Source organism: Janthinobacterium sp. 64 (genome assembly GCF_002813325.1).
GTDB lineage: Bacteria > Pseudomonadota > Gammaproteobacteria > Burkholderiales > Burkholderiaceae_D > Janthinobacterium.
The window spans coordinates 230,686-288,356 of sequence record NZ_PHUG01000002.1 but is presented as its reverse complement, the minus strand read 5'-3'; the positions used below and the strand labels follow the sequence as shown (position 1 = coordinate 288,356).

Sequence of the window (57,671 nt, the reverse complement as noted above, 5' to 3'; positions counted from 1 at the left end):
GCAAATCCGGCGCTCGGAGGTCGGGTAACGTTCCAGCACAACGACCACCCACACTACTCCGTGGGGTATGGGGAATATAAATTTAACGTCGTGGTCGACAGTTGTAGCAGCGATTCAGTTTATGTACTTGTCGACGGCGGTTTGAAGGCAGTCGGACTCATCACCAGCCCCGACTTCGATATCGCCGCCATTGGAACGTTTTTGAGGCCCGGGCGAGCTGTGACGCCAGTTGTCGGACAAAAAGTCGTACTGATGAATGAGGCTGGAGCGCTGTGTGTTCTCACAATAGACGCAGTTCAGTATGAGATCAATAACGCGACCTACACCCCAGCTTCAGTAACATTTACCTATGAAATCTTGGCGGGACGATAAACGCCTTTAACGCCACTGGGTTGCAAGGACTAGGATGAAGATCTCGAAGTCGGCAGCTAAGAAAATGATACCGGCGTACAGTGACTTGGTGCCGACCAGCACCCCGAATCTGGCCGACAGCCAGCATGTCTCGGAAAACACGGTGAGGCAGCGAACTGGTTCAAACAGGGCCGTAAGTTGATTCGTCACTGGGCCGACGCCAACCGCGTTTGGCTTGGCAACTAATAAAAGGGAAAAGAAATGATCACAGCAAGACGCAAATCGGATGGCAGTTTCGAAATCGAAAATGGCCATATGAGGCTCAAGGTTCAGCTGCGGGTTCATGGTAAGGCGGAGGTCGTGGATTCGGCGACTGGTAAGACCTTCCACGTCCACGAGCTTGACGGTCGCATGATCGCATTGTCCGAGGATAGCCAAGCCAATGTGGAGGATCTTGCGAACGCTGCGATCAATCGCGCTCGGGGCTAAGGAAAAGTGGCCATGAACTACAAGCTTGCACCTGGCGTCGCCTACTGCATCGGCTGCGGTTGCCAGGATCATCACGCATGCGAAAATGGCTGTTGGTGGCTTAGAGTAGATTATGAGGTCGCCTCCGGCGTATGCAGCGAGTGTGAAAAGCACGTCAACCGTTGGGATGCTGGTGAGCGCTGGCGTAATACTCAAGCTCCGGCTGACATCGCCGGTCAGAACATCGCACATGTCGTTCAGGAACGAATTGCTGGCCGGCTTGACGGCGAGCAGTTTCAACAAACCTTGCAAGCACTCAATGGTATGAGTAAAGAGGAATAGATGAAGTTTGATTTAGGAATTGTGCAGCTGGAAGTTGGTGCGGGCGGGGAAACCGAAGTGCAATACAACGTCACGTTGGTAATGGTAAAGGCAGCGTTGGCGGAAGCTCGCCGGTTGAAGCTGAGCATCGCTGAATCCGACATGCACAAGCTGCTCCAAGCTGCACTCAAGGCAGAATAGGAGAAGGATGAACAGGTTCCGAAAATGGTGGGGAGATGAAAAGCCCACCTCATTTTATGACTACTTAGGTGAACCTTATCAGCCGGCGCATTGGTCAGCACGTCTGATACGATCCTGTGCAAAGTTCTGCGCTAAAGAATGGAAGTGGTTGGTGGGAAGCGCAATTGCTATCGTCGGGTTGATTGTAAAAGTACACTGGAGCTGAATGATGACTGATATGGATCCCCAGTTCATCCGTGAGCGCGAAGCCTGGTACAAAGCCGGGGCGGGTGCAGTAGCTGCACAATCAGGCGTTGGAATGCTGGTGATCAGCGCCGTAATGGGGCTGGTGACGGCGATATGGAAACTTGACGCCTCTGAGGCTGTGGTCACGACCGGCTTGATGTGTCTAGGATGGACCGCGGCTTCGAATGGCATTGTTGTACTGGGGGCACGCAAAAAGGCCCGACGTGGTGGAGTCGAAGTTGATAGATACTAAGGAATACCCAGATGATGCTGATCGCCCATGAGTCGATGGAGCAAGCACGGGAATCGGCAGTAATTCTTGTGAGGCTCGGATCGCCTGCTCGCAAGCTTCTGGCCGAAGCGGTCGAAGCGACTGGTGTAAAGCGCAAGCAGCTCTCTAAAACCGCGAAGGATCTGGAGACCGCTGGTTTTCTGTTTGTACGCGATAGCGGGAACCTCTGGGAGTCGCAATTTGAATTGATGCCAACGCTTGCTGGCGAACAGGCGCTTGAAGTACTTGATGAACAATAGGGAATAGTATGTTGATAAGTGTCTATCGTATGGATGAGACCATGCAAACTAAGTTGGTAGGAGAGACGGAAGTCGACGCGTTGCGCTTGACGATTATGGCCGAGTCGAGAGAAGCCGAGGCGCGGAAGCGCGGACGGGTTTGGACTGAAGGTGCGGTTCCCTTCTTCGCCGAAGAGCTGATCGCGGCCGCAAAAGCGAAAAAACCGACGACTGAAATCGAGATGCATGCTGCTAATGCAGCAATGGCAGCTTGGTTGTGCGATTCGATTTACAACGGCGTGACAGCGAACATTTTTATCCAATCCGATATTGTGTTCACGCTGCTTTCAAACGGTGCAGTGAAGTACGACCGTCTTCCTGCCACGAAGGTCTAGGAAAACGCGCCCAGGGGCGCCCGTATGCTGGCCGGCCGCTGGCGCCAAAGGAATGTCCATGACCTATAAGATTACGAAGGCCGTACTCCAAAAAGTAAATTCCGCTGCGTGCAGCGATCCACTTTTCAAAACTTTGGACGAGCATCAGGCACGTATGGCTAGTGATCCAGCAATACGCCGACGTCGTGCAGAATCATGGAAAGCAATGATTCGTGGCATGGCGCCTGAGTGGGTGATCGGGTTGGTATTTAATTCGGTGCTTTGGGCCTCTTCCGCTGGATTTGTATCACCGGAATTCTCGTTCGCAGGATGGGTAATTAGCTGCCTGATCGTTGCTGCAGCTTTCCACCCATAACATCAAGGAAATCGCCCCACAGCAGCACCCACGGCCGCGCACGACGCGGCCTGGTGCATCGAGATAGCCGGCACTGTGTTGGCCAGTGAGGAAATTATGAAAGAAATTAGGATCGAACCACCGCTCGAAACATCGACACGAGGCGGCATGCTAGCAGTCGTGGAATACTTTCGACCAGGTGATGCCGTAGACCGTTTTCGCGGCACGGTCGCGATTGACGAATTCGGCACGCAGAGGGAGGTACTGTGGGGTTCGGGTGGCATATGCCGGGATTCGCACGAGAGCTTCAATTTAACAAAGGATTCTCCAGGATTTGTGATGCTGCGCGCACGATTTATCCGCATTTAAGAATTCGCGCCCAGGTGGCGCCCGCTTGCTGGCCGCTGGCGCCATGGATGGAGTAAGGGCCGGACACAATGTGTGGTAGACGAGGAAAAATGCGCCTTGGTGGCGCACATGCCCCACCGGCAGGCGATATAACTTAGAGGAGAACGGAGATGGGTGACTGGTCAGAGTATTTCGAGGACTTCCCAGAAGAGAATCAGGCAAACTACTTTGGGGATAGATTTGATCCTGTGGGCGCCAAGGCGCAGCATCAGGCACAGCAAAAATCGGCACTAAAATTGAGGAATGAGCAGCAACAACTCGATGCCGAAATTGCAGCCATCGTTCAGAAGCATAAACCGGTAGCGTGACTACGGAAGTTGCGCTAGTTCGCCCCGGTACCCCCCCCATTTTTAGAACGCTCTAAAAGTAGAGGTTAAGCGGCCAAGGCAAGTTTCTGTTTTGGTGTGATGCCGCCAAGTGCCATGTTGGGCCGGTCGTGATTGTAAGTCCACAGCCAGCGGGTTGCAAAATCCTGGATCTCATCGAGCGTTTCAAACAGGTGATGGGCCAACCAATCGTAGCGCACCGTGCGGTTATAGCGCTCGACATAAGCATTCTGCTGCGGCTGGCCAGGCTGGATGAAGTCGATGCGAATGCCGCGCTTGGCGGCCCAGGCCAGCGTCACGGTGCTGATGTACTCCGGGCCGTTATCGCAGCGAATGACCTAGGGTTTGCCACGCCATTCGATGATCCTGTCGAGGGACCGGATGACGCGTTCGGATGGCAATGAGAAATCAACCTCGATGCCGAGCCCCTCACGATTGTAGTCGTCGATCACGTTGAACAATCGGATGCTTCTGCCGTCGGCCAGTTGGTCATGCATGAAGTCAATCGACCAGGTCTCGTTAATCTGTGCAGGTACGGCCAGCGGCAGCGGCTTTTCCCGCACCAGCCGATGGCGTGGCTTGATTCGAAGGTTCAGTTCCAGCTCGCGATAGATCCGGTAGACACGCTTGTGGTTCCATTTAAAACCCTTCACGTTGCGCAAATACAGGAAGCACAGGCCGAAGCCCCAATTGCGCTGGTTGTTGGTCAGGCGTACCAGCCAGTCAGCCACAACAGCGTTTTCCGCGTCGAGCTTGGCGCGATAGCGATAGCAGGTCTGGCTAATGCCAAATGCCTGACAGGCCAGTCCTATGGTGGCTGAACGCTGGGCCACGGCCCATTGCGCCATCTCCCGCCGCTGAGATGGCGCTACCATTTTTTTGTCAGAGCCTCCGCGACGATCTCGGCTTTCAAGCGCTCCTCGGCATACATCTTCTTCAGGCGCCGGTTTTCGTCCTCCAGTTCCTTCATGCGGGCCATCAGCGAGGCGTCCATGCCGCCGAACTTGGAGCGCCATTTGCAGAACGTGGCATTGCTGATGCCATGCTCGCGGCACAGCTCAGGGACTGGTGAGCCGCCCTCGGCTTGCTTGAGGAAGGCGATAATCTGGCTATCGGTAAAACGGGACGTCTTCATGCAGAACTTTCAAAAAATCTAAGTTTGGAAAATTCTACTTTTTTTAACGCGATCATTTGGTGGGGGGGATTACCAGTAAACTCGTGGCGATTCAATCCGCACCTATGCACTTGCACGGCATGCCTCGTTCTTACAAACTGACAGTACCATAGGCCTTTAAATTCACTGTATTGGGGATCTCCGCCATCGACAGGACACGCATATGCGGAATCACCCGCTCGGACAAGGCACGGACATGGCGCCGCAAATCGGGGGAGCACAACAACACCGGCAACATGTTCGCCTTCATCATGCGTTCGGACTGAGCTGCCAGACGCGTCAGCAGCTGTTCCGCATACTTGGGCTCCACCACCAGTGTGCTACCCAATTCGGCGCCGCGCACGCTTTGCATCAAGCTCTGCTCGATGGTAGGATCCAATGTCAGCACATTGAGTGCGGCGGTGTCACCAAGCAGCGATTGACAGATGGCCGATCCAAGCTTCTGACGCACCAGCTCGGTTAGATAGCTCAGGTCTTTGCTGTTTTTGCCCATATCGATCAAGGTTTCCAGTATGCCTTCCAGATTGCGGATCGAAACCTTCTCCCTGAGCAGATTTTGCAAAACCTTCTGGACCTCACCAACCGACATGACGGTCGGAATCAGCTCTTCGACCATGCCCGGCTGCTGTTGCCGCACACGTTGCAACAGCCGTTCGGTTTCCGCGCGGGTCAGCAACATGGCTGACTGCTGCTTCAGCACCTCACTCAAATGCGTGATGAACACCGTGCTGGCGTCGACCAGCGTGTAGCGGGAAACGCGCGCAAATTCCTTCTCGCTATCCTCGATCCATACTGCGGGCAGGCCATATGTAGGCTCGCGCGTTTCGATACCCCTCAGCGGCCGCGCTTCTCCCCCCGAATGAATGGCCAAGGTACGCTCGCTCATGATCTCGCCACGCCCGGCAGGCACACCGAATACCTGCAGCTCATACGCATTGGCCGATAAATGCGCAGCGGCGCGAAATCGCACGCGCGGCAACACCATGCCCGACTCCAGCGCATATTGCTTGCGTATTGCCGCGATACGCTCCATGAAAACCGTTTTCTCGCCATCGACCAGCGGTGACAGACTCGCACCGACCAACACTTCGATCGGCTCCACTTTCAACATCTCGTAGGCATCCTGGTCGTCCGCCTCCTTATGCTCGGACTTGTCTAGATCAACCTTGCCTGCTTCGCCTTGACCACGCTTGTGCACCAGGACGGCGGCCAGCAGCAACACGGCAATAATCGACAGCACCGGCAGTACTGGAATGCCGGGTAAAAAAATCAAAATGCACAGGGCAGCGGCCACCACCAGCAACGTTTTCGGAAAGGAGGTCAGCTGCCGCAGCACTTCCGCACTCAGATTTCCGTCCGAAGCGGAGCGGGTCACAATAATGCCGGTTCCAACTGCGATTACCAGCGCCGGCACCTGCGTCACGATCCCGTCGCCGACTGTCAATAAGGTAAAGGTTTGCAATGCCTGGTCCCAGCGCATACCCATCTGCATGACACCGATCACCAAGCCGCCAATGATATTGATCAATAGGATGACAATGCCAGCGATCGCGTCTCCTTTGACGAATTTACTGGCGCCATCCATCGCCCCATAAAACCCCGTTTCCTTCTCCAGCGTCTTGCGCCGCCGCTTGGCCTCCTCTTGATCGATGAAACCCATGTTCAGGTCGGCATCGATACTCATTTGCTGGCCAGGCATGCTGTCAAGGGTAAAGCGCGCTGCTACTTCCGATACGCGCTGCGCACCATTCGTCACGACGACATACTGCACCACTACCAGAATCAGGAAAACGATCAGTCCGATCACATAATTGCCGCCCACGACATAAGCGCCGATTGAAGCGATCACGCGGCCCGCATCAGCATCGGACAGGATCAAGCGCGTCGCGGCGACATTGAGCGACAGGCGGAATAGCGTGGCGATCAGCAGCAGCGAGGGGAAGGTGGAAAACTCCACAGGCCGGCTGATATAGAACGTCAGCAACAAGATCAGCAGAGCAAAACTGACGTTGGTGAGGATCAGGAAATCAAGCACAGCCGACGGTATTGGCACAAATAGTACCGTCAATATGCCCACTACCAGTAACACCATGACCAGGTCCGCGTTGCTGCTAAAAATACGACGTAGAGCCGACATCAAACTACCTTTCCAGAAGCACGCCTTGCATCGCGCATTGTATAAACCCAAATCATGATCTTGGCGATTTGCGGATATAGTTTCTCAGGCACAAAACCTTCTTCGCCCACATCTCGAAACAATATCCGCGCCAACATTTTATTTTGCACTACAGGAATATTATGGCGCCCCGCCAGCTCCCGCATACGTCGCGCCATCTCGCCAGCCCCCTTAGCCACCACCTGTGGTGCGCTGGACTTTCCATGCTGATAACGTAAGGCCACTGCCAGCCGGGTTGGGTTGGTAATCAGTACATCGGCCGACGGCACGTTCGCCAGTCCCTTGCTACGTTTCAATACTTCTTTACGTAACTCGCGGATGCGTGCACGGATACGTGGATCTCCCTCGCGATTCTTCGACTCGTCCTTGACATCGCGTTTGCTCATGCGCATGCGCTTGGCAAATTCCCAGCGGGTGAATCCAAAATCGACCAAGCCAATGAACAACAGCGTCAGTACCAGCTTGACCAGCAACGTTCCAATCAAGGCGATCAGCATGCGCGAGTAAGCCTTGGCATCGAGCGATGGCAACCCTATCAGGCCCGGGATGGTGTCCCGCACCAAGAAGTACGCTACCGTTCCAAGAATGGCCAGCTTGATCAGGCTCTTGGCCGTCTCAAACAGGGTACGCATGGAAAATACGCGCTTCAGGCCAGTCGCCGGGTTGAGCCGGTTCAAATCCGGAATCAGGGGATGAAAACTGAATATCGGACCAGTCTGAAATAGATTGATCAAAACCGCCACGACGGCCAAGGTCAGGAACAACGTCCCCATGATGCTCAGCATATCTGTCAGTAACTGGCCGATCCAGGCAGCCATGCCATCAACGCTCCAGTCCGCTTGATTGCCATGGGCCAAAATTTTTTTCTGCAGCAAACCAATGCGTTGCCACGCATCCCAGCCGCTGCCATAGATCGTCACCACCACCGCGGCCAGCATGGCCAGGGCATTCAGGTCATTGCTACGTGGAACAGAACCCTTCTTGCGCGCCTCATCCAGCTTGTGTGGGGTAGCCTGTTCCGATAAATCCGCGTCTTGACTGGACATTTAAGTCAGCACCTGTTCCCAATAAGTAAAAATCGAACTATAGACGCGCCCCATGGCCGGCCCCATCGAACCAACGGTCAGGGCCAGCACCGCCACACCGGTAAAAATCTTCACAGGGACCCCAACCACGAATACATTCATTTGCGGCAACACACGTGAGACCACTGCCAGTGCTGTCTCTGCCAGCAGCAAGCAAAAAATGACTGGAATGATCAGTGCCACGCCCAGAGAAAACATCACACCAAACTGGCGTATCACGGCGTCGAGCGCAAAACCGGCAAAGCCGCCTCCTGGCGCAGTGGCCTGTAGAGAAAAGGCCAGTCCGCGCAGCAGTGCATGATGGCCATCCATGCCGAAAAACACAGCCACAGCAAGCAGATTGAGCATGCTCGCAAACAAGGGGGCGCTGGTACGTGCCACGGGGTCATACACATTACCGATACCGAAGCCGCTCTGGATATCCAATATCTTGCCTGCCAGAGAAAATGCGCCGAAGGCAGCGAAGACGCCAAACGCCAACGTCGCACCATTGGCCACCTCGGCCATGGCAGCCAGCACCACCGGTCCCATCGCCAGTGGCGCATTGGACGGCTGGACATGTAGACCAGCCACCAACATCACGCTCAACGCCAGCGTAAATAGCACGCGCACCGTCACCATGCCGGTCAGGCTGGAGAAAATGGGCGTCATCACCAGCACGACACCGATCCGCAGCGCTGTGTAGAAGACGGCCATGAACCATGCCGGATCGATATCGACAACCATAAGGCAAATCCGGATGTATTAAAAATAGGTGGGTATATTGCTGATCAAAGTGACTGAAAAAGCAATCAGCCGCTTCAGCATCCACGGTCCGCACACCACCAGAACGACCACAGCAGCGATAATTTTGGGAATGAAAGTGAGCGATGCTTCCTGCACCTGTGTCACCACTTGCACCACGCTGACCAGCAAACCGACTGCCAGCGTTACCGCCAGCAACGGTGCGGAAATCAGCACGGCATTCCACAATACGTCGGCCAGCAGTTGCAGCGCCAGGTCAGGCCTCAACCGCCGCTCCTTGCATTTTGTTGCACAACACCCTGCACCACTTTTCCCAGGTCATCATCAAATACACCCTTCTGGGAAGAAAGCAATTTGAAAGCCAGCTGGCGGAATGCGAGAGGATCGACCGTATCACCGGCCAGTATCATCTGGGCATAGCGGGCAGACAAACCGCGGGGATCCAGTCCCACGGCCCGTTCGATGCTCTTCGCAGCCTGGTCCCGCTCACCCAGTTTCGCCTGGACCACAGCCAGTGCCCCATGACTTTCGCCAAAATTGCGGTCCATTGCCAGTGCCTGTTCGAATACCTGCTGTGCACCCGCCAGGTCATGCTCGAACAGCCGGCACCAGCCGAGCAAATGCCAGCTGCCGATATGCGACGGTAAAAACTTGACCGCTTGTTCCAGGTGCGCACGTGCCGCGCTCAGATCGTTAACGAGCAGGCTACTCATGCCAAGCCCGGCCCAGCTGCGCCCCTCTTGCGGATGTCGTGCAATGACTTGTCCGAAACGCTCCACCGCGGCAGCTGTATCGAACCGTGCCAGTGCCATCGAGCCGCCTACCATCAGTGCCTCGAGCGGCGGCATGGGATCGGCCAGAGCGGCCAGGCTCAGGCGTTCAGCCTGGGCCGCATCGCCAGCGTCCATGTAGACCAGGCTGGCCACCGACAGGAAGCGGTGGTCGGTGCCGCAATGCGATTCCTGGGCCACGATCAACGCCACCGCCTCATCCATCCTGCCAGCATGATGCAGCACACGCAACAGCAAGGTCACCGCCTCTGGCCAGATGCCGGCGGCCAAGCCGAAAGGCGCAAGCGCCTGCGCTGCGTCGGCATAGCGCGCCAACCAAAAATAGCAATATGCCAGGTTATAGGCCAGACGCATGTCGGCATGAACCGCGAGCAAGGGAGCAAACACGACAGCGGCGTCATTCCAGCGCTGCTGCGCCATCAGCACATTGCCGCGCAGCGACTGGAAAACAGCATCCTCCGGAAACCGCGCTAACGCCGCGTCGGCATGGCCAGCGGCTGTCTCCAGTCGGCCCAGTTCCAGACATTGATCGATTACCGTCGCCAACAGGTTGCGATTGCCGGGATCCGATTTCAAATATTGTTCGGTGCGTTCAAGCCGGCTGGCCGCCTCTGTCAGATTACTTGGTTCTGGCTGCATAGGGTGTCAAATCTCATTCAAAAAACCAGGACCATCCTGGTCAAACATCAAACATAGGGGGCGCTTCATTGCACCGTCCGCTACCCTCCGGCCAGCAAATGGCCTATGGCGCTCTGTATCATGACCGCGCTGGCGGCATCATTCTCCATGGCCGACTGGATATCATCAAGCACCTGATAAAACTTCGGATCGTGCGCCAATGCTTCGCCGAAATGCGCCAACAGCACAGCCTCGAGGAATACCCGGAAAGCCTTGCGGCCACGCTGCGGGTCATCCTGTGCGATCTGCTTCACACGCTGTTGAATCAGGCCGCTCAACTTGTGCGCCACGTAATCGTCCTTGGCCACTTTGCGGGGTGCAATGCGTCCTTTGCGTTCCCGCACGGACGCCGCACCGCCCAGTTGCGCCTGGATCAGCGTGACGAGTTGAGTAACCGAAGCAATCGACGATGCCATGTCAGTCCATATCAAGTGAGATGATCACGCTGCGCATCGTCAATGGCTTTGATTACCGGTATAGGCAGACAGCAAAATACTGCGCTCCCCCTCACCAATTTCGGCCGCTTTCGATGCTGCCGATGGCGCAGCCGCGCGCAGAATAGCGATCTCACCCAGGACTTTTTGCATATCACCATTGAGTGCAGGATTACTTTGATTCAAGCCGATACCCTGCCTTAACGAATCTTCTGCCTCAGCCAATTCCTCGCGTATCAGGTATTGCAAGCCGCGCCCGAAGTGATGTAACGGATCCTGCGGACCCACGGCATCCAATCCAGCGAGTACTTCAGCAGCGCGGGCGCTGTCATTTCCCGCCAGCCACAGCAAGCCGAGTTGTAGCCGTGCCACAGACAGAGCAGGATCCAGGGCCAGCGCAGCTTCCATTTCGTCAATAGCCCTCGTATACATCTTAATTTGCGCGTATTCGGCACCCAGCATGTAATGCGCGGCGGCGCTGCCATCGGGGCGCAAGACGGCTTCTTTCAGATAGCCAATCGCAGCGCCCGAATCACCGGCAGCGCTGGCATTCAAGGCCAGTTGCAGCAATTCGGCTTGGTCAAGCATGGACAAGGTCGCACTAGTCATAATGGAATCCGATTCAAGTTTATTTTTTCACGTACAAGTAATAGGGCAATGCCGACGCTAACAATATAAATCCAGGCCATCACGCTTTCGCAAGGCCTCGCGCAGATTCCCCAGGGCCTCCTTGTGTATTTGCGCCACCCGCCCGCGCGACACACCAAGTATCTGTGCAATTTCCTCGAAAGCAACTTGCTGCAGATAATGATACGTAATCACTTGGCGCTGCTTGCCCTGCAATTGGACCAGCGCCACTTGAATGCTCTCTTTTAACTGCATCAGCTCAATGCCATGATACGTATTGTCCTGATAATGGGTGCCAGTATCAGAATACATGCCAGTATCATCGAGTGCAAACCCCACGGCCAATCCGATCGCCATTTCGGCAAGCTGCGCAAACAACGCAGCAGGATCGGCCGGATATGGCGCGGTGCCGCGCAGTGTCTCGACGCGATCGGCAACAATGCGTTTGCGCGCTACGATCTGCTCCTGCACCTCGCTGAACGATCGCAAACCATCCAGTACCGCGCCGTTGATGCGTTTTGCGGCAAATGTTTCAAACTTGACGCCACGCGCACTATCAAATCGGTCGACCGCTTCCAACAGCCCAAGACGTGCGTATTGCACGTAGTCTGCAAACTCGGCATTAACATCATGGCGCCCCGCGTACAGCTTGGCTGCCATGATGCGTGCAAAGCGCAAATAATGCGCCACGATGCGGTTGCGCAGCTCACCATCGCGACTATCCTGGAACCTACGCCACAACAGCGCCATGTCAGCATTGCTGGCGACCACCTCCGGTTGCAGGGCGCAGTCCACGCAGCGTCCTAGGAAAAAGTGCCCAACAACGCACGTACGACCAGATTCCAGCCATCAATCAGTACGAACATCAGAATCTTGAGCGGCAGCGAGATCGAAGCAGGCGGCACCATCATCATGCCAAGTGACATCAGCGCGCTCGATACGATCAGGTCGATCAGCAGAAACGGCAGAAAAATCACAAAGCCGATCTGGAATGCCGAACGCAATTCCGACAGCATGAACGCCGGAATCAGCTGCACCATGCTGATATCGTCGATCACCTTGGGCGCCTCAGCCTTGGATAGCTCGACCATCAGCGCCAGGTCCTGCTCACGCGTCTGGCGCACCATGAACTCGCGCAATGGCAACACGGCACGCCCGGCGGCGGCCTCGGTGCTGAGCGTGCCAGCGATGTACGGCTGCAGCGCCCTGCTATTGACCTCCTGCAAGGCTGGCGACATGGTGAAAAAAGTCAAGAACAGCGCCAGACTGATAATCACGGTATTGGGCGGCGTTTCCGGCATGCCCAATGCGTGACGCAACATGGACAGGACAATCACGATACGGATGAACGAGGTCATCGACATCAGGATCGCTGGCGCCAGGCTCAGTACCGTCAAGCCAAGTAAAATCTTGATTGCTGAAGAGACATCGGCCGGGGTGCCTCCCCCTTCGGCCAGGCGTACCTGCAAGCCCGGCAGCACAAGCGCCGGTTCCGCCACGCCACCAGCCCATGCCGTCGCCATCCCGCCACAGACAGCGCCCAATAGAATTCCCAGCAAGAGGCACTGACGCAACTTAAGGCGCATCACTAACCTCCCGGCCGCCAAGTGGTGCATCCACCACGATCGTATCGATACATGTGATGCCATGCTCACCTTGCGCGAGCAAATGCTGCTTGCCACCGAATTCGACCACGGAAATCAGCGAACGAGGCCCCAAACGGCGCGTTTCCAGTACACGCAGCAGCGCCGGTGCACCCTTCGCCCGCATGCTCAGCTTCAGGCGCTTGCGAACCAACACCACCGCGCCAATTGCCAGCAGCGAGACCAGCAACACTGCCATCCCACCCGAGCCAGCCAGGCTGGCTGTCTCGGCATCGCGTTTGAAGGGAATCGTCTGCGTCGCCTGCGCCGCCCCCCCATACCATGAGCACGCCAGCGCTACGATGATGCCCCGTCTCATGCGTGGGCAACCTTTGCCAGCTCACTGATGCGAACGCCAAAATGGTCATCCACCACCACAAGCTGGCCGCGCGCGACGACATTACCATTCACGACGATATCGATCGGATAATCCGCCTTGCGGTCCGTCTTCAGCACCGAAGCTTCCTTCAGCTCCATCAATTCGCCAACCGTGGTCTGGACTTCCCCGACCATGACGTTCAAGTTCACCTTAACGCTATCGAGCAATCCCAGGTTCCCGGCGAAAATAGCCGGCCCTGCCGGGGACGGCTCCTTGAATTCGGATAATTCCACGACCTGGGCTTGCGCTACGGCGGTGCCATTACTGTTTGATGTACTGCTCATTCCACTACTCCATGCTCATTCATGCACATTGTTAATCACGCCGAACAACTTCAAGCGCCACTTTTTGGTCCGCGAGACCGAGGTATGCATCGAACAATGCGTCCCCTCCCGGGCCCATGACTGTCAGCGGCCGGTCCGCCAGCGTATCGAGCCGGATCACGTCGCCGACCCCAAGCAACATCAGGCTGCCAAGCCCTACCTCGGCACGGCCGATTTCCAGCGGCAAACTCAGAGGGATGTTACGCAAGGCGTGCAGGTAGTTCACGGCGGCAAGCGGCGCCAGGCGTCCGGCTGCGTGTCCCATCTGCTGTGTGATACGCGATACGGCCGCCTGGCTAACAATCACATACATACTTTGCTTGCCAAGACCAAGCCTTAACGCCACCACACCTGCTCCGCGCAACCAGGCTTCTGCTGGCGGTGCCAGTGGCGTACCGCCCTGCGCTATACCACTCAACGACTCGAACAAGGCCTCGCTGGCCGCATCGGCAGCTTCGTCCGCCATCCCGGTTGGCGACGCTTGCAAAGGCTCCGCCACACCAAGTGGAAACATCGCGTGACGTAGCTGCAAGTTCCACTCAGGTGTACAGGCGCACCACCAGGTCTCGTCGCCGCGGCTGTGCACGGCACGCCACGAGGCGTCGGGGCAGACAGCTTGCGCTTCCCAGGCGCGCTTGCAATCGAAGTCCATACTGGATGTTGGTATACCCCACGCAGTACACCAGTCCTCTGCCACACGACGCAAGGGCCCAGCTACTGCGTCCAGCACAGTATCGGATACCAGCAAATACGGCTGCACTTGCATCAACGGCGCCCTTTCATGTCGAACAATTCCTGGATCATGTCATTTGCCGTGCTGATCACGTGGGACGACGCCTGGTAGCCGCGTTGCATCAGGATCAAATTACTGAATTCCTCGGCAAGATCAACGTTGGAGCCTTCACGGTGGCCCGGCGCGAGCTTGCCATAGGCATCGACGCCGGCATAGCCGTACTGGACCGGGAGTTGCGCCGCGGCGGAAAATGCACCACCGCCAACCTGTACCAAGTCACCCAAGGCATGAAAATTGGCCAACGCCAGGCGCGGACCTTTCGCCGTCTGATTATTGGAATAGCGAATCGATAGCGTGCCGTCGGCGCCTATTCCCTGTTCAGTCATGCTGCCCGCCAAGTAGCCATCCTGGGACACCAGGCTCAGACTACTGGGGGTGGGAAAGGAGTTCACGTTGCTGGTAAAGTCGAGCTTGACGTCGAAGGCCGGCACGGTGGCTGAACTATATGCAAAGGTCACCACATCGAATCCAGGCAGCAGGAAACCGGAATTGAATTTCAGCTCGCCTGTGCCGACTGCCGTTCCTGTCGCGACATCGTTGACGGTGACTTTGAAATTTCCACCGCCCTGATCCTTGAAGATCAGATTGACGGTATGACTAGCTCCGGCAGCATCGATGATGTTCAATCCGGTCATTGTCGCATCGATGGCGGGCGTGGCCACGGTACTGGTCAGGTTGCCGCTGATTTTGATCGTGCTCGTTGCCTTGGGTGGATTGCGCGTCAGTGTCCCAAGCTGGACATCACCGAGCTTGCCGCTGCTGTCGAGAGCCTGGACATGGTCGCCACTGGTATTGACGAGAATATCCTGAGCATTGAACTGGAAATCGCCGGCACGGGAGTACAGCAGTTTGTCCTCGCGGCGGATAACAAACATGCCATTTCCGTCAATCTTCACATCAAGTGGATTGCCCGTACCCTGATCAATGCCCGTCTTGAAGTTGATCTGCGCGCCCAAGGTATTCAAGCCGACGCCACGCGATCCGCCCCCCCCGCCGTCCTTTGCGTGCGCAGTGCTGCTGCCCTTGTCGAACAGGTCAGAAAACTGCGGCTGCGAGCTCTTGAAGCCCGGCGTATTGACATTGGCCAGGTTGTTTCCCACTACGCGCAATCCCTGCGAATAGCCCAGCAGCCCGGAAGTGCCGATCAACAACGTATCAAGCATGGTGTTTTCCTTTAACGGACATTCGTAAGTTGTGACAACGTAATCTTGTCCTGGAATGCCCCGGACGAGGTCTGCAGCGTCAGCAACGGCTGGCCGGAGGCGAAATCGAGCGCCGTCACCTTGCCCGTGACCACGCCACCGCCCTGGTTGATATCCACCGTCTTGCCCAGCAGGCCAACCGATTGCAGCGAGGACTGCACCGACAGGAGCTCATCAATCTTGGCGTTGAGCTGACGGCTTTGCTCCAGCGATGCGAATTGCGCAATCTGCGCTACGAACTCCTGGTTATCGACCGGCTTGAGTGGATCCTGGCTGTTCAGCTGCGCAGTCAGGATCTTCAGAAAATCCTGAATGGCGATATTGCTGGACTGGGCCGGCTGGTTCGCGCTTGCTGCAGAAATGGGATTAACGGCCATCAGAGTGCATCCTTTGTCATTAGTGGAATTCCGGCACTGCCAGAAAGTATGGGCTCGGCAACAAAGCAGTCAGCGCCTGCGTAGGCTTTCTGCTTGACGAGTAACTCTTTTCCATTCACAGTCAGCGCCGTCATACGCGTGCCGGTGCCATGTAGCTCCAGCAGCATGGCCTGCGCCACCAGCCGTTCCTGAACTGCACTCAACGACGCATCGCGTATCCATGCATGCACACCGCCGCTTTCACGGTACAGATGAATTTGCCGCAATGCGTAATCTGGCGCGTCTTCCTGCGTCAGCTGCGTTGACGGCATACTGGCCGTCTCCGTCTCCTCCCCCGCCTCCTGCATTTGTTCTGCGCCCAAACTTGCAGTGGAGCTAGCGCTAAAGCCGGCCGACAACGCCAAGGGTTGCGTGCGCACCGCACCGCCACTGTCGCCATCGACGGGCACCATAACAGCCACTGCACGGCCTGGGGCATCGTTGGCAACCGTGCCAAAAATAGCGACGCGCGGCAGTGCGCCTGCTTCCGCAGCAACAGCTACGCCGTACCCGGCATAGCCGCCTGGCAATACACCGGGCAAGGCAGGCGCTGGCAGCGTGCTGCCATTCAGCCCCCCTGCATCAGCGCGCAACGGAAGCGGTGCGGCAGTCTGCTTGACTGCCGGCTGCGGCGCGCCCCCGCCCTCTCCCGTATCGGCAGCCGGACGCTGAGCATTTTTCTTCACGCCTTGCTCCAGCAGTGCCGTTTCCAGTTCAAACAGCCAGCGCTCCTGGTGGCCCTGCTGTTGCGCAAATGGTTTGCGGGACGATGGCGTATGGCCATCGAGCGGTTCAAGATTCACTGTCATATGCTGGCCCCGTCGCTCGCGACATTCCCCATTGATCATCGGCGGCCTTGAAATCAAGACTGACCCGGTCCTGCAAGAATCGCAACTGCATTTTTCCCCGGTGCTCCTGTACTGCATCCAACGCCCGCTGCGCCAGATGCAGGCGGTCCGTCAGTTCGTCGCGACGCTGCGTCAGGGCGTCGAGCGCCTCTTGCGCGCGCCTGGCCTGCAGGCCACAATCGTCGATATGGCGCGCCAGCATGACAAACCGGTCCACCGATAGCGGTCCTGTCGCGCCTTCGAGGCCGCCCCACTCCTGCATCGATGCCTGTTGACGTTGCAACAGGGCCTTCACCGAGGCGTCTTGTGCGGCCCATGCCGTATTCATCTCGCCGAGCTCCGAGCGCAGGCGGTCGAGTTCCCATTGGCGTGTCAGCAGCATGGGCTGCAAGGCATACTGGAACCGGCGGTCGCTGCCCATTACGTACCGCTCCCTGCCACGAGTGCCGCCCGCAAGCGCACCATGGCCTCAGCGCGTGTCGTCGATTCCTGTACCGGCTGGCGCAACACCTGAATAATCGCCGGATGCAAGGCGATGGCGCGGTCGATCGCCGCATTGCTGCCACTGCGGTAAGCCCCCATATCGACCATCTGCCGGTTACGCTGGTAAGTGGACAGTACTTCCACCACGGCCAGCATCAGGTCCTGATCTTCGCGCCCCACCAGCTCCGAAGCCAGGCGGCTGGTGCTTTGCAAAACATCGATCGATGGAAAATGTCCTTCATGTGCCAGTTCGCGCGACAGCATGATATGGCCGTCCAGTGTGGCCCGCACGATGTCTGAAATGGGCTCGTTGAAATCGTCGCCTTCCACCAGCACTGTGTACAGGGCAGTGATGGCGCCACCGGAATCGGTTGTGCCGCAGCGCTCGCACAGGGCCGGAATGTCGGAAAAGACCGACGGCGTATATCCACGCGCGGTTGGCGGTTCACCCGCAGCAAGACCGATTTCACGCCGTGCCATGGCAAAACGGGTAATCGAGTCCATCATCAGCAGCACCTGCCGCCCTTCCTCACGAAAATGCTCGGCAATGGCGGTCGCGGCGTACGCGGCACGGGTACGTACCAGCGCAGGCTGGTCCGACGTCGCCACCACCACGACACTACGCTCCAGCCCCTTGGGGCCCAGCTGCTTTTCCACGAATTCGCGGACTTCTCGCCCACGTTCACCGATCAGTGCAATTACGTTCACATCAGCCTGGACGTCGCGTGCCAGCATGCCCAGCAAGGTGCTCTTGCCAACGCCGCTGCCAGCAAAAATACCCATGCGCTGGCCGCGCCCCAGTGGCAGCATCGTATCGATGGCACGTACTCCCGTGTGCATCAAATCCTTGATGCGCGGCCGGCTCAGCGGATTGATCGGGGCGGCATGCAGACTGCGCGTTTTTTGCAATGCGAGTGGCGCCCCGCCGTCTATTGGCACGCCAAAGGCGTCGATGACCCGTCCCAGCAAGCTGGCTCCAACCGGAATGCCAGGTGCCTGGCGCACGGCCTCGACGCGGCTGCCGGCGGCAATACCGCGCAAGTCGCCATAGGGCATCAGGATGACACGTCCGGGACGCATGCCGACCACTTCGGCGAGCAGCTTGCCTGACGTCTGAGCCAGGCTCACTTCGCACACTTCACCGATGCTGACATCTGGCCCCTGCGCTTCGATACTTTGGCCGGAGATGCTCAGCACATGCCCTGAGCGGCAAGTCAACTCGGCATGATGCACGGCGTCCAGGTAAGCCCGCATCATGCCGTACCACCGTTCCTCACAGCCAGCAAAGCCTCGCCAAGACGGGATAGCTGGGTTTCCAGGCGTGCATCGAGCGTGCCTTTATCGCTGTCGACCGTGCAGCCGCCAATTTTCACCGCACTATCGGCCTGCAAGGTAATGCGGGCGTCGAGCTGCATGTCGTCGTCCTGCAGCGTAGCCAGGTCTTGCGGATGCATGCGTATGTGCAATTGTTTGGCAGCATGTTCATCGCGCGCAATGGCGCGTACCATGTCCAGCAGCGTGTCCCGGCTTGCAGCAGTGGCACCGACCATGCGGCACACTGCCGCGTGGGCGATTTCCACCAGCATGTCTTCTGCCTGCCCGAGAGCATGAGCGCGCGACGTTTCCACGGCATCGGCCAGCGATGCCAGCACTTCGATTTGACGTGCCACCAGCGCCAACGCCTCGCGCTCGCCCTTTTCCATCCCCTGCGCCAGGCCCCGGCGCTCCGCGTCCTTCAGCACTGCAGCCGCGTCCTCATCGAGTTTCTTCTTGCTGAGCAACAATTGCGCCTTCAGCTCAGCCACTTCCTTGACCGCACCATCAAAGGCCTGGCGCTCTTCAGCCGATACTAGAGGAAGAACCGGTGCAGGCACCGGCGCTACTGGTGGAGACAAAACATTTTTCGCAATCTGCGCAGCGAGTGGCACAGCCTGGGCCGCCTCGACACGCTTTACCGCACCGCGCAACTGCCGCGGCACGGACGACACTGTAGCCGCGCGGATTATCGGGTCCATGATGTCATTTTGCGCAATAACGATACTAAAGGAGTGGCATGCCGCATTTGTGAAGGCTGGCAAGCTGCGCCATCAACACGTGCGAACACCGCATCGAACACGAAACGCCGGCGCGCCGGCACATCGGGTACCTGAGAGGGACGCGCTGCGCGGATGCGTTCGCGCTGCAGCGCAGGAAACAGATCGAGCATCGCTGGTGCCCAGGGCCAATCCTGCAGTGCGAGGAACTGCGCCACCAGGGATGCCGGTTCATACTGAAAAATAGCAAACATGGTCTCGGGAGTAGCAGCAATAATACGGTCAAGCGAAGTGACCGCTGGCGGTGGAGCAACAGGTGTCGACAGCACCTCATCCGCATCCGCACCATCGAACCCCAGCTCCTTCAACTCGCGTAAATAGCCGGTCAAGGTGATGCGGTCGGCCGTCGGCAGTTCGGCCAGGATCAGCCGTCGGTCGGCAGCACCGACGGCATGCAGCGCGATGGCCGCCTGGCGATACCCGCTCACTTGCGTTCTCCATACAGGGTGCCGCCCGCAGGGGTGGCGATCCATTGCTTGACCTCGTTGAGCAATTGCTGCCGGGCGATGGGATCCAGCCGCTTTTCAGCGCGGCGGCGGTTACGGCGCTTGAACAGCAGATACAGCGTGCATGCCAGGGCCAGCACAGCCAATATAGCCAGCAGCACGGCCGCTACCGGCCACTGCAGCGTAGTGGCGACAGTCACCGGCGCCGCTTGCAGTGGCACATCGGCGGAAGGCGCCGCCACTGCTGGCGCACGTTCGGCGGCAAGGGCGAATTTATCCATCGAATACACCACCACAGCGTCACCGCGCTGACTGTTGAAGCCAATGGCCAGCGTGACCACTTCTTTCAGGTGCTCCAACTGGGCATCGTTCAATGGCTGCTTCACCAGCACAGCCACGGTCATGCGCTTGACGGCGCCACTGGCCGGCACCAGCTGCTCAACACGACGTCCGACCTGGTAGTCGGACTCGCTGCTACTACCGCCTACACCCTGCCCTTTTTGCTCCGCAGTCGCCAGTGCGCTATTGCCTTCGCGGCTGGTCTGGCGGTCGCGTACCATCACGCCGGCAGGCTGGGCGTCGGCCGCCAGCCCTCTGGCCGGCAAGACTTCCTCCGTCGTGATCTTGCTCTGATCGAGATTGAGCACGACGTCGACGCTGGCTACTGTCTCGCCAGCACCGAAGGTGCGGTCCAGCACCTGGGTCACTTTCTTGACCAGATATTCTTCCGTGCTGCGCTTGGAATCGAGCTGCGAAACGCCCTGTTCGCCACCGTCCGCCTGCGCGATGCGCGTCAGCGCCACGCCATGCTGGTTCAGCACGGTGACATCATCGCTGACAATATCGGGCACGGATGCCGCGACCAGCCGCTGTATACCTGCCACCTGCGCTGCGCCAAGCACACGGCCGGCCTTCATGGTCAGCGTCACCGAAGCCTTCGGCTTGGTGACGGCCTTCTTGAACAGTCCCTGTTCCGGCAGCGCCAGGTGCACGCGTGCGGCCTGAATTTCTTCGATGGAGAGTATAGTGCGTGTCAATTCGCCCTGAATCGCACGCAGATAATTCACCTTCTGTACAAACTCGGTCATGCCAAAATCGGCATTATTAAATACTTCAAAACCTACCGCGCCATGCAATGGCATTTCCTTGCCCATCAACTTGAGGCGGGTTTTATAGACGAGATCTTTCGGTACCAGGATGGTATTGCCGCCATCGGTCAGTTGATAGGGCGTTTTCATGCGATCGAGTTCGGCGGTCATCGCCGCGGCATCGGCCGGCGCCACGTCGGAAAACAGCACTTGATAATCGGCGCGGTATGCCCAGAACCCCAGGCTGATCACCAGGCCGGCGATCAGGACGATGCCGGCAATGATGCCGATGCGCGCCTGCATTGCCAGGCGCTGCCATGCTTGTACTAATGATGTCACCGTCTTGCTCCTATACCTGCATCCGCATTACTTCTTGATACGCGTCCAGCAAACGATTTCTCACCTGCGCCAATAACTGAAACGACAACTTCGCCTCCTCGAGATGGATCATCACCTCGTGCAGGCTCTGGGTTTCCCCCGCTGCCAACTTTTTTACGTCCGTATCAGCCAGCCCCAGGCTCGTGTTCACCGACTTGAGCTCTGCAGCAAACCACTGGCCGAAACCTACGGCGGGAGGCTGCACGCTCACAGGCGCCACTCCGGGCTGGGCCAGCGCGGCTGCCGCTATCGATTCGATCACCATTACTGGCCTCCAATTTCAAGTGTGCGGGCGGCCATGGTCTTGGCTGCGTTCATGGCCACCACATTGGCTTCATACGCACGCAATGCCGTATTCAGGTTCACCATCTCGGCCGTATGATTGACGCCCGGATACGCCACGAAGCCCTTGGTATCGGCATAGGGATGACCCGGTTCGTACACCATGCGCGGCTGCACCGCTTGCGGTTCGACCGAAGCCACTTGCACGCCCCCCTGCCCGGCCGCATATAGCGCACCGAACTGCTGGCTGAACGCCATTGGCGTCTGTTGTGCCAGAACCTGCATCGGCCGGTACAACTGCGCCACCGACGGTGCCGCATTGTGCATGTTGGCGATATTGGCTGCCGTCACGTCGAGCCGTAGTTTTTCAACCCGCATGCCACTGGCGCTGATCTGGAATGCCGCGTTATAGTCCATCAGCGTTTACCCTCATTGATCGCACTGCCTAGCAGCGCAAAGTGTTTGTTCAATGCCTTCAGCAAAGCTTGCTGATGCAAGGTGTTTTCCGATAATGCCGCCACTTCCATGTCGAGCGCCACCGGCTCGCCGTTCCCCGCCAGCTCAAACGCCGGCCGAAAATCACCGAGACTGGCCAGCGATGGTGGTGCACCACCCGTGCTACGGGACAATTCGGCCAGCCGGTCTTCGAAACTGACCACCAGGCGCTGATATCCAGGCGTATTCGCGTTGGCGATATTTTGTGCGATCGCCTGCTGCCGCATGCCTGCCGCGTCCAATGCCAGACTCAATAAGCCAGTCGTGCTGCTATCGATAAGGGATACCATGGAACCACGCTCCTGCTTCAATATTCATGACTACCTCCGACGCCATCGACTGGCGCCGGCACCCGTTTGTTATTGCACCACCAGCTCCGCATGCAGTGCACCGGCAGCTTTGACGGCACGCAGGATCGAAATCATGTCGCGTGTATTCGTCTTCAGGCGCGCCAGCGACTGCACTAGGTCGGCCACCGTATTGCTGGTCGCCGCCACGTAACCCGTTTCACCCCGTTCTTCCACATCGACCCGGCTGTTAGCGATGCGCATGCTGCGCACGCCGTCGCCGACGCGGCTCACCAGCAATGGCTGGGATACCGAATTGTCGGTGAGGATGGTGACCTTCAGCTCGCCATGCGACACCACGACCTTGGAAATGCGCACGTCGCCGCCCGATACCACGGTCCCCGTACGCTCGTTGATCACAACGCGAGCGCGTCTGTCCGGCTCGACCGTGACGTTTTCCAATGCTGTCAGGAAATCGGTAACGCGGCTGCGCCGTGCCTCGGGTATGCGCACCTCGATGCCTGCTGCATCCTGCGCCACCGCCAGGTCCGCGCCCAGTGCCCTGTTGATGGCACTGGCGACCCGAGTGGCAGTCGTATAGTCCGGCTCGGCCAGGACAAAGGTGACGCTCTGGCCAGCATACGTAACGTCGGCCGGCACGCCAACCTCGACGACGGCGCCGCCAGGCACCGACGCGACGGTCGGATGATTTTTCTGCACGACGTTGCCGTTCATGTCGTACTTATAGCCGCCGACCGATACGGGGCCTTGCGCCAACGCATAAATACGGCCATCCGGCCCCTTTAACGGCGCCAGCATTAGCGCGCCGCCAACCAGGCTGCGCGCGTCGCCGATCGAAGTAATAGTCACGTCGAGCGTTTCGCCGGCACGGGCGAATGGCGACAGCGTGGCAGTGACCATGACCGCGGCGACGTTGCGGCTCTGCACGTCATCAGCCACGATACTCATGTCGAAGCGCGACAGCATATTGGCGATCGACTGGCGCGTCGCCTTGTTGCGGCTGGAGTCCCCCGTGCCGGCCAAGCCTGTCACGATGCCATAACCGGTCAGCGCATTATCGCGCCAGCCCGCCATCTTGCCGAGGTCCTTGATGCGTATCACCTCGGCCTGGCACCAGCCGCTGCACAGCAACGCCGCCAGAAGGCTGGCGCGCAATAGATGTTTGATCATGGTTACAATCCGAAGAAGGTCAGGAAACGCTGCCACCAGGCCGGGCGCTGAGAGTCAGCCAGGTCTCCCTGGCCGGCGTAGCTGATCTTCGCATCGGCGATGCGGGTCGACAAGACCACGTTCGCATCGGACACGTCCTGCGGGCGTATGCGGCCCTCCACCTTGATCGTCTGCTGCTCGTTATTCACATTCAATATTTGTTCACCGGCGACGATCAGGTCGCCGCCAGCCAGCACTTCGCGCACGCTGACCGTAATTTGCGCCAGTACGCGGCCTTCGCGCGCCGTGCGGCCACGTCCATCCATCTGGTTATTCGCATTGATGCCAGCGGCATATCCGCGGCCAGGGCGCTGGATATCGAGACCCACGCCGGCATCGCGCCCGGCGCTGGTATTGGCAGTGCTGGTGGCGCTGGCATTTTCATACACCATCACGGTAATCAGGTCGCCAGCCCGGCGCGGCCGCAAATCCGAAGTCAGCGATTGGTAGCTGCCAGGCTGATACAGACTGTCCGCGTGCGCGCACGCCATGCCTGCCAGCATCGCCAAGTAGCCTACAATTTTCAAGTAACGCATTGCCTACCTTCCATCGATTCGCACCTGGCCCGGCGCGATGACTTTTGCACTGACCGCCTCGCTACTCTGCTGCATTTTGACAGGCACCATTTGTCCGAGCTGTCCATCCGCTTGCGCCACCGCTACTGTTTCCAGCAAAATTCCGTGATTCCTGACCGCTACCGCCACCCTGTCGCCACGCATGACCATGCCGGCCGGCACCACTTGCCGGACAGTCAAGACCTGTCCCTGCGCCAGTGCCCCCCGCAAACGCGGTGCGCCGGCCAGCGCCTCCGGCTTCATTGCCACATCCGCCAGGCCAGCCACATCGCGCACGCCTAGCACCACGTCCTGCGCCGTCACCGTGTCGCCCTCGGCCAGCGCGCGGCGCGCTACATATACCTCTTGCCGCGCCACGACCGCCAAGGTCACCACCACCGAGCGGTACAAGGCGCCATCGACGAATACGTCGACCCATACGGGCAGCCGTGCCCGCAAGGGATGGTTCTCGATGGCACGCGCCCGGCATTCCACCTGGCCGGGTGGCAAGGCCAGCTCCGCCAGCGGCGTCGCCAGGCTCAATTCCAGCGCCGCATACTGTGGGCCGAACACTGCCGACACATGCCTGACCGCCTCGGCCAGCGGCAAGGCCGGGTCCAGCGCGCGGCTTTCACGGCGTATCGTCACGCTGCGCGCGCCCTGCCATTCGATACGCTGCCCCAATGGAAACTGCTGCCCACGCAAAGCCACTTCCAGTTCAGCACGGCTGCGCCGGTCGACATGTCCAGCCAGAGGTGCGCGGCCCACCGGCAGCGCGGCAATGAGCTGTGTCAGCCGCACGTCACCCGCATCGATCTTGGCAAGATCCGACAACACCATGCGCGGGCTGCTCAGCAAGACTTCGTCGCGCAAATCAATTTTTACAGTCGAGGCATGGGCCGCGATACCCAGCACGGCAAGCGGCACGCAGGCCAGCCAGCGGTGCATGCAACGCGCGGCAGCCATGGCTTATTTCCGCAGATTGTTGCTCATGCCCAGCATTTCATCGGATGCCTGGATTACTTTCACGCTGCTTTCGTAAGCGCGTTGCGCCACCATCAGGTCGACCATTTCCTCAATCAGCTTGACGTTCGACGACTCGACGAAACCTTGCGCCACGGTTCCCATTCCATCGTCGCCCGGCTTGCCGTAGATCGCATCGCCGGAACGTACCGACGGTTTGTACAAGTTACCGCCCAGCGACAGCAGGCCGGTCGTGTCGGAAAACCGTGCCAGCTCGATACGCCCCGCTTCGCTTGCCTCGCCTTTGTCGCGGCTCACCATCACACGGCCATCGGTGCTCAAAGTAACTTCCCTCGCATCGGTACCCACATGGATCGCCGGTTTGAATACGTGACCATCGGCAGTGGCCAGAAAACCGTTCTTATCGACCGACAAGGTCCCGCCGCGGCTATAAGCAGGGGTACCATCGACGTCGACCACCTCGAAAAAACCCTCGCCCTTGATGGCGACATCCATGGCCGAGTCAGTCTTCTTCAAGTCGCCGGCAGTAAATACCTGGGATAGCGAAAAGATACCGACACCGCGTCCTTGCCACAGGTTCTGCCCAGCCTGCACATCATCGCCGCGCGCCGCACGCGACACCTCGCGGCTGACCATGTCTTCAAAACTGACGCGCCCCTTTTTAAAACCAGGCGTATTCACATTCGCCAAGTTATTGGCGATGGTGTCGACACTTTTTTGCTGCATGTGCATGCCAGTGGCGGCGATATAGAGCGAATCGTTCATGCTGCGTTAAAACTCCCCAAGCTTGCGTATCGTTTTTTCCAGCACATCGTCATAACCCTGCATGATTTTTTGCAGCGCTTCGAAATGACGTACGGTTTCCGTCAGGCGCACCATCTCCTGAGCGGAATTGACATTCGATGCTTCCTGAAATCCGGCGCGCACCTTGCTGCTCATATCGCGTTCCGCCAGATGCGCATTTCCCTGCGCATACAAACCACCGCCGACAGGCACCAGCGCTTCCGGATTGGCGAAATGCACGAGCTTTAATCGCCCGGTAATACGCTCTCCCTGGCGCACATCGCCATTCGCATCGATACTAAAAGGCTCGGGAGTAAGAATAATGTCGCCAGTGGCGCCGGCCAGCGGCAGATCGTGTGCGCCCACCAGGCGGCCAGTCACATCCACGCGCAATGCGCCCTGCCGCGTGTACTGCGGGCCGGAACGACTTTCCACTTCAAAAAAGGCAGCGCCTTCTATCGCCACATCCTGCGTATTGGCGGTGTAGCGTAAAGAACCGGCGGAAGGGTCGATAGTCAGGGAAGAAGGAAGAATAGATGGGGCGGCAGCGCCTTGCTCCAACGTGCCCTGCATATGCGCAGCAAACGCGGAGCCGACCACCATCTGTCTTTTATAAGCAGGCGTCAGCACATTCGCCACGTTCTGGCTGATCGTTTCCAGTCGCTGCAAGTCGTGTTGCATACCGTTGCCGGCTATAGCCATCAAGTCCATATGTGCGCAATCAATACCCGCGCACAAAGGCACGAAGAAAATTTAAGTAGATTAAAACAATATCATACTTGGCAACAAAATTGTTGCTGTGACGTACAATTTTATAGACTTAAATATTTAAAACATTCTTTAGGAAAAGCACAATTGGTAATTCCGTATTTTTTGAGTGCGCTAAAAAAAGGGGGAATTATCGGGTGTGCTACACCGCCGCACGGCGGCGGCACAGCAACCGGCGGCATGCCGGGCGCTGTACGACCGCCTGCCTGCCCTGTTCAGGACAGGCATCCTGCGCCTTACGCAAACGTTGCTTTGCAATCCTCAAGGGCGAATCTTCTTCCGTCAGAAATAACAAATGCACCATTCTCAATCTTGGCTAAGCTTACATGAAGAGCCTTCGCACCTTCCTCGATATCCTTGCCCCAACCTTCAAGGTCACCGTGGTAAGAAACAGCATAGAAAATAGAACCATCTGGCAATGCAATACTGCACCCCTGCGACACGACGCCCCCATGCTTCGCATGCGGTGGATTCGTGTACTGAGTCAGTGTGTTGAACTGTTTGCGAGCTGTATTTTTTCCATCGTCGGAAAAATAGACGAACTCCTTCCCTTCAACCGCAACTGTGCCAGGGATAACCTCGCCGTATCCAATCGGCCCGCCAAGAATCACTTCCATTTGATTAGTTGTCCAGTACCGTTGGCGTTATAACTTACATAATGGTCGATTCCGAAGCGAGCGAGGTCCACCATTCCGACTCGGCCTCAGCCATGTCCAAACTAAAAACCTCTGTGCTGTACTTAGGGAAGCGCTGATCAATTCGGTTTTCTGGCGAGGTTGGCGCGCCAAATGAGCGACCGATGAGCCGTTCAAGCCCATTTTTCGTTCAAGTTGACGCGATGCTTCGCGTCTTTCTGCAATCAAGACGGATTACGGGATTCGGTGATCGTAAAACGTCTCCCGGCCAGTACCAAGTTGGCAAAGGCGAACAAGGTAAAAAGCTGTGCAGTGTTCTTGGCCAAACCGCGATAGCGCGTCTTACGATGACGGAACAGGTTCTTGATGACATGAAACGGATGCTCGACTTTTGCCCGCACGCTGGCCTTCAGATGCTCCAACTTTTCTGTCAGGCGCCCCAGTTTGTTATTGGGCAGCGCCTTGCGTTTGGAGCGCTTCATGGCCACGTGCCATGTCACCGACTTGCCGATGTTTTCGGGCCGTTTTTCCACGCCCTGATAGCCGGCGTCGCCGAGCGCGGCGGTCTCGTCGCCGTGCAGCAGTGCGTGCGCCTGTGTCACATCGGCGACATTGCCGGCCGTGCCGATGACCGTATGCACCAGGCCAGAAGTGGCATCGACGCCGATGTGGGCCTTCATGCCAAAGTGCCAGTCGTTGCCTTTCTTCGACTGGTGCATTTCCGGATCACGTTTGCCGTCCTTGTTCTTGGTCGACGGTGGCGCGGCGATCAGCGTGGCGTCGACGATGGTGCCTTCGCGCATCATCAAGCCTTTCTCGGCCAAATGCCCGTTGATCATGTCGAAGATCTGGCGCGTTAGGTTGTTGGCCTCAAGCAGGTGGCGGAACTTCAGCAGGGTCGTCGCGTCCGGTGCCGATTCGCGGCCCAAGTCGATGCCGACGAAAGCACGAATGGACTGGCTGTCATAGATCGCGTCTTCGATACCTTCGTCCGACAAACCAAAGCATTGCTGGGCCACGTACATGCGCAGCATGCGCGCCAGTGCGATCGGTGGCCGGCCGGCGCCTTCGACCTTCGGATAGAACGGCTCGACGGCTTTATGCAACTTGCCCCACGGCGTTACGCTGTCGATCTCGGCCAGGAAGCGGTCGCGCCGCGTCAGTTTCTTCTTGGCGGCGTATTCAAGGTCGGAGAAGCTCTTTTGCATGGTCGATGGCGGAGGGTGGCGATACCGTTATTGTCTCAGGTCGAACCGCAGCAGGGAACGGTGCCAGATGAATAAATCAGTGCTTCCTTAGGCACAACCAAGGCTGAGATCATGTACGAATGGCGGTATCTTACCCCGGGATCCAGGCCCGTCTTGACAGCCTAGATCGAGTCAGATTATCCGAAAAGTCCCCGACTACTTTTAGGAATAGAAATTTTTAACGAAGCTTCTTTACTTCCAGGTTATAAATAGCAAGGATCGCCTTGCGCCCTTTTTCCTTCTCCCCTGAATCAAAGGCGAAAAACGCCTCTTGTAGTTTGGCGTCAATAAACGGCACCTTATCTAAGTCCTTTTTCAGGGTTGCACGGATCTCTGCCCATAAGTCTTTGAGATCTTCCATATTGCTTGCATATGTGGTGCTTCCCCAGTCCGGATAATCATCCGGCGCATCCGTTGAGGCAATTGCAAGTGCCCCTGAAAAATCAACAGTTTTATCACTTAAACTCATCATTACCTCCTGCCTGGCGGCTTAGGTGTTGGAACATAGGGTTGGATCGCGGAACGTGGAATTCCATACGCACCTCCTAAATCGGTAGGTCGAATAATCAAGACATTCCCAGGTCGGATCTCATTCCACTTCGTTATCTGTGGAGTATAACCATCTTTGCGTGCTAAAGTTGTATCATGGTAAATGTTGGCTCCTATCCGTGCATCAGGGATGCCATAACCGGTGAAAGAATCGCTCTTGATCCGTCGATTTATAGCAAATATATTGGACATAGGATTGTCGCTAATGCTTTCAGATCGAGCAAAGTCCCGCAGACGACCACGCACTTGGTCATCAATAAATGATCCTAACTCCCTGCTATAATGACCCTCCTTAAATTTCAATTCACCACTAGCAATTAAATCGACACCTTTTCGATAGGCCCTATCCGTTGCTTGCATATGTATATCAAGAACTCGCTTTTCGAACTCTAGCGGCGTCATCTTGGATTTTCCGATACGGATATCTTGATAATCATCGCCCCAAGTTTCGCGAAGACGTTGATCTCGGACATGTGCCTCGTATGTCCGCCCTAAACTGTCAACGGATCCCTGGAAATCAATTCCACTACCTTTGCTGCCCATTTGGTAAGAGTAATCTGGAATATTTTTTACACCCAAACTCGTCAGACCTTGGCGCATAAGATCGACTCGTTCCTTTGCCTGGTACTGGCTCATTTTACGAAGGTCTTCTTTAAGACTTGGTAGCTCACCCAATATTCCATAGGGGTCAGCTATAACGTTCAATGCACCATCCCAATTATTATTACGTACCATCTCAAAGGCACCACGAGCAGGTCCTCGGGTCGGGCCCCCAGCAAAAATCATCTGCGGACTGCGCAACGAATCGGAACGCGCCTCTTCGCCGGCAATTTCCCACCGCAACTTATCTTCAACGGCCTGCCGACTCATCGCATTTCCAAAGCCGTCAGTTTCAGGTGCCGTGATTCCGAAATCAGGCATACTCTCAAGGAGGTCGCGGCTAACCGGCAACGGCTCCCATTCGACGGGTGCGACGCTGCTGATGTGCCGCTGCTCACGAGTACCCATGGCCCCACCCCAGTTCACCTCTGTCTCGGCCATTGTCTGCGTCACCTGCGCCCCCAATCCAATCGCATTCCCCACCGTACTGGCGAGCACATCCTGCATAATGCCCGGGAAGCTGTTGCGCAGGCTGCCGCCGCGCACCAGACCGCTGGCCATGCCCGCTGCCACGCCGGAGGCGGCGCCGCGCGCCATGGTCTTGCCGATATCGCTCCACAGGGCGGCGTCCTTCACACCTTGCTCCAGGCCGTTAAGATTGGCCCAGCCCTGCTCGCCATACTGTGCTTGCCCGATAGCATTCCCCACCTCTGCGGCAACACCACCAGCAATAGCCCCAGCCGCCACGCCACGCCAGTCAAAGCTGTGCTGCAAGCCTGTCGCCACCGCTACGCCTTGGGTGATCGTGTTGCTGATGCCGCCCTGCACGACGCCTCGGGTAAATGCGCTGGTGCCAGGGCTGAACGTCGGGCCCATGCCTGTATTCATCACCCCAGCAGTCACCGCCCCACCCAAGGCGCCCAGAGCAACCCCGTTCCAGTTAAATCCATCCTGCGCGCCAATCGCCATGCCCACCGTCTGGCTAGCAACCGAGCCGAGGGCGCCAGCAATCGCGCCGGTTGCCACAGTCGCCGCCGTAGTGCCAGCACCGAACATCGCGCCTGCTGCGGTTGCTGCTGCCCCCATCGTCATATATGTCACGGCGACTGCCACCACTACCATGATCAGCTTGCCCGTTACCCCGCAACCACCGCCGCCCTTGGACTGCTGTGGCGGCGGAGGCGGCATCGGTTCCGGCGGCAGCACCGGCATGGTGTCGCCGATGGCCTGGCCGGCGTTATACACCTTGAAGGTGCTGGCATTGTTGTGGAAGTTGCTGACCTTGTTCGGCACCGTCAGCACCTGCCCTTCGATCAGCGTGTCGCTGATCGAAGGGCCATTCGCGTCGGCCAGCAGATACCAAAGGCTTTCATCGCCCCAGACGGCGCGCGCGATCGCGCCCAGCGTGTCGCCCTTGCGCACCGTATAGGCACTTGCCGTGGCGCCCGGATAGGACGAATTGATCGGCTGGTAGTTCTGGTCGAAGTCCGCCGATGATACCGGCTTGGCGTTACGGAAGCCGCCAGGCGTCGTCAGGCCGCGCTGCGCCAGTTCTTCCGCATACGAGATGGTTGACGGCCCTTCGCTGCTGACGTCGCCGATGGTATGGCCATTCAGATAATAGAAACGATGCGCCACCTCCAGGTTGCCATTGGCCTGTGTTTTGTTGCGGCGCAGCACCTGGCCATACTGGTCGCTGATGTAAGTCATCGTGCGGCTCGAAGCGCTGCCGACCAGCGCACCGAGGCTGCCGGCTTCATACGCACTCATCTGCGTTAAATGGCCGTTGACGTCGTACTGCAGGTCCGAGAAACCGCTGCCCCAGCGCAGCTGTTCTGGATTGCCAGCGTTGCCCCCCTGGATCTGGATCTTGCTCTGCTTGGCTTCATCCCACCAGGCATAGCTGTACATGGTATGCACGCCGGTATTGGTGACGCCGTCCGCATGCTGGAAAGTATGCGTCACCCCCCCCTGGTCTACGAGACGCAGTCATACACACGTACTCGCTCTTTACCGGTTTTATGTGCAGGGGCAGATATAACCAATGCTAAGATCGTGTACGAATGGCGGATCTGACCCTGGCCCGGCAAGGACGCCCGCCTTGGGGAGAGGGGCGATATGCTGGCAGCAAAGGCGAAATCAGCGCCCACAGGTCATCAGGAAGAAGTGCTTTGGCCATTGCCCGGCCCCCGAAAATGATGTCAGGTGGGTTTGACCAGCTTCGGGGCCGTTTGTTTCTCTGGACGAAGTTTTGTTAGGCGTTCAAAGCACAGCTAACTTGCCCATCTCGAAGGCGCTCTCCATATCGTCGGGCACCTCTCCAATCCAACCGCACGGCCACCGCCCCACCAAGTATAGGTGTTCATGCAACCGGTGGTATTGCGTCGCCACGAGGTGTTCGTACTCCCTTGCCATACACAGACCCAAAAAATCCCAACGCAACGCGTTAAGCACTACGCCTCGATCATCATTGGGCAGCCTGGCTAGCAGAGCATTATTCGTCATTTTTTTTTCAATAAATCTGACGACTAACGGCTTCAGTTCTTGCGCAGTTAAGTTCCACTCACCCAAGCTTTGACGCTTAGACAATTTCACCGTCAGCTCGTTTTGTGACTCAATCCGAGCGTCGTCGGAAGCTTGCGTGGTCCAGATCGCGAGAGCTTCTTTCCATGTACTCACACGTACCACCTCGGCAGTGTCCTCTAGAGGTCGTTCACAATTGCTGAGCAAATCGGCCATCTCTAGCCGGGCCAGCAAGTCATTCGCTTTGGTTTTCATGCTCATTCTTTCTATTTAATTCCGAGTGGTCTAACGTAGAAACCCTGCATCGTCGGCAATACCCACTGCGGCATAGCTGCCGCCGAAATAGCCAATTGCGCCTCCGACAATACCTCCAACGAAACCACCAATTACGGCGCCTGCCGGAGTGAAGGCCATTCCGAAGCCAGCACCGAACTCAGCCCCCACAGTACCCACCGCAGCAGCACCGGCCCAGCCACCAGTGATACGAATCCCTTCACGGTAGGTATTGGAGTAGTCACCTGTCTGCGCACTATACTGGTACTGTGAGTAAAAGCTATAGCCATCGCTCGCTGCGCCTACAACCATCGCACCTCGCCCGATCAATGCGAGGTTCTTCGCGAGGCCACGTGCTGCCGACAAATCGGCATCGACCACAGTAACAGCGGACTGGTAAATACGACGAGGAAGTCTAGGCACTGCGGCCGCGTCGGGATGCCCCGCCCCCAATCGCTGCTGCCTAGCTCCTTCAGAATATCGGGCAGAATCTCGAGGACTCATACCACCGTCTATTAAAGACTGTTTCAGTGCACTTCCATAATCCGCGTTGGTCGGCAATTGGCGTTCAAGGCTACCACCACCCCTATAATTGTCCCACCAACGCTCCAGCGACGCATGAGCCTCATAGTGCGGAGAGCCACTTTCGGTGAACGCATTACCGCGAAGAAGAATAGATAAGCCTTGAGCCGGAGCAATCGAAGCCTTGTAAACAGCATTTTGATTTAAGTGATGCGCTTGATAACCGGAAACCGAGCCGGAAAGGATTCCATACCCACCCACCAAGGGTGAGCGCGTGTACATCACATTGGTCGCCGATTGTGCGCCGAAGTAAGTGCCCAAGCCAAAGCCCTGATTGAAGAACAAACTTGAAGGTGTGATTTTATCGAGCTCAGAAGCTTCAGAAATTGTAGATGTGGAAGTAGATATAATAGTATCAGTTTTGGGGTTTTCGGCCGACGCCTGATTTACTCCTCTGATTTCAATCCGAAGAACACCATCTGCACTTTGATAGCCATCAGAATCCCAAGTTAAATGTTCATCGCTCGCTTGAGACCTAATTCGATCCATCTCAGCGTCATAAAGATCATCGCCAAGGTTTTTCGACTCAGCACGTACAACCGTTCGGGCCGATTCAAATGTCATATCGCTAAGCGTCGGCACATCACTCATGACGCCCGGCTCCCCCATGTACGAGTTAGCAAGCAATGGGCGCTCAAAATTACTATTGCCAGAACTTGGAGACTGGTTTTGCAGCGCAGACCAATTCCTTGACACATTTCCAAACACATCTGTAGCAACTGACTCCGCCATTCTCTGCGTCACCTGCGCCCCCAGCCCAATCGCGTTCCCCACCGTACTGGCGATCACATCCTGCATGATGCCCGGGAAGCTGTTGCGCAAGCTGCCGCCGCGCACCAGGCCGCTGGCCATGCCCGCTGCCACGCCGGAGACGGCGCCGCGCGCCATGGTCTTGCCGATATCGCTCCACAGGGCGGCGTCCTTCACACCTTGCTCCAGGCCGTTAAGATTGGCCCAGCCCTGCTCGCCATACTGTGCTTGCCCGATAGCATTGCCCACTTCGGCAAAAACACCACCAGCAATAGCCCCAGCCGCCACGCCACGCCAGTCAAAACTATGCTGCAAGCCTGTCGCCACTGCTACGCCTTGCGTGATGGTATTGCTGATACCTCCCTGCACTGCACCCTTGACAAATGCGCTGGTGCCAGGGCTGAACGTCGGCCCCATGCCCGTATTCATGACCCCAGCAGAGACCGCACCGCCCAAGGCGCCCAGAGCAACCCCGTTCCAGTTAAATCCATCCTGCGCGCCAATGGCCATGCCCACCGTCTGGCTAGCGATTGAACCGAGGGCACCTCCAATTGCACCGCCTGCCACCGTTGCCATGGTGGAACCGAGCATAGGTGTGAGGACAGTGGCCGCAGCACCAGCCGTCATCACCACCACTACCACCGCCACCACCACCATGATCAGCTTGCCCATCACGCCGCAGCCACCGCCTTTGGACTGCTGTGGCGGCGGAGGCGGCATCGGTTCCGGCGGCAGCACCGGCATGGTGTCGCCGATGGCCTGGCCGGCGTTATACACCTTGAAGGTGCTGGCGTTGTTGTGGAAGTTGCTGACCTTGTTGGGTACCGTCAGCACCTGCCCTTCGATCAGCGTGTCGCTGATCGTCAGGCCATTCGCGTCGGCCAGCAGATACCAAAGGCTTTCATCGCCCCAGACGGCGCGCGCGATCGCGCCCAGCGTGTCGCCCTTGCGCACCGTATAGGCACTTGCCGTGGCGCCCGGATAGGACGAATTGATCGGCTGGTAGTTCTGGTCGAAGTCCGCCGATGATACCGGCTTGGCGTTACGGAAGCCGCCAGGCGTCGTCAGGCCGCGCTGCGCCAGTTCTTCCGCATACGAGATGGTTGACGGCCCTTCGCTGCTGACGTCGCCGATGGTATGGCCATTCAGATAATAGAAACGATGCGCCACCTCCAGGTTGCCATTGGCCTGTGTTTTGTTGCGGCGCAGCACCTGGCCATACTGGTCGCTGATGTAAGTCATCGTGCGGCTCGAAGCGCTGCCGACCAGCGCACCGAGGCTGCCGGCTTCATACGCACTCATCTGCGTTAAATGGCCGTTGACGTCATACTGCAGGTCCGAGAAACCGCTGCCCCAGCGCAGCTGTTCCGGGTTGCCCGCATTGATCCCCTGGATCTGGATCTTGCTCTGCTTGGCCTCGTCCCACCAGACATAGCTGTACATGGTGTGCACGCCGGTATCGGTGACGCCCTTCGCATGCTGGAAGGTATGCGTCACCACACCCTGGTCCACGCCCGTGTAATTGCCATTGCCGACGTCCAGGCGGTAATGGAAATCCGTGACGGTCGTCTTGCCGCTCGCTTCGTCCTTGAAGCTCTCTTGCGTGACCCGGTTGTCGGCATCGTAGACGCTATCCTTCTGCGACAACTTGACACCATTCCTGTACTCGCTGTACCCCGTTACCCGGCCCCGTAAATCATTTTCCCGGCGGGCACCCAGCACGCCGTTGATCGTAACGTCTTCCAAATAGCCATCACTGGTATAGCTGTAGCGCTCGACGGTGCCATTGGCGGCCGTCGCCGTCAATCGCTGGCCGGCTAGGTCGTAACTGATCCTGGTGCCGGTGCTGCCGGTGCTGACCATGCCATTCGCCGAAACACCCTTGGTGATCGTAAAACGGTTCATGCTGTCGTACTGGTACCAGTAGTCCTGCACCGCCGGGGCGCCATTGACCACCGTGTTGTAGGCACTTTTCACCTGGCGCCGGTTGCTGTTGGCGTCGTAGCTATACGTAATGGTCGCTTCAGGATCAACGAACTTCACCACCCGGTTCAGTTCATCGTAGCTGATATCGGCCAGCTGATAGTAGGTGCGCTGGCCATCTGTCTCCAGTTTCGCATACGCTTCGCGCGTGCGGTTGCCCTCCTTGTCGTACTCGAAATAGGACTCGACGTTCAAGACCCGGTCCGTGCTGCGTTTCAGATAGCCGTTGGCATAGTATTCAAAATCGATGTTCTGGCCGGCTCGGCCAGTCGGATCGCCACTGGAGGTTTGGCGGATCAGGTGGGCGGCATGGTCGTAGCTGTAGACCACTTTGCGCCCTGCCACATCGACATGCCCAACCAGGTGGCCGAAATAGTCGTTGCTGTCGCTGGTGCTGCGCACATTGCCTACCGTGGTAACCTTTTTCCAGCCGCCGACCACCAGACCGCCCGCACCCAGCATGGCTGCGTCATAGGTATAGCTGTAGCGTACTTCGCGCTCCTCAAAGCTGAGTGTGCGCACCACCCGTCCTTCGGCATCGTAGTCGGTGCTTTCGGTTTGATTGTAGGCATTCGTATGGCTGATGCGGTTGCCCTGCGTATCGTAGGTGTACCTATCGACGTTCGGTATGCCGTTATTGTATCCAGGCGTACCCGCCAAGCGCTCCGGCCGGATGACCTCGATCAAGCGCCCGCCCTGGTCATAGCGGTTCTGCGTTTTGCGCTGCAATTCGTCTGTCACGGTGCGCAGGTCGCCGAACACGTCGTAGCCGGCCTTTTTCACGCCACCGTCCGCATGGAATTCGCTGACGATGCGCCCTTCGCTGCCGTAGCCTGGCAGCAAGGTCTGGGTATTGAGGTTGCCATTCGCGTCGCGCACGCCGATCAGCTGGCTGGAGGCATCGTAGTAATACAAGGTCACAGGACGGCCAGGCGTACTGCTGCCGTTTTCCAGCGCAATGGTGGTCATCGGCGCTTCCTTGCGCGTCAGTTTTCCTGCCGTGTTATACGACAAGGCGACCACGTTATCTTGGCCATCGGTCTCGCTGGCGATCTCGCCAAAGGCGTTATAGGCCTGCTGGCGGTGAATGGTCGCCTCACCGCTCTTCAGGAACATCGTCCATTTGGTGAAACTGTAGCTGGTAGTGCGATCCGCCATGACCTCTACAACACCATCATAACTCGGCTTGCCATCCGTTACCGGCTGGCCAGCCACGTCAAGCAAGGTATAGCTGTATTCAAATTTATTGCTGCCGGACTGCGGGCGCAAACCGGCATCTTCCACCTTCCAGATGAACTTGTCGCCGCTGCGTGGCAACACCACGCGCGTGTAGGCGCCTGTCGAGCCGAGACTGCGGTACTGCAATATCATCTGTGTTGCCGCCGGCACGGGTGGCGTGAAGGAAACGATGCTGGGCTGCGATAACAGCTTGTGCGTCGACTGTATTGGTTCTTTTCCCAGCCCCACTACACCTTCTGCCGCGTTGACGCGCTGGCCGCTGGCGTCGAATACCTCGTAACTATACTTAACCACATAACTGCTGGATAAAACATCGGGGGCCACATCGCTGGCGTTCCAGATGAAGCTGTTCGCGCCATTGCGGTCCAGATTTTTACTACGGGGAATACCATCGGGTCCCGTGTAAAACAGGCGCATACTCACTGCACTTGTTGGCTGATTATTAAAAGTCACGCTGGCTGGCTTGGCATTGAATGCGGTCAGTGCGGAAACCTCGCCGTACGGCGTAAAGGTTCCCTCAGTCCGACCTCCGCCTGGCGCGTTGACCTGCGCCCCCGTCCCAGTTGGCCCTGTGTATGTTTCAAACCAGTACTCGCAGGCGGGCAATCCGTCGAGCGACATCTTGAACCAGCCGGGAATACCGGGCTCCGCCTCCAACATCCTCACCTGCCAAGCATCGGTTCCCTGAGCACGATAATGGATGCGCATGGATTGAGCCTTGCCTTGTTCCGTGATATTGAGCCAAGCCGTATCGCCGGTTCCGTAAATCGAACTGACCTTGGTTTGAAAAGCTTTACCTGTTCCGTAGATTGCTTGCGCCGTTTGTGTTAGTACAGAGTTTCCTTGCGCACTATCGTAAACGCCAGTTTCGACATTCAATACCGTACCATCCGCAGCCAAAGCGACGTATTGATACTCATAATTGCCCTGATCAGGCTGCCCAACAGCGACACCTCCAGACGATACAAAATATCCTGGACTAAGATGGAACCAACCTGCAATGGCCCCGCCTTGATTATTGTATGTTTGTTGACCTTCATAGCTGGACCACGGACCGTTCGAACCTTGTTGCCTGCGCATGAACACAAGCCGACTGGTCGAGGTTGGTTGATTTCGAATATTAATCTGATTGGCAACGTTAACTGCACCGTAGGCACGAAGTTCAGCTTGATGCATGCCAACGGGGACAGGCTCTCCGGTGGACATTACGGTTGTAGCAAGCAATAGCAAGCTTGAAGCGGATCCCGTTTGTGATTCCTGCAACAGATCGAGCCGGAAATTATGTGTCGATGTTGTCCGTGTCGGCAGCCTCATGTACCACGTAATATCCTCCAAGCCCGCATCAAAAGGCCCTTCGCGCACCTCAACACCATCGATTCTCACATGAATCTTGCCGGGGCCATTGATCAATCCAAATGGAATGCTAATCTGCGAAAGTTCTGTGCCTTCATATTGATCATATATCGGTGACTTAGGGTCCTCGGCCAGCCAGACAATGCCGAAATACACAGTACCTGGCGCCGCATAACCGATACTGCCGGTCACCGTCGGCATACTCGTTACATTGCCGCCGCTTTCCCTCGTCGCCCCGACAGTCAAGCCCCCTGCCGTAAAATTGACACCCAGCTCCTGCGTCAGGAACGGCTGGTTAGTCACGAAATTACTCGCACTTTGCATCGTTGCCTGGTACGTATCGGTCAGCTGGTTGCGCTTGTCATACGTACTGAGCGTGACACTGATGCCGCCAGCCGCCTTGGCCGCCAGCACCACTGGATCCTTCGATACATCCTGTATTTCATTGATGGCCAGGATTTGCTCCAGCGTCATCGGGCGCAAATTCGCGCCGGATGACTGGATCAGGACGGTCGCATTACCGTTCTGGTCATACTGGTAGACCTTGGTCGAACCGTCGCCCGCATTCGTCTTCCAGCGCCGCCCCATGATGTCGTACTCGGCAAACTCCGCCGTACCACCATTGACACCCTTGAACACGATGTCGCCAAAGGCGTTATAGCGCACCTCGCGGCTGTCGCCCGCAAGCCAGCCACCAGCCTGGTCCACCGATCCGGTCTGACGTCTGGTTTCGCGCCCCATCGCGTCGTAGCCGATCAGGGTTCTGCTGACGCTGGCACTGCCATCGGCTTTCCGGCCGTTCACCTGCACTTGCGTCACGTTGCCGGCCGCATCGTGGCCGTAGGCATAGCCACCGGCAATGCCATCCGTCGATTTGCCCGTCAATATCCCGGCCGCGTCATAGATAAAGCGCGTAATGCGGTCTTCGCTGTGCGTCTTGCCCAGCGCCGTCGAGGTGATGACGTGGCCGACGCCGTCATACACCGTGTCGGTGGTCGGGCGCACCCATGCCTGCTGGAAATCGGTAAAACCGGCACCTTCGACCCGGGTCTGGCGGCCCAGCGCATCGTAGAGGGTATCGGTAACATCGCCGTTCGCCTCGGTTCTCTTGATGATATTGCCCAGGCCATCATAATCGTAGGCCACTGCTGTTGCCCGGGTCTGGCTGCTCAGCACTCCCTTCGTATCCAGGCTGAACACTTCCTGATTAAGCGTGCTCTGCGACTTGGCTCGGTTCATGCGGTCATATGTCGACACCGTGATGCGGTCATCGACACGGGTGCCGCTGCTGGCCTTCAGCTCCTCGACGCTGCTTGCCGCATTCACCACCAGGCTGACCTGCTTGGCGTAGCGGTACTCCTGCAGGATATTGCCGGCCGCATCGCGGGTCCATACGGTCAGGTAATTTTTTCCGTCAACTTGCGCAATCTTCGCACCAGCCGTGTTGTAGTACGACCAGGTCACCGTGCCGCGGCCATCCTTCTCGGACACCACATTTCCCAGCGCATCGTAGGTGCGCTTGGTCTCAATCGCGACATTTTTGAAATCAAAGCTTCCCTGCTCATTACGTTCGGCCATGGGGACGCTGAAAACCGGATCGCCATTGAGCTCCTTCTGCTTGTCGCTATTACCTACTCGCGTGCCGACCATGCGGTTGGCCTGATCGTAGTCGTAGTAGGTTTGGCGGCGCTCTGCCGGGTTGACCGGCTGCGGTGCACCATTGCCGGCAGGCGCGCTGACCGGCGTGTTGTACACCAATGCCGACACCATGTTGCCAGCGGCGTCATAACGCCATTGCGACAGGGTACCGGCCGCACTCAGTTCCATCTGCTTGCGGTCGGCCGCGTCGTAGTACCAGCGCGTCACCTTGTCATTGCCATCCGTGTACGAGGTCTTGTTGCCGCGCTGGTCGTAAGTCCATGTCTGCTGCGGTGCGGCACGGCGCGTCGCACCACTACTATCGTGCAGTGTGATCTCGTCGCCGCGCTGGCTGACCAGGCGCCCGGCCAGGTCATAGCCGTACGTGGTGCTGCGCTGCGAGGCCAACCCCTGTGCTTCGATAGAAGTACGGCGGTTGCCGAAGGCATCATAGGTATAGCTGTTGATGACCGGCTTCAGCGCGCCGCTGGCATCGGGCGCATTGACCGGCAGCGTTTCCGTCAGCAGCGCGCCGCGGCCGTCATAGGTGTAGCGCGTCATGCCGCGCAGCTTGTTCTGATAGCTGCTGCGGTTACCCAGGGCATCGTAGTCGAAACGTTCGACAGCGCCTTCCGCATCGATGGAGGCCAGCAGCCGGTCATTGCGGTCGTATTCCAGGCGGGTAATGGCATCGCCCGCCGAGGCGATGACCGTGGGCCGCGCGTCTGCCGACCATGTCCCCGTCAACGCCGTTTTATACTCCGTCACCGTCACCGGCTTGCCCGACAAGGTATAGCTGGTGCCCACTGCATAGCCGAGCGGATTGACTTGCAACACCAGCCGGTTTTGCTGGTCGTAATAGAAATACCCGGCATTGCCTTTCGGATCGGTCACCTTGACGGCATTGCCAAAGGCGTCATAGCTGGTTCGTGTCACAGCCGAATCGGTACCATCGAGCGGCACCGAGGTCAGCGTCTTGCGGCCGGCCTGGTCAAACTCCTGCCGCGTCACATAGCCGCGTTCGTTGGTGATGCTGGTGATATTCCCAAGGGCATCGTAGGCATACTGGATGGTACCGGCGGCCGCACTGCCTGCAGCACGAGTCTGCTCCTGCAAACGTCCTGCGGCGTCGTATATGCGACTTTCGGCCACATCCCTGGCTGCGTCCAGGCGCAATGCCCCCTGCACTGCCGCCTCTTTCATGGCACTGCCGCTGGCCGCTGGCACGGCCACGGTGTTGGCATAGCGGGCCACCCGGGTCACATGGCCATTCGCGTCATAGGTATTCTGCGTGACATAGCCCAGCGCATCGACGCTGTACAGCAGCCGGTTGGCGCTGTCGAACACGCGGTTGACGTGACTCGCTGGCTGCGTATCGAGCGGCAGCAAGGCCAGGATGCGCGCCGTGTCGGGCACGCTGTTGCGGTCAAGCAGCGCCGGAAGCTGCGCCGCATACGCGGTGCTGCGCACCACATTGCCCGCATTGTCATACATGCGCCGCGTCACGCCACCCATGGCGTCGACCGCATACACCTGGCGGCCCAGCGCATCATACGTAAAACTGCTGATGCGGTCCGCTGTGCTCTGCGCCACGCTCGACAACACAGCATTGTTCCCCACGGGCACGGGCAGCGCCGTCGCATACGCGATCTGGCGCGTCAGATGGCCAGCCTTGTCGTAGCCATACTGCGTCACCGCCCCTTGCGCATCAGCGCTATAAGTCAAGCGGCCGGCTCCGTCATAATTGCTGACCAGGCGCGCATCGCGCGCCGGCTGTGCAATCGTCGCCAGTTGCTGGGCCACGCTGGCCAGCGTCAGCGGCTGCGTGATGTTGATCGCTGCGGCATACGCGATACGCACGATGGCGTTGCCGCTGCCATCATAACGCAACTCTTGCACCGCACCGACGCCATCAATGCTGTAGACCAGGCGGCCGGCGGCATCGAACAGCTGCTGCGTCACCACGTCGCGCCCTGCTGCTACGGTTGGCGCCGGCGTGGCGCCGCCCGCCAGCGCTGCCAGGGCTGCCGCGTCGAGGCGGTTGGCGTACGCCGTGCGCTTGACCGTCTTGCCATCGTGTTCGGTACGTACTACTGCGCCGCTGCCGTCCACGCTCCAGCTCAGGCGGCCATCCTTGTCGTAGCGCTTGACCTGGCTCAGGTCGTGCGCCGTGTCGCGCACCAACAATGACAGGATCTGCTGCGCCGTCTCCTTGCCCGTCAGCCCAGCAACTGGCTTGGCATAGCCGATGCTCTGCACTACATTGCCATTTTTGTCGTACAGCGTCTGCGTGACGCCGCCCTTGGCATCGACCACCAGGACCAAGCGGTCATTGGCGTCGTACAGGTAGCGCGTGACATTGCGGTTCGGATCTTTCACCGACACGACGTTGCCCTTGGCATCGTAGCCCGTCAGCGTGCTCAGGTTCAGGCCGGCCGGATCGACATGCTGCTCCGTGCGCCGGCCCAGCTTGTCGTATACATAGCTGGTGACCAGGCCCGCAGGACTGGTTACCGTCAGGACGCGCCCGGCGTCGTCGTATGCATATTGCGTCGTCAGGCGCAAGCCCTGTGGATCAGCAATTTGCTTGAACACTTTGCCGTTCAGGTCAAACTCGGTCTGCGTCACGGCGCCTGCAGGATCGGTGATCTGGATCTGCTGGCCCTTGGCATCGTACTGGTAGCTGGTACGGAGGTTCAAACCGTCCGGATCGACACGGCGCGTCAGGAGACGATTGGCCGCGTCGTACTCATAGCGCACTTTGCGTCCACCCGCATCCACACTTTCCGTCAGGCGGCCAGCGGCATCATAGCTATTCGTGCTATTAAGATTCAGGCTGCCCTCGGCGGCCTTGGAGGCATCCAGGTTGCCGTCCAGGTCATAGTGATAGGTGCTCGTTACCCCCTGCGCGTCACGCAGCGCAATCTTGCGGCCCTGCGCATCCAAGCTGCTCACCGTTACCAGGCCTTCGGGCGTGGTCACCGTCACGCTCCGGTTGAAAGCCGTATAGCTGTAGCGCGTCACCTGCCCCAGCCGGTCCGTCTGCGTCAGCACATTGCCATAGGCATCGTAGCTGGTCAGTGCCGCTTGCTGCAGGCCATCGCGCGCCATGACCAGATGGCCGTTGCGGTCGTAGTCATAGCCGTGCGTCACCTGATTCGCGTCCACGCTCGCCGCCAGGCGGCCAAACGCGTCGTAGCGCGACACGCTGGTCTGGTTCACACCGGCGCGGTCGCGTACTTCTCCAGTGACCTGGCCACGCCGGTCGTAACTGGTCTCGATCAGCAACGCCACGCCGGCGGCGATCGGCGTCAGGCGGCTGACCTGTTCGCCAAAGGTATTGACGCCATACGTCGTGACCTTGTCCAGCGCATCGATTGAAGAGGCCAGCGCGCCGCTGGCAAGGTAACTATACGAAGTGCGGCTGTCCTTGGCGGGATTGGCGATCGCCAGCACCGCATTCTTAAAGCCGGGTGTTGCCATCCCGCCCTGCAGACTTGCCAAGGTGCCAGCATCGAGGCGCGTGCCGTAGGCAACGCTGGCCACCGTTTCGCCCAGCACGTTGTACACCGTTTCGCGTACTTCGCCCAAGGCATTGACGGCATGCGTCAGGCGCGCATCGGCGTCATACAGATACAGCGTCCGGTTGCCGTTGGCATCGGTCTGCGCAATACGCAGCCCCGCCTTGTCGTAGGTATAGCGTACGCCATACGCCTGCCAGACAGCGTCGACCTGGGCCGCGGACGGAGTACTGCCCAAGGCTGCGAGCGCCGCACTGCCCTTGCCCGCCAGTGCGCCAATCAAACGGCCTTGCAGGTCGTAGCGGCTGGCCGCGCCGACACCCGCACGCGTTTGAGCTATCACATTGCCAACGCTGTCATAGGACAAGGTCGTACTTTCTGTTGCACCGCCATCCAGGTAGCGCACGCTGGACGACAGGCGTCCATTGGCGTCATAGCTGAAGCTCTCGCGCTGCTGGACACCTGGCTGCGTCAGCTGTCCAGCGACCATGCGGGTTCCCTGGCGCGTTTCCGCCAGGCGTGCTGCCGCGTCATACGAATAACTGGTGACATAGCCTTCGCCGTCGATACGCGCATCGACCAAGCCACGGCCGTTGTAGGTCGTGGAGGTGACGATATCCTGCGCATGCGCGGCCGGCGTGGCCTGGGCCAGCGAACCATTGGCCAGCGCCGTCGCCGACACCTGGTTCGCATAGCGCAGCGTGCTCACCTGGCGCCCCGCGCTGTCGTAGCGGTACTCCGTCATGTAGCGTTCGCCATCGACCTCATAACGCAGCAGTCCATCCGCATCGTATGTGCGCCACGTGATACGGTCGTCGGCAGCTGCGGCCACCACGGCATTGGAAACGACAGGATTGGCCGCAAAGGCCGCTATGTTTAACAGCGTGCTGCGGGCGATGGTCTGGACCAGCTTGGAGACGCCGTCGTACACGTACTCGGTCACCGCACCAGTGGCGCCCACCGTCCTGACCAGGCGCCCGGCAGCGTCATACAGACGCCACTCGCCTTGATCCTTGGCACTGACCGGAGGCAATACCCCTGCTTGCGCCAAGGTTGCCGCCAGCGGAGTGCCATCGGCAGCCACCAGGCGCGCCAGGTTCGCGCTGCTCACCGCCTGCGCATAGCGCACAGTACGGATCAGCTGGTTGTTCGCATCGTACTGGTACTGCGTCAGGGTGCCGCCAGCCGTGATATCGGCCACCTTGCGCCCCGCCTCGTCATACAGCACGTACGTGCGCTGCCCCGTCGGCCCCGTCGTCATGCGCAAACGCCCATCTGCGTCGTAGGCATAACTGGTACGGCCCAGCTCTTCGCCAGCCAGGCCCGTCTGGATCACATCTGTCAGTTCGCCCGCCTTGTTGTAGACCGAGGTGGTCGTCAGGCCATTGGCCAGTCTGACCGCCATGCGGCCGCCGGCCGCATCGTAGCTGTTGAGAGTGACATGGCCCAGCGGATCGGTCGCCGTCAGCAGACGGCCCAAGCCGTCGTACGTATAACTGGTAGCGGTACCGGCTGTGTCGATGTTTTGCAGCAACTGGCCAGCCTGGTCGTACACATAGCGCTGCACCGTCTGCGTGGCGGCAATGCCCACGCCAGCCGCATCGACTGCGCCATACGACAGCGTGCGGGCCAACAGGCCGCGCGCATCGTATTCGTAATCGACGCGCACGGTTTGCGACTTGTTCGGATAGCTCACCACCATCGCGGCGATCGCGGCTTCGCTTGGCGCCACTGTCGGCGCCAGGGCGCTGTTATCGAACAGCTCTGCCGCATACTGCACACTGGCGATGCGCTCGCCTTTTGCGTTATAGCGGTACTCGATCGTCCGTCCCGCCGCACTGATCTGGAAGCGCAGGTGGCCCGCCGCATCATAGACATAGCGCGCTGTCTGTGGCCGGCCCGGCTGGCCAGGACCCGCACCGTCCGGGTCGGCAATCTGGTACGTCGTTTCCGTCAGCAGCAGGTTGCGCATCGGATCATAGGTGCGCGTGATGGTATTGCCCAGCGCGTCGCGCTGCAGGATCTGGTTGCCATTCGCGTCGTATTGCATCTCGACCGCATTGCCGCGCGCGTCGACGCTACGGATCAAGTTACCCTGTGCGTCATACACGTACCTGCTTTGCTGCCCGGCCGGCGTGGTCACGCCAATCAGCTGACCTTGCGCATCATAGGCATACACGCTGACTGCACCGAGCGCATCGGTCACGCGCGTGGTGTTGGCGGCAAGATCGTAGGCCAGCTGCGTGCGCCGGCCCAGGACGTCGGATACTGATGTGACGCGCCACTCGCTGCCGTATTGCTGATAAGTGAAGGACAGCGCCGTGCCGTCGGCCTGCGTCACGCCGGCGATGCGTTCACTCGTGCCGTCGTAGGCGTACCGGATCACGGCCACCTTGCCGTCCACGGTGCTGTTGTCGTCCGGCGTCAAATCGGTGGTCACCGAGGTCAGGCGGTGCTGCGCATCATAGCCATAGCGCACGCGCGTCAGCACGGCGCCCGAGGCCAGCACGTCGCGCACCTGCGTCAGATCGCCATTGCTGTAATCGAACCAGGTCGTATCGCCGCTGGCGGTGACCACGCGCGACAGCTGGCCACTGCCAGCATCATAGTAGTAACTGAGCTGATTGTTGCTGGTATCCGACGAGAGGATGATGCGGCCTTGCTGCGTCGCGTCATACACTTCGCGTATCTGGCCATCACCCGCAGTCCAGGTCCAGCGCTGCGCCACCGCGTCATATGCCAGGGTGCGGTAGGCGCCGGCGCCATCGGTCGAGACATACATGCTGCGCGCGCTGTCGTACGTGTATGCCGCCTGGCTGCCATCGCCGGCCGTGCGCAGTACCGTACTGCCGGCGCCGTTGACCACACCGACGATCCTGCCGACGGACTGGCTGACGCCGAAGGTCCAGTGCCGCGCTTGGCCGCCTTGGGCATTGTAGGCCCGGCCCAGGGCCAGGTCGATGCCGCGCGCGGCGATCACATCATCACGCTGGCGGAGCACCACATTGCCGTTCGACAGGTTCAGATAGCTGTCGCTGCGGTTGCCACTGGTATCCACATATGGCGTACGGTTGCCGTTCTGGTCATAGCCCCAGCGCTGCAGCGGCAAGGTCATGTGCCAGCCGCGGTCGTCACGTATCGTCGGCAGCGGCATGCCATTGGCGAAATTGGTGACGATGTCCAACGCCGGTGCTGGCTTGAGCGCGGCGATCACCGCTTGCAGCGCCGGCCGGTCCCCGACGCTGATGGCAGAGGCGTACTGGATGGTTTGTTCTACTTTACCGCTGGCATCATAGATATAACGTAGCACCTTGCCCGCCGCATCAATGACGAATGCGCGCTGGTTATTCTCGCCCAATACATAACGCTCGTTGATCGAACTCGTCACCAACTTGATCAGCCGGCTGGCCTGATCGTAGCCATAGCGCGTGGTCTCGCCGTTGACGGTCCTCGACACCGTCGTGCCGCCATCGGCTTCATAGCTGGTCAGCGTGACATTGCCCTGCGCATCGGTCAGCGAGGTCACACGATCCAACGCGTCATACATCGTACGATTACCATTGCTGACAACCGTGCGTTGCTGCACTTTGCCAGCCTGGTCATACACGTAATCGGTGCGCTGTTGCGCCACCAGACCCTCTGATAGAACCTTCTGCGTAACCTGGCCCGCCGCATTGTAGCTATAGTGATTGACCACTGGACGCAGAACACCGGACGCATCTGGTCCTGTTGTTGGCAGCGTTTCGCGGGTCAGCAAACTTCGTGCATCATATTCAGAGAGCGTGGTCTTGCCGTTGATCTGTACGGATACGGTCCTGCCGCCATCGGCGAGATAGGTCGTCAGCGTAATATTGCCCTGCGCGTCGGTCAGCGACGTCACACGATCCAACGCGTCATACACCGTACGTGTACTGCTGGTAAAAACCATGCGTAGCTGTACCTTGCCAGCCTGGTCATACATGTAATTGGTGCGCTGTTGCGCCACCAGACCCTCTGATAGAACGTTCTGCGTAACCTGGCCCGCCGCATTGTAGCTGTAGCGATTGACCACCGGAAGCAGAACACCGGAGGCATCTGGTCCTGTTGTTGGCAGCGTTTCGCGGGTCAGCAAACCGCGTGCATCATATTCAAAGAGCGTGGTCTTGCCGTTGACCTGTACGGATACGGTCCTGCCGCCATCGGCGAGATAGGTCGTCAGTGTAATATTACCCTGCGCGTCGGTCAGCGAGGTCACACGATCCAACGCGTCATACATCGTACGATTACCATTGCTGACAACCGTGCGTTGCTGCACTTTGCCAGCCTGGTCATACACGTAATCGGTGCGCTGTTGCGCCACCAGACCCTCTGATAGAACCTTCTGCGTAACCTGGCCCGCCGCATTGTAGCTGTAGCGATTGACCACTGGACGCAGAACACCGGACGCATCTGGTCCTGTTGTTGGCAGCGTTTCGCGGGTCAGCAAACCGCGTGCATCATATTCAGAGAGCGTGGTCTTGCCGTTGATCTGTACGGATACGGTCCTGCCGCCATCGGCGAGATAGGTCGTCAGTGTAATATTGCCCTGCGCGTCGGTCAGCGAAGTCACACGATCCAACGCGTCATACATCGTACGATTACCATTGCTGACAACCGTGCGTTGCTGTACCTTGCCAGCCTGGTCATACTCGTAATCGATGCGCTGTTGCGCCACCAGCCCCTCTGATAGAACCTTCTGCGTGACCTGGCCCGCCGCATTGTAGCTGTAGCGATTGACCACCGGACGCAGAACACCGGACGCATCTGGTCCAATTTTTGGAAGTATTTCGCTCGTCAGCCGGGAGCGCGCATCATATTCAGATATGGTGGTCCGGTTACTGACGGTATCGGACACGGTCTTACGACCATCCGCGTGATAAGTCGTCAGCTTGACATTGCCCTGCGCATCGGTCAGCGAGGTCACACGATCCAACGCGTCATACATCGTACGATTACCATTGCTGACAACCGTGCGTTGCTGTACCTTGCCAGCCTGGTCATACACGTAATCGGTACTCTCCTGCGCCACCAGACCCTCTGATAGAACCTTCTGCGTAACCTGGCCCGCCGCATTGTAGCTGTAGCGATTGACCACCGGACGCAGAATACCGGAGGCATCTGGTCCACTTTTTGGAAGTATTTCGCTCGTCAGCCGGGAGCGCGCATCATATTCAGATATGGTGGTCCGATTACTGACGGTATCAGACACCGTCTTGCCACCATCCGCGTGATAAGTCGTCAGCTTGACATTGCCCTGCGCATCGGTCAGCGACAATTCGCGGTCCTGCCCATCACGCACCACCTGGATACCATTGCTGGTATATGTCCGCCGTACTATCTTGCCGGCCTGGTCATACTCATAATCATTTATCGTCTCCGCCACCAGGCCCAGCGCTGCAATCTCCTGCGTCACGCGGCCAGCAGCGTCATATGTATAGGTATTGACCAGCGGCAGCAGCTTGCCCGTGGCATCGGGACCAGTTTCTGGACGTGTCATCCTGGTCAGCATGCCATGCGCGTCAAACTGGAATACGGTGATCAATCCATTGGTCGTTCTGGTTTCTTTCTTGCCAGCCTGATCGTATTCGTACTCGATATTTGACTGTGTCACCAGGCCTTCGGACTCAATGGCTTTGACCACTCGGCCTGCGTCATCGTAGAAATAACGGGAGACTATTGGGCGCATCACGCCGGCGGCATCTAATCCGCTTGTCGGCAATGTTCTTCTCGTCACCCTGTCATTGGCATCGTACTCAGTGATAGTAGTCAATCCATCGGCAGTTTTGACAGTGGTCGTATATGAGCCATCCGGTTCATACGTCGTAATGTTCGTTTTCCCCGACGGTTCCTTAGTTCGCACCACTAGGCGGCCAAATGCATCGTACTCCGCTATCGTGGTTACGCCATTCAGGCTACTCGAGACAGTCTTGCCGCCATCCACATGATAAGTCGTCAGTATCACTTTGCCTTGTGCTTCGGTCTGCGAGGTAATGCGGTCTAGTCCGTCAAATACCATACGCATGCCGTTGCTGACAACGATGCGTTGCTCTAACTTGCCTACCTGATCATAAACATAATCAATGCTCTCTTGCATTAAAAGGCCTGCCGCATGGATCTTCTGTACGAGTTTTCCGGAAGCATCATAGCTATAGCGGTTCATGACCGGCCGAAGGGCGCCAGAAGCATCTTGGCCAGTCTCCGACAGTGTTTCAGTAATCAACAAGCCGCGCGCGTCATACTCCGCTGTCGATATCTTGCCATTGATCTGTTTCCATGTTTTCTTGGCTCCCACCGAATCGTAGCTGGTCAGCGTGAGATTGCCCTGGGCATCAGCCAACACGATTTCTCGACCGAACTCATCATGTAGGATTCGCCCGCCATCGATAACATTGACGCCGTCGGTCATTGGAGGAGTTTCCCGTATCAGCGTGCCTGCTCCGTCATACTCATACCGGATACCGTATGCGCGCCATACAAGCTCAATCTGGCTAACGGGCAAATTAGTTCCAAGTGCAGTTAACATCGTCCCACCTTGCGCCGACAGAGCACCGATCAATCGCCCTTGTAGGTCGTATCGGTAGTACAAAGTACTGTTGGCACTGCTTTCACGTACTTTGTTACCAGCAAGGTCAAACGTATACGTTGTCTCGTCGGCTACACCATCCATCGAACGGGTTATGCTTTGCACGCGACCAGCAGCGTCATAATAGAATTGGTCGCGCTGCAGCCATCCCGCTCCTGTCCTGTCGCGTTGGCTGCGCGTGGTGTCTTTTAAACGCCCTAAAGGATCATAGTTATTGACGACACTCACGTCCCCGTCAAAGGACCAAAGCAAAGCACCTCGCCCATCGTATTTGAATGTCGTCCACGGATCTTGGGAATTTGCCTCTGGAATCATGGCGGAAAGTGCAACGCCGGCTTGCAGCGTTGAAAGCGGAGCCGTATATTTCCTGATAGTCATCAGGCGCCCAGCACTATCGTAGCCATACTCCCTCATGTAGCGATCCGCATCCACCTCGAAACGCAGCAAGCCATCGTCGTCATATTCACGCCAGACGCTGCGGTCACCGGCAGCGGCCGCTACGTCAGCATTCTGCAGCGAGGGTTGGGCAGCAAAGGCGGCCACGTCGAGCGTATTCGCGCGGGCGATAGTTTGCACCAGCCGTGAAGCACCGTCATACACAAAATCGCTTACGGCACCTGTGGCACTGACGGTCTTGAGCAAGCGACTGGCGGCATCGTACAAGCGCCATTCATTCTGGTCCTGCGCGCTAACGGGTGGTAGCACATCGGCTTGCGCCAAGGTGGCAGCAAGCGGGCTACCGTCGGCCGCCACCAGGCGCGCCATGCTTGCGCCGTTGACTACTTGGGCATAGCGCAGTGTGCGGATCAGCTGGTTGTTCGCATCGTACTGGTACTGCGTCAGCGCGCCGTCGGCCGCGATGTCCGCGGCCTTGCGGCCCGCCTCGTCATACAGCACGTAACTGCGTAGTCCAGTGGGACCCGTCGTCATGCGTAGCCGCCCATCAGCATCGTAGGCATAGCTGGTGCGTCCCAGCTCTTCACCGGCCAGGCCCGTCTGGATAACATCCGTCAGCTCTCCTGCCTTATTGTAGACAGAGGTGGTCGTCAGGCCATTGGCCAGCCGAATGGACATCCGGCCGCCTGCATCATCGTAACTATGAAGAATAACATTGCCCAAGGGATCGGTCGTCGTCAGCAATCGACCCAGTCCGTCGTACGCGAAGTTGGTTACGTTGTTTGACTTGTCAATCTGTTGTAACAGACGGCCCGCCTGATCATATACATAGCGCAATATGAACGCCTTGAAAGGCACTCCTGCGCCAGCGATGGATACCGTGGCAAAGGATCGCGTACGTGCCAGCAAGCCACGAACGTCGTATTCGTAGTCGGTACGCGTTGTCGTCGACTTATCTCGGATAGCAGCTTCCCAGGCGCTCATCGTCGCTTCGTCTGGCGCGCTAGTAGGCGCCAAACTTCTAATGTCATAGCTATCCACCGTATATTGCACACTGGTGAGACGCGCGCCAGGACCGTCGTAGCGATGTTCGGTCACACGCCCTTGCGGACTGATCTGGAAGCGCAAATGTCCTGCCGCGTCATACACGTAGCGCGTCGTCTGTGGCCGGCCCGGCTGGCCAGGGCCGGCACCGTCCGGATCGGCAATCTGATACGTCGTTTCCGTCAGCAGCAGCTTGCACACTGGATCATAGGTGCGCGTAATCGTATTGCCCAGCGCATCGCGCTGCAGGATCTGGTTGCCATTGGCGTCGTATTGCATCTCGACCGCATTGCCGCGCGCGTCCACGCTTCGGATCAAGTTGCCCTGCGCGTCATACGCATACGTGCTCTGCTGGCCCGCCGGCGTTGTCACGCCGGTCAGCTGACCTCGGCTATCATAGGCATACACGCTGACGGCACCGAGCGCATCGGTCACGCGCGTGGTGTTGGCGGCAAGATCGTACGCCAGCTGCGTGCGCCGGCCCAGGCCGTCCGTCACCGATGCCACGCGCCATTCACCGCCGTATTGTTGATAGGTGAAGGACAGCGCCGTGCCGTCGGCCTGCATCACGCTAACGATGCGTTCACTCGTGCCGTCGTAGACATACCGGATCACGGCCACCTTACCGTCGGCGATACTGTTATCGTCCGGCGTCAGATCCGTCGTGACCGACGTCAGGCGGTGCTGCGCGTCATAGCCATAGCGCACGCGCGTGAGTACGACGCCCGAGGCGAGCACGTCGCGCACCTGCGCCAAGTCGCCGTTGCTGTACTCGAACCAGCTCGTATCGCCGCTGGCAGTCAGCACCCGCGACAGCAAGCCGCTATTTGCATCATAGAAATAACTGAGCTGATGATTGTTCTCGTCTGCAGACGATATGATGCGGCCGTGCTGGGCGGCGTCATACACTTCGCGCACCTGGCCGTCGCCTGCGCTCCAGGTCCAGCGCTGCCCCGCCGCGTCATACGCCAGGGTATGGTAGGCGCCGGGGCCATCGGTCGACACATACACGCCACGCGCCTCGTCGTAGCGATACAGCGCTTCGCTGCCGTCTCCCGCAATACGCACCACCGTGCTGCCAGCGCCGTTGACAACACCCGTGACGGCGCCAACTTCGCGGTTCAGGCCAAATTTCCAGTGCTGGCCCAGCGCACCTTGCGCGTTATACGTGCGTGTCAAGGACAAATCGATACCGCGCGACGCGATAAAGTCATCACGCTGCTGCATGACAATATTGCCATTGGAAACATTCAGATAGCCATTTTCCTGGCTCTTGCCGATGCCGGCGGCGCCAAACGCTCCTTGCTGCCCCAGCGTCGCCGACGAACCGCCCAACAAGCCAAGAGTATTGCCGCTGACAATCGCTACCATCTGTTTCCCCTGTCTATCCACCTGGCCCGGCCAGGCATATCATTGATCTTTGAGGGGATCGTCCAGGAAGAAAAGCACAATGACCGCAGCGTTCTTACCGCTAGCGGGGGGGTCGGCAATACCGTCCGGGAGCAATCCACCGCTCTCAAACAAGGTATCCAGACTTTTCTGCAATTGTTTAGGTAATTTTGAAAATTTTCTGCATTTGAAGATGGGCACTACCGGGAGGCTGGATATTTTTATTGGCAAAGACGCTCTCGACGGGCGATGTTCAGGCGATCGATATCCTGCCTGGCACGCGATGGATTCCATGATTGTTGCCGCGCGCAGCCTGGTGATCAAGCAAGGCTTGCCGACAACCTCCAACTCTGGACCCTCGCGGCTGAAATTCCAATGGTTTGAAACGTGCCGCTTCCTAGCTGTGTGTTGCCATCATCTAACAATACGATGACCAGCTCAAGGCGGCTCAGACAAGACGGGGACGGTAATCCCCCCGCCAAATGATCGCGTTTAAAAGTAGAATTTTCCCAAACTCAGATTTTTGAAAGAATGTAATGGACGCCTCCCGCCTTCGGTCTACTAAGCAAGAAAAACCGCTGAGTGCCGAATAGAACCAAGCAAGGAACGCTAGCCGATGGCGTCAAAGTGAACAGCTGATCATACTCAGCGTTGGACACATTCATATGCATGCTAAACGGTGAGAGGTTGACGTCATGCAGATCGGTGAAAACGCTCAGTAAATACCGCAAGGCTGACACTGACTATAAAAACAGCACCTGTCCGTCAACCATGCAGTTTGCGCTTTTCAGGACAAGGTCAATAAGTTATACACATGCTTGTGCACCGAAAGCGGGGATAACTTCATGAGGCGAATATACACAACAGAAATAGCATTCCAGCAGCACAAAATACAGCTAAGGTACTGTAAATTCAATATACAAGTTAAAGGTTGTATTTAATATTTACAATGTATATACTGTGAAAAATACAGCCGGAGTTACCTCATGCGCTATCCAATCCGAACACTTCAGCAAATACGTCCCCTGCTGGTCAGCTTTCGCAAGCAAGCCGGCCTGACGCAACAAGCTCTGGCAGAACAGCTCGGCATAACACAGCAAAGTTACGCGCAAATCGAAGCCAATCCCGCATCGACCAGTGTGGAACGCCTCTACCTGGTACTGCGCCTGCTCGGTGTCGAACTCGTACTAGCCGACAGCAACGAACCAGATCAGCCCGACGACATGCAGCCCTCCTTTCTAGGCACGCCCTTAAGCGCTCCTGCCCTGCCCCGCCCAACAAAGGCCGGCCCAAACGGCCCCAAACAGGTCAAAGGAATACAGGCGCCGGCAAAAATCACCCCGCCGTCGGCGAAGAAAGAGATTTGGTAATCCATGGGAAGAAAAGCACATGCGCAGCGTCTCAATGTCTGGTTGAACGGCACCCCGGTGGGATTTTGGGACGCCATGCCCGGAAAATACGCATTCACGTATTTCGATTCATGGCTAGTCGATGACGCCAGCAGGCCGCTCTCACTCTCGATGCCATTCAAGCCGCACAACGAGGCGTACCGCGGTCCCATGGTGCAGTACTACTTCGATAATCTGCTCCCCGACAGTGACCAAATCCGCCGCCGCATGGCCCTACACTTCCGAACCGAAGGCATCGAGCCATATCAACTGCTAGCGGCTGTCGGGCGCGACTGCGTTGGCGCGATCCAGCTGCTCCCGCCAGATGAACAGCCCGTTGATCTATTTTCGATCACTGGTGATGTACTGGATGCAGCCGGCGTCGCCCGCCTATTGCGCAACACGCTCGCCGACACCCCATTCGGCCAAGCTGAAGACTACACCGATCTGCGCCTGTCGATCGCCGGCGCGCAGGAGAAAACGGCCCTTTTATGGCATCAAGACCAATGGCACCGGCCAACTGGGAATACCCCAACGACCCATATCGTGAAATTGCCAATGGGATTGGTGGGTAACATGCAGGCGGATATGCGCACCTCCGTCGAAAATGAATGGCTCTGTTCGCACATAATGCGGGCCTTTGGACTACCCACAGCCTCCTGCACGATAGAGACTTTCGATGGCATGAAAGCGCTGGTCGTCGAGCGTTTCGACCGCCGACGCGCACAAGACGGCAGTTGGATCGTGCGTTTGCCACAAGAGGACTTTTGTCAGGCCACAGGCACATCGCCGCTGCAAAAGTACCAGTCCGATGGCGGACCAGGGATCACACAGATCATGGACATTCTGCTCGGCTCGACACAAGCGGAAATCGACCGGGCGCGTTTCTTTAAAACGCAGCTCATCTTCTGGTTACTGGCTGCCACCGATGGCCACGCCAAGAACTTTAGTATTTTCCACCTTCCGAACAGTCAATTTAAGGCAACGCCACTGTATGACGTCTTGTCTGCCCATCCGATCATCGGACCTGGTGCGCATCAGCTCGCCCATCAACGCGCCAAGTTAGCAATGGCAGTGCGCGGTTCAAGCAACTACTATCACATCGATCAGATCCAGCGTCGCCATTGGGCGAATCATGCGCGCCAAGTGGGGCTCGGTGCGGCTGCCGCCGAGGCGATAATTGACGAAGTACTCGCCGGCGCCACGGGTGTAGTCGATACCGTGACTGCCCGCCTTCCACAGGACTTCCCCGTCGACATTGCCGAGGCCATTTTCCAGGGGCTGCTGCGCCAATGCGAGCGCCTGCGCGGTATGCCGACATAAACATATTTACTTGCTCACTCGGTGCATCAGGCAGCGCAACGATTGGCAAGCCTCCGCTACATTAAGTGCCGTCCAATGACGCGAGCATCTACCCAGTGAGCGGATGGTTCAGTGCCGATGCGCGATCGATACTGTGGAGCTGCGCCTCGGCGATAGCTCAAAAGTGGCATGGTGCCACTCCTGCAAATGCATCGCTGCCGGAGCCTCAGCGTATCGATATGCAATGCCAGCACTAGTCCGGCTTGACGTGTTTTCCATCCGCAGTATGCGAATGCATTCGATCAGCCCAAGTCGCATCCGTAAAAACCAAAATCCACTGCCACGATCAGCATTGCGCCACATTGCATGACTGGCGACAGCACAGCGTTGATGCAAGCACTTTTTGCCGGCCCAATCCGCATGGCGCGACATACTTCAAGCCACCATCCGCTCCACCTCCAACCAGCCCTGCAGCTGCGACTTCACCTCGATCGCGCTGACGCCCCGCGCAGCATCACATACGATATCCACCATATCGGCAACTGCGCCACCAGCGGAGGTCAGCAGACACATTTGCCTCACCTCGGGATGATGCTCCCGCCAACCACGCACCGTTTCGGCGATGGAACGATCATCTGACGTCAAGACATCGATAACACGCTGTCCAAGCCGCCCTAAGTTTCCCTTGAGCGTCTCGGGCTCCTGCGCTTCCTCCTCTGAGCGCAGAAAAACGACACACACATCGGGATAAGGCACAAGCAGGCTCTCAAGAACAGGCGCCCAGACATAGCGGCGCGTCATCTCTGGACTTCCTTCCGATGCGAACAGTACGCCATTGGAACGAATAAATAACACGCGCGCCCTCAACGGCAACGGATGGCATACAAGTAAGCGCATAGACAACGCATCCTTTCTGGCTAAACATTTTAAGATTGAAACCACTGTACATTAACACAGTTATTTCTTAAAGGCGCGCCGAAACAGCTGAACTCTGCGCATCGTCAAAATACTCCGCTCCAGCCCGCCGGACAACAGTAACAGTCACAGAGGTAAGGGCCAGTAAGTACTCGCTTTCGCCGATGCCGTTGACGGCGAAGAGATCCTCGCTCCGCTGGTACGTCCTTTGGAAACCAAGCACGGAAGCGGCGTTGGCACAACGAACCTGTGCCACCTGCGGCGTTTTGGCGAGGTGTTCGAAACAGAGAAAATTGTCTTCGCGCTGAGTAGACAGTTGAGCTGGCTCCATTTTTGAGGAGCCTTGCCCAGCACACCACCTCTCGGCAATTGCACGAATAGGATTCATAACGTATCATCTGTTACGAAACAAATGATACGTAACAAAATAGACTCAGGATACAGATGCCCCGCCTCGCCACCATCACGCAAGATCACGTCAACGCTATTGCAAACCGTCTGAAATCCACAGGAGCAAAACCGACCGTTCGCCTGATCATCGCCGAACATGGCAGCGGAAGCCCAGGGACAGTACATCCCATGCTCAAGAACTGGGAAAGCGGCCAGCCGCAACAGGCAACGGGCATCACACTCTCCCCAGTCCTGATGCGCGTACTGCAGGAACATTTCGGCCAGGAGGTGGCGCGCGCGACAGCGGAGGTGCAATCACAGCTGGCGAACAGCGAAGAAACGGCTGCGGATCTGGCGCGAGAGAACAAGCAAATAGCGGAGCGGCTTGAAGAGCAAGAGGACAATATCGGTCAGCTCATGGACGCCAACGCTGCCCTCCAGGGCCGTATCGACCAACTGGAACGCGACCTGGCAAACGCGCGGGAAGAAGCCCTGACGCAACGAGCTGGCGCCGAGCGCGTTCACACCGAACTGGCCAAGCTGGAAATGCGGCTGGAAGCCATGCCGCGCCTAGAAGCCGACCTGGCTTCTGCAAAAGCCGAGTCAGAGTCTGAACGGCGTGCACGTACC

General features: G+C 58.0%; 48 protein-coding genes and 1 pseudogene (2 of these 49 only partly in view). 10 read left to right on the top strand and 39 right to left on the bottom strand.

Annotated features, from left to right (window positions below; translation table 11 throughout):
* A protein-coding gene (locus tag CLU91_RS27620; RefSeq protein ID WP_100877132.1) for a toll/interleukin-1 receptor domain-containing protein crosses the window boundary here: on the top strand, nt 1–372 show its 3' portion. 543 nt of this gene lie to the left of the window's left edge; 372 of the gene's 915 nt are visible here — the last part of the coding sequence; its start codon lies off the left edge, out of view; its stop codon occupies nt 370–372.
* A 6-nt stretch (nt 373–378) separates the two neighbouring features.
* Here CLU91_RS27620 and CLU91_RS28150 read toward each other — a convergent pair whose 3' ends face one another.
* Nucleotides 379–1,119, bottom strand: coding sequence for a hypothetical protein (locus CLU91_RS28150; protein ID WP_157814875.1), 741 nt, complete (start codon nt 1,117–1,119; stop codon nt 379–381).
* Nucleotides 1,120–1,161: 42 nt separating this feature from the next.
* Between CLU91_RS28150 and CLU91_RS27605 the strand changes: the two genes are divergently transcribed.
* The 6 genes from CLU91_RS27605 (at nt 1,162) to CLU91_RS27585 (ending at nt 3,521) form a co-directional block, all read left to right on the top strand.
* Complete coding sequence (locus CLU91_RS27605; RefSeq protein WP_100877112.1) at nt 1,162–1,341, top strand: hypothetical protein; 180 nt, start codon at nt 1,162–1,164, stop codon at nt 1,339–1,341.
* A gap of 205 nt (nt 1,342–1,546) precedes the next feature.
* Nucleotides 1,547–1,819, top strand: a complete 273-nt coding sequence (locus tag CLU91_RS27600) for a hypothetical protein (RefSeq protein WP_100877111.1) — start codon at nt 1,547–1,549, stop codon at nt 1,817–1,819.
* Nucleotides 1,820–1,830: 11 nt separating this feature from the next.
* Nucleotides 1,831–2,097, top strand: a complete 267-nt coding sequence (locus CLU91_RS27595; RefSeq protein ID WP_100877110.1) for a hypothetical protein — start codon at nt 1,831–1,833, stop codon at nt 2,095–2,097.
* Nucleotides 2,098–2,138: 41 nt separating this feature from the next.
* Nucleotides 2,139–2,471, top strand: coding sequence for a hypothetical protein (locus CLU91_RS27590; RefSeq protein WP_157814874.1), 333 nt, complete (start codon nt 2,139–2,141; stop codon nt 2,469–2,471).
* 58 nt (nt 2,472–2,529) lie between these two features.
* Nucleotides 2,530–2,826 (top strand): hypothetical protein, encoded by a 297-nt coding sequence (locus tag CLU91_RS28145; RefSeq protein ID WP_157814873.1) that lies wholly within the window; start codon nt 2,530–2,532, stop codon nt 2,824–2,826.
* Between the two features lie 497 nt (nt 2,827–3,323).
* Nucleotides 3,324–3,521, top strand: a complete 198-nt coding sequence (locus CLU91_RS27585; protein WP_100877108.1) for a hypothetical protein — start codon at nt 3,324–3,326, stop codon at nt 3,519–3,521.
* Between the two features lie 65 nt (nt 3,522–3,586).
* Here CLU91_RS27585 and CLU91_RS27580 read toward each other — a convergent pair.
* The 36 genes and pseudogenes from CLU91_RS27580 to CLU91_RS28650 form a co-directional block, all read right to left on the bottom strand.
* Nucleotides 3,587–4,674 (bottom strand): annotated as a pseudogene (locus tag CLU91_RS27580) (IS3 family transposase).
* Between the two features lie 130 nt (nt 4,675–4,804).
* Nucleotides 4,805–6,850 carry a flagellar biosynthesis protein FlhA gene (gene flhA / locus CLU91_RS27575; protein ID WP_100877107.1) on the bottom strand — a complete coding sequence of 682 codons (2,046 nt, stop codon included), beginning with the start codon at nt 6,848–6,850 and terminating at the stop codon, nt 4,805–4,807.
* Nucleotides 6,850–7,935 carry an EscU/YscU/HrcU family type III secretion system export apparatus switch protein gene (locus tag CLU91_RS27570; protein WP_100877106.1) on the bottom strand — a complete coding sequence of 362 codons (1,086 nt, stop codon included), beginning with the start codon at nt 7,933–7,935 and terminating at the stop codon, nt 6,850–6,852. Before CLU91_RS27570 ends, flhA begins: the two co-directional genes overlap by 1 nt.
* Nucleotides 7,936–8,700 carry a flagellar biosynthetic protein FliR gene (locus CLU91_RS27565; RefSeq protein WP_100877105.1) on the bottom strand — a complete coding sequence of 255 codons (765 nt, stop codon included), beginning with the start codon at nt 8,698–8,700 and terminating at the stop codon, nt 7,936–7,938.
* An 18-nt stretch (nt 8,701–8,718) separates the two neighbouring features.
* Entirely contained in the window at nt 8,719–8,985 is a 267-nt protein-coding gene (gene fliQ / locus CLU91_RS27560) for a flagellar biosynthesis protein FliQ (RefSeq protein ID WP_100877104.1), read from the bottom strand.
* On the bottom strand, nt 8,982–10,148 hold the full coding sequence (locus CLU91_RS27555) for a tetratricopeptide repeat protein (RefSeq protein ID WP_100877103.1): 1,167 nt from the start codon (nt 10,146–10,148) through the stop codon (nt 8,982–8,984). The genes fliQ and CLU91_RS27555 overlap by 4 nt, the downstream gene beginning before the upstream one ends.
* Before the next feature lie 80 nt (nt 10,149–10,228).
* Nucleotides 10,229–10,603 (bottom strand): hypothetical protein, encoded by a 375-nt coding sequence (locus tag CLU91_RS27550; protein ID WP_100877102.1) that lies wholly within the window; start codon nt 10,601–10,603, stop codon nt 10,229–10,231.
* A gap of 39 nt (nt 10,604–10,642) precedes the next feature.
* A complete protein-coding gene (locus CLU91_RS27545; RefSeq protein WP_100877101.1) occupies nt 10,643–11,230 on the bottom strand; it encodes a hypothetical protein in 588 nt (195 codons plus the stop codon).
* Between the two features lie 57 nt (nt 11,231–11,287).
* Nucleotides 11,288–12,043 (bottom strand): sigma-70 family RNA polymerase sigma factor, encoded by a 756-nt coding sequence (locus CLU91_RS27540; RefSeq protein ID WP_157814872.1) that lies wholly within the window; start codon nt 12,041–12,043, stop codon nt 11,288–11,290.
* 8 nt (nt 12,044–12,051) lie between these two features.
* On the bottom strand, nt 12,052–12,834 hold the full coding sequence (fliP, locus tag CLU91_RS27535) for a flagellar type III secretion system pore protein FliP (protein ID WP_100877099.1): 783 nt from the start codon (nt 12,832–12,834) through the stop codon (nt 12,052–12,054).
* A complete protein-coding gene (locus CLU91_RS27530) occupies nt 12,824–13,210 on the bottom strand; it encodes a flagellar biosynthetic protein FliO (RefSeq protein WP_100877098.1) in 387 nt (128 codons plus the stop codon). The genes fliP and CLU91_RS27530 overlap by 11 nt, the downstream gene beginning before the upstream one ends.
* Entirely contained in the window at nt 13,207–13,554 is a 348-nt protein-coding gene (locus tag CLU91_RS27525) for a FliM/FliN family flagellar motor switch protein (RefSeq protein ID WP_100877097.1), read from the bottom strand. Before CLU91_RS27525 ends, CLU91_RS27530 begins: the two co-directional genes overlap by 4 nt.
* A gap of 31 nt (nt 13,555–13,585) precedes the next feature.
* A complete protein-coding gene (locus tag CLU91_RS27520; protein WP_157814871.1) occupies nt 13,586–14,245 on the bottom strand; it encodes a FliM/FliN family flagellar motor switch protein in 660 nt (219 codons plus the stop codon).
* Between the two features lie 113 nt (nt 14,246–14,358).
* The gene (locus tag CLU91_RS27515; RefSeq protein WP_100877095.1) at nt 14,359–15,549 is read right to left on the bottom strand and encodes a flagellar hook-basal body complex protein; all 1,191 of its coding nucleotides are present in this window, start codon (nt 15,547–15,549) and stop codon (nt 14,359–14,361) included.
* Between the two features lie 11 nt (nt 15,550–15,560).
* On the bottom strand, nt 15,561–15,965 hold the full coding sequence (locus CLU91_RS27510) for a flagellar hook assembly protein FlgD (protein ID WP_100877094.1): 405 nt from the start codon (nt 15,963–15,965) through the stop codon (nt 15,561–15,563).
* Nucleotides 15,965–16,813, bottom strand: a complete 849-nt coding sequence (locus CLU91_RS27505; protein WP_100877093.1) for a hypothetical protein — start codon at nt 16,811–16,813, stop codon at nt 15,965–15,967. The genes CLU91_RS27510 and CLU91_RS27505 overlap by 1 nt, the downstream gene beginning before the upstream one ends.
* Nucleotides 16,797–17,273 (bottom strand): hypothetical protein, encoded by a 477-nt coding sequence (locus CLU91_RS27500; protein WP_100877092.1) that lies wholly within the window; start codon nt 17,271–17,273, stop codon nt 16,797–16,799. Before CLU91_RS27500 ends, CLU91_RS27505 begins: the two co-directional genes overlap by 17 nt.
* Entirely contained in the window at nt 17,273–18,592 is a 1,320-nt protein-coding gene (locus tag CLU91_RS27495; RefSeq protein WP_198521525.1) for a FliI/YscN family ATPase, read from the bottom strand. Before CLU91_RS27495 ends, CLU91_RS27500 begins: the two co-directional genes overlap by 1 nt.
* Nucleotides 18,589–19,350 (bottom strand): FliH/SctL family protein, encoded by a 762-nt coding sequence (locus tag CLU91_RS27490; RefSeq protein WP_100877091.1) that lies wholly within the window; start codon nt 19,348–19,350, stop codon nt 18,589–18,591. Before CLU91_RS27490 ends, CLU91_RS27495 begins: the two co-directional genes overlap by 4 nt.
* Complete coding sequence (locus CLU91_RS27485; protein WP_100877090.1) at nt 19,338–19,856, bottom strand: hypothetical protein; 519 nt, start codon at nt 19,854–19,856, stop codon at nt 19,338–19,340. The genes CLU91_RS27490 and CLU91_RS27485 overlap by 13 nt, the downstream gene beginning before the upstream one ends.
* On the bottom strand, nt 19,853–21,301 hold the full coding sequence (gene fliF / locus CLU91_RS27480) for a flagellar basal-body MS-ring/collar protein FliF (protein ID WP_269800663.1): 1,449 nt from the start codon (nt 21,299–21,301) through the stop codon (nt 19,853–19,855). Before fliF ends, CLU91_RS27485 begins: the two co-directional genes overlap by 4 nt.
* Before the next feature lie 10 nt (nt 21,302–21,311).
* A complete protein-coding gene (fliE, locus tag CLU91_RS27475; protein WP_100877088.1) occupies nt 21,312–21,605 on the bottom strand; it encodes a flagellar hook-basal body complex protein FliE in 294 nt (97 codons plus the stop codon).
* The gene (flgC, locus tag CLU91_RS27470; protein ID WP_100877087.1) at nt 21,605–22,039 is read right to left on the bottom strand and encodes a flagellar basal body rod protein FlgC; all 435 of its coding nucleotides are present in this window, start codon (nt 22,037–22,039) and stop codon (nt 21,605–21,607) included. The genes fliE and flgC overlap by 1 nt, the downstream gene beginning before the upstream one ends.
* Nucleotides 22,039–22,407: a flagellar basal body rod protein FlgB gene (locus CLU91_RS27465; protein ID WP_100877086.1), complete on the bottom strand. Its 369-nt coding sequence runs from the start codon at nt 22,405–22,407 to the stop codon at nt 22,039–22,041. The genes flgC and CLU91_RS27465 overlap by 1 nt, the downstream gene beginning before the upstream one ends.
* Before the next feature lie 69 nt (nt 22,408–22,476).
* Nucleotides 22,477–23,595, bottom strand: coding sequence for a flagellar basal body P-ring protein FlgI (locus CLU91_RS27460; protein WP_100877085.1), 1,119 nt, complete (start codon nt 23,593–23,595; stop codon nt 22,477–22,479).
* Between the two features lie 2 nt (nt 23,596–23,597).
* Nucleotides 23,598–24,170, bottom strand: coding sequence for a flagellar basal body L-ring protein FlgH (locus CLU91_RS27455; protein ID WP_100877084.1), 573 nt, complete (start codon nt 24,168–24,170; stop codon nt 23,598–23,600).
* A 3-nt stretch (nt 24,171–24,173) separates the two neighbouring features.
* On the bottom strand, nt 24,174–25,154 hold the full coding sequence (gene flgA, locus CLU91_RS27450) for a flagellar basal body P-ring formation chaperone FlgA (RefSeq protein WP_100877083.1): 981 nt from the start codon (nt 25,152–25,154) through the stop codon (nt 24,174–24,176).
* A 3-nt stretch (nt 25,155–25,157) separates the two neighbouring features.
* Nucleotides 25,158–25,937, bottom strand: a complete 780-nt coding sequence (flgG, locus tag CLU91_RS27445) for a flagellar basal-body rod protein FlgG (RefSeq protein WP_100877082.1) — start codon at nt 25,935–25,937, stop codon at nt 25,158–25,160.
* A gap of 6 nt (nt 25,938–25,943) precedes the next feature.
* Nucleotides 25,944–26,657, bottom strand: a complete 714-nt coding sequence (locus CLU91_RS27440) for a flagellar hook-basal body protein (protein WP_269800665.1) — start codon at nt 26,655–26,657, stop codon at nt 25,944–25,946.
* Between the two features lie 302 nt (nt 26,658–26,959).
* Complete coding sequence (locus tag CLU91_RS27435; protein ID WP_100877080.1) at nt 26,960–27,340, bottom strand: hypothetical protein; 381 nt, start codon at nt 27,338–27,340, stop codon at nt 26,960–26,962.
* 242 nt (nt 27,341–27,582) lie between these two features.
* The gene (locus CLU91_RS27430; RefSeq protein WP_100877079.1) at nt 27,583–28,566 is read right to left on the bottom strand and encodes an IS5 family transposase; all 984 of its coding nucleotides are present in this window, start codon (nt 28,564–28,566) and stop codon (nt 27,583–27,585) included.
* A 217-nt stretch (nt 28,567–28,783) separates the two neighbouring features.
* Nucleotides 28,784–29,077, bottom strand: coding sequence for a hypothetical protein (locus tag CLU91_RS28655; protein WP_232730974.1), 294 nt, complete (start codon nt 29,075–29,077; stop codon nt 28,784–28,786).
* The gene (locus CLU91_RS27420) at nt 29,077–31,719 is read right to left on the bottom strand and encodes a LysM peptidoglycan-binding domain-containing protein (RefSeq protein ID WP_100877077.1); all 2,643 of its coding nucleotides are present in this window, start codon (nt 31,717–31,719) and stop codon (nt 29,077–29,079) included. Before CLU91_RS27420 ends, CLU91_RS28655 begins: the two co-directional genes overlap by 1 nt.
* Nucleotides 31,720–32,016: 297 nt before the next feature.
* Nucleotides 32,017–32,532, bottom strand: coding sequence for a hypothetical protein (locus tag CLU91_RS27410; RefSeq protein WP_157814870.1), 516 nt, complete (start codon nt 32,530–32,532; stop codon nt 32,017–32,019).
* A gap of 30 nt (nt 32,533–32,562) precedes the next feature.
* Entirely contained in the window at nt 32,563–53,028 is a 20,466-nt protein-coding gene (locus tag CLU91_RS27405; protein ID WP_100877075.1) for a LysM peptidoglycan-binding domain-containing protein, read from the bottom strand.
* Between the two features lie 39 nt (nt 53,029–53,067).
* Nucleotides 53,068–53,340, bottom strand: coding sequence for a hypothetical protein (locus tag CLU91_RS28650; protein WP_157814869.1), 273 nt, complete (start codon nt 53,338–53,340; stop codon nt 53,068–53,070).
* A 692-nt stretch (nt 53,341–54,032) separates the two neighbouring features.
* On the opposite strand from CLU91_RS28650, the gene CLU91_RS27400 reads away from it, so the two are divergent.
* A complete protein-coding gene (locus CLU91_RS27400; protein ID WP_100877074.1) occupies nt 54,033–54,416 on the top strand; it encodes a helix-turn-helix transcriptional regulator in 384 nt (127 codons plus the stop codon).
* Nucleotides 54,417–54,419: 3 nt separating this feature from the next.
* Entirely contained in the window at nt 54,420–55,757 is a 1,338-nt protein-coding gene (locus tag CLU91_RS27395) for a type II toxin-antitoxin system HipA family toxin (RefSeq protein WP_100877073.1), read from the top strand.
* A 414-nt stretch (nt 55,758–56,171) separates the two neighbouring features.
* Here CLU91_RS27395 and CLU91_RS27390 read toward each other — a convergent pair whose 3' ends face one another.
* Nucleotides 56,172–56,537 (bottom strand): hypothetical protein, encoded by a 366-nt coding sequence (locus CLU91_RS27390; protein WP_100877072.1) that lies wholly within the window; start codon nt 56,535–56,537, stop codon nt 56,172–56,174.
* Between the two features lie 163 nt (nt 56,538–56,700).
* Nucleotides 56,701–57,039 carry a hypothetical protein gene (locus CLU91_RS28645; protein ID WP_100877071.1) on the bottom strand — a complete coding sequence of 113 codons (339 nt, stop codon included), beginning with the start codon at nt 57,037–57,039 and terminating at the stop codon, nt 56,701–56,703.
* Between the two features lie 56 nt (nt 57,040–57,095).
* On the opposite strand from CLU91_RS28645, the gene CLU91_RS27380 reads away from it, so the two are divergent.
* Nucleotides 57,096–57,671, top strand: partial view of a DNA-binding protein gene (locus tag CLU91_RS27380; protein ID WP_100877070.1) — the 5' portion only. It continues 300 nt past the right edge of the window; only the first 576 of its 876 coding nucleotides appear in the window; it begins with the start codon at nt 57,096–57,098; its stop codon lies beyond the right edge, outside the window.

Bases quoted from the DNA above. Each gene is read 5' to 3' on its own strand.
- CLU91_RS27605 (WP_100877112.1), top strand. From the start codon at position 1,162: ATGAAGTTTGATTTAGGAATTGTGCAGCTGGAAGTTGGTGCGGGCGGG.
- CLU91_RS27600 (WP_100877111.1), top strand. From the start codon at position 1,547: ATGATGACTGATATGGATCCCCAGTTCATCCGTGAGCGCGAAGCCTGG.
- CLU91_RS27595 (WP_100877110.1), top strand. From the start codon at position 1,831: ATGATGCTGATCGCCCATGAGTCGATGGAGCAAGCACGGGAATCGGCA.
- CLU91_RS27590 (WP_157814874.1), top strand. From the start codon at position 2,139: ATGCAAACTAAGTTGGTAGGAGAGACGGAAGTCGACGCGTTGCGCTTG.
- CLU91_RS28145 (WP_157814873.1), top strand. From the start codon at position 2,530: ATGACCTATAAGATTACGAAGGCCGTACTCCAAAAAGTAAATTCCGCT.
- CLU91_RS27585 (WP_100877108.1), top strand. From the start codon at position 3,324: ATGGGTGACTGGTCAGAGTATTTCGAGGACTTCCCAGAAGAGAATCAG.
- flhA (WP_100877107.1), bottom strand. From the start codon at position 6,850: ATGTCGGCTCTACGTCGTATTTTTAGCAGCAACGCGGACCTGGTCATG.
- CLU91_RS27570 (WP_100877106.1), bottom strand. From the start codon at position 7,935: ATGTCCAGTCAAGACGCGGATTTATCGGAACAGGCTACCCCACACAAG.
- CLU91_RS27565 (WP_100877105.1), bottom strand. From the start codon at position 8,700: ATGGTTGTCGATATCGATCCGGCATGGTTCATGGCCGTCTTCTACACA.
- CLU91_RS27555 (WP_100877103.1), bottom strand. From the start codon at position 10,148: ATGCAGCCAGAACCAAGTAATCTGACAGAGGCGGCCAGCCGGCTTGAA.
- CLU91_RS27550 (WP_100877102.1), bottom strand. From the start codon at position 10,603: ATGGCATCGTCGATTGCTTCGGTTACTCAACTCGTCACGCTGATCCAG.
- CLU91_RS27545 (WP_100877101.1), bottom strand. From the start codon at position 11,230: ATGACTAGTGCGACCTTGTCCATGCTTGACCAAGCCGAATTGCTGCAA.
- fliP (WP_100877099.1), bottom strand. From the start codon at position 12,834: ATGCGCCTTAAGTTGCGTCAGTGCCTCTTGCTGGGAATTCTATTGGGC.
- CLU91_RS27530 (WP_100877098.1), bottom strand. From the start codon at position 13,210: ATGAGACGGGGCATCATCGTAGCGCTGGCGTGCTCATGGTATGGGGGG.
- CLU91_RS27525 (WP_100877097.1), bottom strand. From the start codon at position 13,554: ATGAGCAGTACATCAAACAGTAATGGCACCGCCGTAGCGCAAGCCCAG.
- CLU91_RS27520 (WP_157814871.1), bottom strand. From the start codon at position 14,245: ATGGACTTCGATTGCAAGCGCGCCTGGGAAGCGCAAGCTGTCTGCCCC.
- CLU91_RS27515 (WP_100877095.1), bottom strand. From the start codon at position 15,549: ATGCTTGATACGTTGTTGATCGGCACTTCCGGGCTGCTGGGCTATTCG.
- CLU91_RS27510 (WP_100877094.1), bottom strand. From the start codon at position 15,965: ATGGCCGTTAATCCCATTTCTGCAGCAAGCGCGAACCAGCCGGCCCAG.
- CLU91_RS27505 (WP_100877093.1), bottom strand. From the start codon at position 16,813: ATGACAGTGAATCTTGAACCGCTCGATGGCCATACGCCATCGTCCCGC.
- CLU91_RS27500 (WP_100877092.1), bottom strand. From the start codon at position 17,273: ATGGGCAGCGACCGCCGGTTCCAGTATGCCTTGCAGCCCATGCTGCTG.
- CLU91_RS27495 (WP_198521525.1), bottom strand. From the start codon at position 18,592: ATGATGCGGGCTTACCTGGACGCCGTGCATCATGCCGAGTTGACTTGC.
- CLU91_RS27490 (WP_100877091.1), bottom strand. From the start codon at position 19,350: ATGGACCCGATAATCCGCGCGGCTACAGTGTCGTCCGTGCCGCGGCAG.
- fliE (WP_100877088.1), bottom strand. From the start codon at position 21,605: ATGGTGATCGAATCGATAGCGGCAGCCGCGCTGGCCCAGCCCGGAGTG.
- flgC (WP_100877087.1), bottom strand. From the start codon at position 22,039: ATGGACTATAACGCGGCATTCCAGATCAGCGCCAGTGGCATGCGGGTT.
- CLU91_RS27465 (WP_100877086.1), bottom strand. From the start codon at position 22,407: ATGGTATCCCTTATCGATAGCAGCACGACTGGCTTATTGAGTCTGGCA.
- CLU91_RS27460 (WP_100877085.1), bottom strand. From the start codon at position 23,595: ATGATCAAACATCTATTGCGCGCCAGCCTTCTGGCGGCGTTGCTGTGC.
- CLU91_RS27455 (WP_100877084.1), bottom strand. From the start codon at position 24,170: ATGCGTTACTTGAAAATTGTAGGCTACTTGGCGATGCTGGCAGGCATG.
- flgA (WP_100877083.1), bottom strand. From the start codon at position 25,154: ATGGCTGCCGCGCGTTGCATGCACCGCTGGCTGGCCTGCGTGCCGCTT.
- flgG (WP_100877082.1), bottom strand. From the start codon at position 25,937: ATGAACGATTCGCTCTATATCGCCGCCACTGGCATGCACATGCAGCAA.
- CLU91_RS27440 (WP_269800665.1), bottom strand. From the start codon at position 26,657: ATGGCTATAGCCGGCAACGGTATGCAACACGACTTGCAGCGACTGGAA.
- CLU91_RS27435 (WP_100877080.1), bottom strand. From the start codon at position 27,340: ATGGAAGTGATTCTTGGCGGGCCGATTGGATACGGCGAGGTTATCCCT.
- CLU91_RS27430 (WP_100877079.1), bottom strand. From the start codon at position 28,566: ATGCAAAAGAGCTTCTCCGACCTTGAATACGCCGCCAAGAAGAAACTG.
- CLU91_RS28655 (WP_232730974.1), bottom strand. From the start codon at position 29,077: ATGATGAGTTTAAGTGATAAAACTGTTGATTTTTCAGGGGCACTTGCA.
- CLU91_RS27410 (WP_157814870.1), bottom strand. From the start codon at position 32,532: ATGAAAACCAAAGCGAATGACTTGCTGGCCCGGCTAGAGATGGCCGAT.
- CLU91_RS27405 (WP_100877075.1), bottom strand. From the start codon at position 53,028: ATGGTAGCGATTGTCAGCGGCAATACTCTTGGCTTGTTGGGCGGTTCG.
- CLU91_RS28650 (WP_157814869.1), bottom strand. From the start codon at position 53,340: ATGGAATCCATCGCGTGCCAGGCAGGATATCGATCGCCTGAACATCGC.
- CLU91_RS27400 (WP_100877074.1), top strand. From the start codon at position 54,033: ATGCGCTATCCAATCCGAACACTTCAGCAAATACGTCCCCTGCTGGTC.
- CLU91_RS27395 (WP_100877073.1), top strand. From the start codon at position 54,420: ATGGGAAGAAAAGCACATGCGCAGCGTCTCAATGTCTGGTTGAACGGC.
- CLU91_RS27390 (WP_100877072.1), bottom strand. From the start codon at position 56,537: ATGACGCGCCGCTATGTCTGGGCGCCTGTTCTTGAGAGCCTGCTTGTG.
- CLU91_RS28645 (WP_100877071.1), bottom strand. From the start codon at position 57,039: ATGAATCCTATTCGTGCAATTGCCGAGAGGTGGTGTGCTGGGCAAGGC.